Source organism: Phyllobacterium sp. CCNWLW183 (genome assembly GCF_037203775.1).
GTDB lineage: Bacteria > Pseudomonadota > Alphaproteobacteria > Rhizobiales > Rhizobiaceae > Phyllobacterium > Phyllobacterium ifriqiyense.
In genome coordinates this window covers 56,096-112,541 of sequence record NZ_JBBCBN010000010.1, presented here as the reverse complement: position 1 = coordinate 112,541, position 56,446 = coordinate 56,096, and the positions used below count along the sequence as shown (strand labels likewise).

General features: G+C 53.3%; 58 protein-coding genes and 1 other RNA gene (2 of these 59 cut by a window edge). 30 read left to right on the top strand and 29 right to left on the bottom strand.

Annotated features, from left to right (window positions below):
• The 6 genes from V9K95_RS21270 to V9K95_RS21245 form a co-directional block, all read right to left on the bottom strand.
• A protein-coding gene (locus V9K95_RS21270; RefSeq protein ID WP_115054175.1) for a TRAP transporter large permease crosses the window boundary here: on the bottom strand, positions 1-455 show its start. 988 nt of this gene lie to the left of the window's left edge; only the first 455 of its 1,443 coding nucleotides appear in the window; its start codon is at positions 453-455; the stop codon falls past the left edge of the window.
• Positions 452-1,060, bottom strand: coding sequence for a TRAP transporter small permease subunit (locus tag V9K95_RS21265; RefSeq protein ID WP_115054176.1), 609 nt, complete (start codon positions 1,058-1,060; stop codon positions 452-454). Before V9K95_RS21265 ends, V9K95_RS21270 begins: the two co-directional genes overlap by 4 nt.
• Before the next feature lie 151 nt (positions 1,061-1,211).
• Positions 1,212-2,264, bottom strand: a complete 1,053-nt coding sequence (locus V9K95_RS21260) for a response regulator (RefSeq protein ID WP_307280762.1) — start codon at positions 2,262-2,264, stop codon at positions 1,212-1,214.
• Entirely contained in the window at positions 2,261-2,698 is a 438-nt protein-coding gene (locus V9K95_RS21255; RefSeq protein ID WP_115054177.1) for a response regulator, read from the bottom strand. Before V9K95_RS21255 ends, V9K95_RS21260 begins: the two co-directional genes overlap by 4 nt.
• A gap of 4 nt (positions 2,699-2,702) precedes the next feature.
• The gene (locus tag V9K95_RS21250; protein ID WP_307280759.1) at positions 2,703-4,190 is read right to left on the bottom strand and encodes a sensor histidine kinase; all 1,488 of its coding nucleotides are present in this window, start codon (positions 4,188-4,190) and stop codon (positions 2,703-2,705) included.
• 102 nt (positions 4,191-4,292) lie between these two features.
• Positions 4,293-5,165: a DMT family transporter gene (locus tag V9K95_RS21245; protein WP_336442053.1), complete on the bottom strand. Its 873-nt coding sequence runs from the start codon at positions 5,163-5,165 to the stop codon at positions 4,293-4,295.
• 229 nt (positions 5,166-5,394) lie between these two features.
• On the opposite strand from V9K95_RS21245, the gene V9K95_RS21240 reads away from it, so the two are divergent.
• Entirely contained in the window at positions 5,395-6,549 is a 1,155-nt protein-coding gene (locus V9K95_RS21240) for a fumarylacetoacetate hydrolase family protein (protein WP_336442054.1), read from the top strand.
• Positions 6,550-6,557: 8 nt separating this feature from the next.
• Here the strand turns inward: V9K95_RS21240 and V9K95_RS21235 are convergent, their stop codons facing one another.
• The 8 genes from V9K95_RS21235 to V9K95_RS21200 all read right to left on the bottom strand — a co-directional run bounded on the left by V9K95_RS21235 (position 6,558) and on the right by V9K95_RS21200 (position 14,082).
• Positions 6,558-7,499: a phosphatidate cytidylyltransferase gene (locus V9K95_RS21235; RefSeq protein ID WP_115054181.1), complete on the bottom strand. Its 942-nt coding sequence runs from the start codon at positions 7,497-7,499 to the stop codon at positions 6,558-6,560.
• A complete protein-coding gene (locus V9K95_RS21230; protein WP_307280747.1) occupies positions 7,492-8,148 on the bottom strand; it encodes a lysophospholipid acyltransferase family protein in 657 nt (218 codons plus the stop codon). Before V9K95_RS21230 ends, V9K95_RS21235 begins: the two co-directional genes overlap by 8 nt.
• Positions 8,145-8,555: a hypothetical protein gene (locus V9K95_RS21225; RefSeq protein WP_336442055.1), complete on the bottom strand. Its 411-nt coding sequence runs from the start codon at positions 8,553-8,555 to the stop codon at positions 8,145-8,147. Before V9K95_RS21225 ends, V9K95_RS21230 begins: the two co-directional genes overlap by 4 nt.
• On the bottom strand, positions 8,548-9,885 hold the full coding sequence (locus V9K95_RS21220; RefSeq protein WP_336442056.1) for a phosphatase PAP2/dual specificity phosphatase family protein: 1,338 nt from the start codon (positions 9,883-9,885) through the stop codon (positions 8,548-8,550). The genes V9K95_RS21225 and V9K95_RS21220 overlap by 8 nt, the downstream gene beginning before the upstream one ends.
• Positions 9,882-11,657 carry a bifunctional alpha/beta hydrolase/class I SAM-dependent methyltransferase gene (locus V9K95_RS21215; RefSeq protein WP_336442058.1) on the bottom strand — a complete coding sequence of 592 codons (1,776 nt, stop codon included), beginning with the start codon at positions 11,655-11,657 and terminating at the stop codon, positions 9,882-9,884. The genes V9K95_RS21220 and V9K95_RS21215 overlap by 4 nt, the downstream gene beginning before the upstream one ends.
• Before the next feature lie 24 nt (positions 11,658-11,681).
• Positions 11,682-12,290 carry a CDP-alcohol phosphatidyltransferase family protein gene (locus tag V9K95_RS21210; RefSeq protein ID WP_336442059.1) on the bottom strand — a complete coding sequence of 203 codons (609 nt, stop codon included), beginning with the start codon at positions 12,288-12,290 and terminating at the stop codon, positions 11,682-11,684.
• Positions 12,291-12,584: 294 nt separating this feature from the next.
• A complete protein-coding gene (locus tag V9K95_RS21205) occupies positions 12,585-12,875 on the bottom strand; it encodes a hypothetical protein (protein WP_162802579.1) in 291 nt (96 codons plus the stop codon).
• A 196-nt stretch (positions 12,876-13,071) separates the two neighbouring features.
• A complete protein-coding gene (locus V9K95_RS21200; protein WP_336442060.1) occupies positions 13,072-14,082 on the bottom strand; it encodes a DNA topoisomerase IB in 1,011 nt (336 codons plus the stop codon).
• Between the two features lie 130 nt (positions 14,083-14,212).
• On the opposite strand from V9K95_RS21200, the gene ku (V9K95_RS21195) reads away from it, so the two are divergent.
• Entirely contained in the window at positions 14,213-15,013 is an 801-nt protein-coding gene (gene ku / locus V9K95_RS21195; protein WP_115054189.1) for a non-homologous end joining protein Ku, read from the top strand.
• On the opposite strand, the gene ligD is transcribed toward ku (V9K95_RS21195), so the two are convergent.
• From ligD to V9K95_RS21165, 6 genes are all read right to left on the bottom strand, one after another.
• Positions 15,010-17,571, bottom strand: a complete 2,562-nt coding sequence (gene ligD, locus V9K95_RS21190) for a DNA ligase D (protein WP_336442061.1) — start codon at positions 17,569-17,571, stop codon at positions 15,010-15,012. The genes ku (V9K95_RS21195) and ligD overlap by 4 nt on opposite strands.
• Before the next feature lie 3 nt (positions 17,572-17,574).
• A complete protein-coding gene (gene ku, locus V9K95_RS21185; protein WP_115054191.1) occupies positions 17,575-18,426 on the bottom strand; it encodes a non-homologous end joining protein Ku in 852 nt (283 codons plus the stop codon).
• A 60-nt stretch (positions 18,427-18,486) separates the two neighbouring features.
• Positions 18,487-19,791, bottom strand: a complete 1,305-nt coding sequence (locus V9K95_RS21180) for a CynX/NimT family MFS transporter (protein WP_336442062.1) — start codon at positions 19,789-19,791, stop codon at positions 18,487-18,489.
• The gene (locus V9K95_RS21175) at positions 19,788-20,465 is read right to left on the bottom strand and encodes a FadR/GntR family transcriptional regulator (RefSeq protein ID WP_336442063.1); all 678 of its coding nucleotides are present in this window, start codon (positions 20,463-20,465) and stop codon (positions 19,788-19,790) included. The genes V9K95_RS21180 and V9K95_RS21175 overlap by 4 nt, the downstream gene beginning before the upstream one ends.
• A 108-nt stretch (positions 20,466-20,573) precedes the next feature.
• Positions 20,574-21,020: a GNAT family N-acetyltransferase gene (locus V9K95_RS21170; RefSeq protein ID WP_442958601.1), complete on the bottom strand. Its 447-nt coding sequence runs from the start codon at positions 21,018-21,020 to the stop codon at positions 20,574-20,576.
• Positions 21,021-21,032: 12 nt separating this feature from the next.
• Entirely contained in the window at positions 21,033-21,632 is a 600-nt protein-coding gene (locus V9K95_RS21165) for a DUF1993 domain-containing protein (protein ID WP_115054194.1), read from the bottom strand.
• A 142-nt stretch (positions 21,633-21,774) separates the two neighbouring features.
• Between V9K95_RS21165 and ssrS the strand changes: the two genes are divergently transcribed.
• The 7 genes from ssrS (at position 21,775) to V9K95_RS21130 (ending at position 26,119) form a co-directional block, all read left to right on the top strand.
• Positions 21,775-21,931: non-coding RNA, 6S RNA (ssrS, locus tag V9K95_RS21160), on the top strand.
• A 46-nt stretch (positions 21,932-21,977) separates the two neighbouring features.
• Positions 21,978-22,583, top strand: coding sequence for a 5-formyltetrahydrofolate cyclo-ligase (locus V9K95_RS21155; RefSeq protein ID WP_336442065.1), 606 nt, complete (start codon positions 21,978-21,980; stop codon positions 22,581-22,583).
• 19 nt (positions 22,584-22,602) lie between these two features.
• Entirely contained in the window at positions 22,603-23,427 is an 825-nt protein-coding gene (locus V9K95_RS21150) for a TIGR00282 family metallophosphoesterase (RefSeq protein ID WP_115054195.1), read from the top strand.
• Between the two features lie 85 nt (positions 23,428-23,512).
• Complete coding sequence (locus V9K95_RS21145; protein WP_115054196.1) at positions 23,513-24,253, top strand: TerC family protein; 741 nt, start codon at positions 23,513-23,515, stop codon at positions 24,251-24,253.
• A gap of 32 nt (positions 24,254-24,285) precedes the next feature.
• Positions 24,286-24,861 carry a biotin transporter BioY gene (locus V9K95_RS21140; RefSeq protein WP_115054197.1) on the top strand — a complete coding sequence of 192 codons (576 nt, stop codon included), beginning with the start codon at positions 24,286-24,288 and terminating at the stop codon, positions 24,859-24,861.
• Positions 24,858-25,286: a DUF1284 domain-containing protein gene (locus V9K95_RS21135; RefSeq protein WP_336442066.1), complete on the top strand. Its 429-nt coding sequence runs from the start codon at positions 24,858-24,860 to the stop codon at positions 25,284-25,286. Before V9K95_RS21140 ends, V9K95_RS21135 begins: the two co-directional genes overlap by 4 nt.
• Positions 25,287-25,369: 83 nt before the next feature.
• Positions 25,370-26,119, top strand: coding sequence for a YebC/PmpR family DNA-binding transcriptional regulator (locus V9K95_RS21130; protein ID WP_115054198.1), 750 nt, complete (start codon positions 25,370-25,372; stop codon positions 26,117-26,119).
• 66 nt (positions 26,120-26,185) lie between these two features.
• Here V9K95_RS21130 and V9K95_RS21125 read toward each other — a convergent pair whose 3' ends face one another.
• From V9K95_RS21125 to rpmE, 3 genes are all read right to left on the bottom strand, one after another.
• The gene (locus V9K95_RS21125; protein ID WP_336442067.1) at positions 26,186-27,607 is read right to left on the bottom strand and encodes an APC family permease; all 1,422 of its coding nucleotides are present in this window, start codon (positions 27,605-27,607) and stop codon (positions 26,186-26,188) included.
• A 62-nt stretch (positions 27,608-27,669) separates the two neighbouring features.
• Positions 27,670-28,317 (bottom strand): Asp/Glu racemase, encoded by a 648-nt coding sequence (locus V9K95_RS21120; RefSeq protein WP_336442068.1) that lies wholly within the window; start codon positions 28,315-28,317, stop codon positions 27,670-27,672.
• Between the two features lie 84 nt (positions 28,318-28,401).
• The gene (rpmE, locus tag V9K95_RS21115) at positions 28,402-28,623 is read right to left on the bottom strand and encodes a 50S ribosomal protein L31 (RefSeq protein WP_115054201.1); all 222 of its coding nucleotides are present in this window, start codon (positions 28,621-28,623) and stop codon (positions 28,402-28,404) included.
• Positions 28,624-28,837: 214 nt separating this feature from the next.
• Here rpmE and V9K95_RS21110 point away from each other — a divergent pair, with 214 nt between their 5' ends.
• On the top strand, positions 28,838-30,652 hold the full coding sequence (locus tag V9K95_RS21110; protein WP_115054202.1) for an ABC transporter transmembrane domain-containing protein: 1,815 nt from the start codon (positions 28,838-28,840) through the stop codon (positions 30,650-30,652).
• 14 nt (positions 30,653-30,666) lie between these two features.
• Positions 30,667-31,020 carry a DUF1304 family protein gene (locus V9K95_RS21105; RefSeq protein WP_115054203.1) on the top strand — a complete coding sequence of 118 codons (354 nt, stop codon included), beginning with the start codon at positions 30,667-30,669 and terminating at the stop codon, positions 31,018-31,020.
• Here the strand turns inward: V9K95_RS21105 and V9K95_RS21100 are convergent.
• The 6 genes from V9K95_RS21100 to V9K95_RS21075 all read right to left on the bottom strand — a co-directional run bounded on the left by V9K95_RS21100 (position 31,017) and on the right by V9K95_RS21075 (position 36,525).
• Positions 31,017-32,048 carry a peptidoglycan -binding protein gene (locus V9K95_RS21100; protein WP_115054204.1) on the bottom strand — a complete coding sequence of 344 codons (1,032 nt, stop codon included), beginning with the start codon at positions 32,046-32,048 and terminating at the stop codon, positions 31,017-31,019. The two genes, V9K95_RS21105 and V9K95_RS21100, sit on opposite strands and share 4 nt — an antisense overlap.
• 2 nt (positions 32,049-32,050) lie before the next feature.
• The gene (locus V9K95_RS21095) at positions 32,051-33,073 is read right to left on the bottom strand and encodes a MotA/TolQ/ExbB proton channel family protein (protein ID WP_115054273.1); all 1,023 of its coding nucleotides are present in this window, start codon (positions 33,071-33,073) and stop codon (positions 32,051-32,053) included.
• Positions 33,074-33,228: 155 nt separating this feature from the next.
• Positions 33,229-34,020, bottom strand: coding sequence for an inositol monophosphatase family protein (locus V9K95_RS21090; protein WP_115054205.1), 792 nt, complete (start codon positions 34,018-34,020; stop codon positions 33,229-33,231).
• 73 nt (positions 34,021-34,093) lie between these two features.
• The gene (gene efp / locus V9K95_RS21085; RefSeq protein ID WP_115054206.1) at positions 34,094-34,657 is read right to left on the bottom strand and encodes an elongation factor P; all 564 of its coding nucleotides are present in this window, start codon (positions 34,655-34,657) and stop codon (positions 34,094-34,096) included.
• Between the two features lie 115 nt (positions 34,658-34,772).
• Entirely contained in the window at positions 34,773-35,843 is a 1,071-nt protein-coding gene (locus tag V9K95_RS21080) for a tetratricopeptide repeat protein (protein ID WP_115054274.1), read from the bottom strand.
• A gap of 19 nt (positions 35,844-35,862) precedes the next feature.
• Positions 35,863-36,525, bottom strand: coding sequence for a thiamine phosphate synthase (locus tag V9K95_RS21075; protein WP_115054207.1), 663 nt, complete (start codon positions 36,523-36,525; stop codon positions 35,863-35,865).
• Positions 36,526-36,726: 201 nt separating this feature from the next.
• Here V9K95_RS21075 and V9K95_RS21070 point away from each other — a divergent pair, with 201 nt between their 5' ends.
• The 19 genes from V9K95_RS21070 to V9K95_RS20980 form a co-directional block, all read left to right on the top strand.
• Complete coding sequence (locus V9K95_RS21070; protein ID WP_115054208.1) at positions 36,727-37,500, top strand: TSUP family transporter; 774 nt, start codon at positions 36,727-36,729, stop codon at positions 37,498-37,500.
• A 134-nt stretch (positions 37,501-37,634) separates the two neighbouring features.
• Complete coding sequence (locus tag V9K95_RS21065) at positions 37,635-38,816, top strand: OpgC family protein (protein WP_336442069.1); 1,182 nt, start codon at positions 37,635-37,637, stop codon at positions 38,814-38,816.
• Between the two features lie 171 nt (positions 38,817-38,987).
• Positions 38,988-40,637: an acyl-CoA synthetase gene (locus V9K95_RS21060; RefSeq protein ID WP_336442070.1), complete on the top strand. Its 1,650-nt coding sequence runs from the start codon at positions 38,988-38,990 to the stop codon at positions 40,635-40,637.
• Positions 40,638-41,031: 394 nt separating this feature from the next.
• The gene (gene rcdA / locus V9K95_RS21055; RefSeq protein ID WP_370878838.1) at positions 41,032-41,565 is read left to right on the top strand and encodes a protease adaptor protein RcdA; all 534 of its coding nucleotides are present in this window, start codon (positions 41,032-41,034) and stop codon (positions 41,563-41,565) included.
• A gap of 74 nt (positions 41,566-41,639) precedes the next feature.
• Positions 41,640-42,167, top strand: coding sequence for a crossover junction endodeoxyribonuclease RuvC (gene ruvC / locus V9K95_RS21050; protein WP_115054211.1), 528 nt, complete (start codon positions 41,640-41,642; stop codon positions 42,165-42,167).
• Positions 42,164-42,781, top strand: a complete 618-nt coding sequence (ruvA, locus tag V9K95_RS21045) for a Holliday junction branch migration protein RuvA (RefSeq protein ID WP_115054212.1) — start codon at positions 42,164-42,166, stop codon at positions 42,779-42,781. Before ruvC ends, ruvA begins: the two co-directional genes overlap by 4 nt.
• 39 nt (positions 42,782-42,820) lie before the next feature.
• Complete coding sequence (ruvB, locus tag V9K95_RS21040; protein WP_336442071.1) at positions 42,821-43,861, top strand: Holliday junction branch migration DNA helicase RuvB; 1,041 nt, start codon at positions 42,821-42,823, stop codon at positions 43,859-43,861.
• Complete coding sequence (gene ybgC, locus V9K95_RS21035; protein WP_115054214.1) at positions 43,861-44,298, top strand: tol-pal system-associated acyl-CoA thioesterase; 438 nt, start codon at positions 43,861-43,863, stop codon at positions 44,296-44,298. The genes ruvB and ybgC overlap by 1 nt, the downstream gene beginning before the upstream one ends.
• Positions 44,299-44,536: 238 nt before the next feature.
• On the top strand, positions 44,537-45,244 hold the full coding sequence (gene tolQ / locus V9K95_RS21030) for a protein TolQ (protein ID WP_008128090.1): 708 nt from the start codon (positions 44,537-44,539) through the stop codon (positions 45,242-45,244).
• Positions 45,245-45,283: 39 nt separating this feature from the next.
• Positions 45,284-45,733 (top strand): protein TolR, encoded by a 450-nt coding sequence (gene tolR / locus V9K95_RS21025; protein ID WP_115054215.1) that lies wholly within the window; start codon positions 45,284-45,286, stop codon positions 45,731-45,733.
• A 6-nt stretch (positions 45,734-45,739) separates the two neighbouring features.
• Entirely contained in the window at positions 45,740-46,846 is a 1,107-nt protein-coding gene (locus V9K95_RS21020; RefSeq protein ID WP_336442072.1) for a hypothetical protein, read from the top strand.
• Positions 46,847-46,890: 44 nt separating this feature from the next.
• Complete coding sequence (tolB, locus tag V9K95_RS21015) at positions 46,891-48,198, top strand: Tol-Pal system beta propeller repeat protein TolB (protein WP_336442116.1); 1,308 nt, start codon at positions 46,891-46,893, stop codon at positions 48,196-48,198.
• Positions 48,199-48,429: 231 nt separating this feature from the next.
• A complete protein-coding gene (gene pal, locus V9K95_RS21010) occupies positions 48,430-48,930 on the top strand; it encodes a peptidoglycan-associated lipoprotein Pal (RefSeq protein WP_115054218.1) in 501 nt (166 codons plus the stop codon).
• Positions 48,931-49,088: 158 nt separating this feature from the next.
• Positions 49,089-50,048, top strand: a complete 960-nt coding sequence (ybgF, locus tag V9K95_RS21005) for a tol-pal system protein YbgF (RefSeq protein ID WP_307280659.1) — start codon at positions 49,089-49,091, stop codon at positions 50,046-50,048.
• On the top strand, positions 50,023-51,396 hold the full coding sequence (gene tilS, locus V9K95_RS21000; RefSeq protein WP_336442073.1) for a tRNA lysidine(34) synthetase TilS: 1,374 nt from the start codon (positions 50,023-50,025) through the stop codon (positions 51,394-51,396). The genes ybgF and tilS overlap by 26 nt, the downstream gene beginning before the upstream one ends.
• Before the next feature lie 93 nt (positions 51,397-51,489).
• A complete protein-coding gene (ftsH, locus tag V9K95_RS20995) occupies positions 51,490-53,421 on the top strand; it encodes an ATP-dependent zinc metalloprotease FtsH (RefSeq protein WP_115054277.1) in 1,932 nt (643 codons plus the stop codon).
• A 256-nt stretch (positions 53,422-53,677) separates the two neighbouring features.
• Complete coding sequence (glmM, locus tag V9K95_RS20990) at positions 53,678-55,021, top strand: phosphoglucosamine mutase (protein WP_115054220.1); 1,344 nt, start codon at positions 53,678-53,680, stop codon at positions 55,019-55,021.
• A gap of 198 nt (positions 55,022-55,219) precedes the next feature.
• Entirely contained in the window at positions 55,220-55,993 is a 774-nt protein-coding gene (locus V9K95_RS20985; RefSeq protein ID WP_115054221.1) for an outer membrane protein, read from the top strand.
• Between the two features lie 168 nt (positions 55,994-56,161).
• Positions 56,162-56,446, top strand: partial view of a phosphoserine transaminase gene (locus tag V9K95_RS20980; protein ID WP_115054222.1) — the 5' end (the start) only. It continues 891 nt past the right edge of the window; 285 of the gene's 1,176 nt are visible here — the first part of the coding sequence; its start codon is at positions 56,162-56,164; the stop codon falls past the right edge of the window.

Sequence of the window (56,446 nt, the reverse complement as noted above, 5' to 3'; positions counted from 1 at the left end):
ACACCCGTGGCATGCCGGATATTATAGCCATATTTAGCCATGACAGGCAGCGATATGAGGCCCATGGCGATGACAGAGGCAGCCACCGTGCCGGTGATTGCGCCAAGGATGGCGCCGACAAGGATGACTGCATAGGAAAGGCCGCCGCGTACGCCGCCGAATAATTGTCCGAAACCATCGAGCAAATCTTCGGCAAGGCCGCATCGTTCGAGAATCACGCCCATGAAGGTAAAGAACGGGATAGCGAGGAGCAACTCGTTGGAGAGCACCGAAAACATCTGATAGGTTAGATTTCCAAGGAAGTCCGGACCGATAGCCCCCATCTCGATGGCGATGAACCCGAAAAACAGGCCAACAGCTGCAAGAGAGAAAGCGGCAGGATAGCCGATCACCATAAAGATGATCAGCCCGAAGAACATCAACGGGGCAAGATTATCAGCAAAAAATGTTATCATTGAACAGGCTTCTCGTAGGCGAATTCACGCACGTAATCGGATGTGAGGGCGAGATAGCATTTGATTATTTCCGAGATGCCCTGAAGGCCCACGAGCGCAAATCCTACGGGCAGGCTGAGCTTGACCGGCCAAAGTGGCAGGCCGCCCGAATTTGACGATGCTTCATTGGTGACCCATGAAAGAACGAACCACGGCCAGGTGAAGTAGATCATCAAGGCGCAGATCGGCAGCAAAAAGAAGATCCCACCGAGAAGATCGATCCATGTTCTGGTTCTTTCGCTGACCGAACCATAAACGAGGTCGACGCGGACATGTTCATTCAGCTTGAAGGTCCAAGCGCCGCCTAACATGACCATTCCGGCAAAAAGGTACCATTGTGCCTCGGAAAGCGAATTGGAATTGCGTCCATAAACGCCCAGAATTCCGCGGAAAAGCCCGGCACCGCCCACATTCTGTTCCAGCCAGATCAGGCCTCCGATGCTGTAGCGCAAGAAGGCATTAAACGCACAAACCAATGAGGCAAAGAGAACGAAATAAATCGCAACAATACCTATTCGACGACTGAGTTCGTCGATCCAACCGGTGACAGTCAGCAACGGTGACATTCAGGCCCCTCCCATATCAGTTACGCAGATCCTCGAATTTGCTGCGCTATTGCCGCCCACAGTTCCTTTGCGGATATCAGCGGGGCTTTTGCGGAGTACAGAGTTAACCCATGGATTTGCACGATGCAATGACGGAATCCGAGCGTTTCGATCAGCCAGCAGCGTTGACGGCCATTTCGGCCCGCGTTCCCTTATCGCGTGCAGTGTAATCTATTTTAGTACCGAGACTTGCAGCCATGGCCTTGACGATGCGGGTGCCCAGTCCAGTGCCCTTTGGCTGGTCGCCTTGTTTCAAGCCAACGCCATCATCTTCGACAGCTAGCACTGCCTTGTCGTCTCCGGAGCGAAGAAACGATATTCTGATCTCACCGTCATTGGTTCCGGGATACGCGTATTTATAGGCATTTGTGACCAGTTCCGTTACCACCATGCCGACAGATACAGCTTGATCCGACGAAAGCCGGATGTCTTGCACATCGAGCGAAATCACTAGTTTACGATCAGCGTGTTCCAACGAACTGCGAAGTTCCGAGGTGAGGCTGGCGAGGTATTTGTCCATCTCGACCTGGCGCACATCATCGGAACTGTAGAGACTGCGATGCATCCCGCCAATGGCCGTGATGCGTGCTTGCGCCTCGGTCAGCGCGTGCTTGACTTCCTCATTGTCGATGCTTGAAATTTGCAATCGTATCAGGGCCGCAACGAGAGCAAGGCTGTTGCCAACACGATGATTGACCTCGGCAAGCAGTACCTCGGCACGTTCCTTGCCGCGTAGAATTTCCATATCGGCCCGCTCACGGTCACGGCGTAATTCCGCAGTTGCAATAGCCTGCGCTACGGCGCTTTCAAGCAAGGGCATAAACTCTTCGCCGACAGTCTTTATGACATAATCGGCAGCACCCGCCTTCAGGGCATCAACGGCGATCTTCGCTTCACTCGACCCTGTCACGTAAACAACAGGAACAGTTATCCCATTCTCGCGCAGTATTTTCAGAAATTCGGTGCCAGTCGTGGTTTGCAAATAATGATCAAGGACAATGACGTCGATGTCGCCCTGGCCGAGTATTTCCAGCCCGGTAGCAACATTATCGGCATGAACGATCTCGAAACCCGAACGACCCAGCGCTTTTTGCACCAGACGAACGAGCGCTGGATCATCATCAACATAGAGAATTTTGCCCGGCATGATTTTCGGATCGATCAAGGAATTTGCATGACGGAGAAGAATAGACCCAACTGCCGGATGGCATTGGCAAAACTGTCATATTCAACTGGTTTGGTTATATAGACATTCGCCCCGAGGTCGTAACAGCGTTGGATCTCGCCTTCATCATCGGTTGTCGTCAAAATAACCACGGGCAACCGCTTGGTATGCGGATTGCTCTTTATTTTCTCCAGAATATCAATGCCAGACATATCGGGCAGGTTGAGATCCAGCAGGATAAGAAGATAATTATTCTTGTTTCCTTCGCCGGTACGCTCCTTGCCCAAAATGAAATCGAGCGCGGAATTGCCGTCGGAAAAGGGAACAATCGGATTGTTGACGCCAGCACGCCGAACATTCTTTTCGATGAGGCGTGCGTGACCTTCATCATCTTCGATCATAACGATAGTGACTTCTTTGCCAGTACCTTGCACGCCGCTAAACTCCTACTACTTTAGTCAAATCCGAGGGAAGCCGTAGCACAAAGGTGCTGCCTTTTCCAAATGTTGATTTTACGAAGATATCGCCGCCAAGCTTTCGGATAAGAGAGCGTACATGGGCAAGTCCGATACCTTCCCCTGGCTTGTCCTGCTGGCCCGAACGCCGGAACAGTTCGAAGACACGTTCAAGGTCGTCTTCGGAAATGCCGCGTCCATTATCGGAAACGTCTACGCGTATGAATTTGTATCCGTCATTATAGGCGCGGACTGATAATTCCAGTGGTCGGTCCGGGCTGGCATATTTAACGGCATTGTCGAACAGGTTTCCAAAAATCTGCTCAAGAGACAGCCTGTCAGTTGTGATCTTTGGCATTTTACCAGAGATATCCACCTTGCCGTCCAGTTCAGCGATCTGGTGGTTTATGCTGGCTGCGCTCACTTCCAGCAGAGCCTTGAGATCGATTGGCTCCGGCTTCAATTCACGGCGGCCATCGCGGGAGATTTTAAGGATCGCGTTGATCAACCCATCCATTTTCTTCGTTGATGACCTGATAAAGGAAATGGCTTCCGGCAAATCTTCGCTGGCTGCGATCCGTGCAAGTTTTGCGTCTTCTTCAGTCAATGGCTCGCCGTCGTTCAGAATATAGCCCTGGATCGCCTTGAGAGAGGTTTCAAGTTCGCTGGTGAAGCCCATGATATTGACGAGCGGCGCGCGCAGGTCATGGGTAACAATATAGGCAAATCGCTGGATTTCCTGATTGGCCCGAATGAGGTCTTCGGTGCGCTCATTGACGCGTTCCTCAAGGCTGGTATTGAGAAGTTCAACCTCGCGGCGTGCCGTCGACAGGTCGCGGACATGCTGGAAAATAATAAAGATCGCGCCGCCAAGCACAGCCACAATGGCTACTGCGCCCACTATTGTCGCCCGTTGCAATGCCGCGATCGCACTGGACTGCTCGTCCATTCCGCGCTGGAGATCAAGCTCAGACTCGACCATGAGCGCACTTAACAATTCCCGGATGCCGTCCATTGACCTCTGCCCGGAGCCTGCACGAACGATGCCAATGGCTTCGGCTGTCTTGCCGCTACCGGCAAGCTCCAATGTCCGGTTCATTTCTTCTGTCTTCAGCGTGATGAGCCTGTTCAACTCCGGCAGGCGGGCGGCAAATTTCGGGCTGTTTTTAACGCTTCGCCCCAGTGCCTCCTGCCGTGCGGTAAGGGTTGCCAATGCGGTTTTATAGGGGTTTAGAAAACTGTCCTCTTGAGAGAGAAGATAGCCCCGCTGACCTGTTTCGGCATCCTGCATGGTTGAGAGAAGATCGGCTGAGTTGCTGCGAATGCTGCGCGCAGCGACAACATTATCGAAGCGCTGGCGGCTTTCGGTAACCAGCCAGATCGTCGAGGCAACGATACCGAGCAGGATAAGAACCCCCACGGTGAGCATGATCAAGGTAGAGCGGGCGAAGGAAATGTTGGTCGCGGCCATTATTGTCTGCCAGTACGCTGAGGCGCCGGTTGGCACCAAGTAGGATGTGCTTCAGGAATGACCGGAGAGCGGCCAATCGTCAACCGTTGAGAGCAGGGATGTTCAACTTAGAATGGGTGCTGGCTTGCTTTTCGACGCGCTGAAAATGATGTGAAGCATGACAGCGCCAAAGACAATGCTGCCGCCAATCAAGGTGCTGCTGCCCGGTATTTCTCCGAATGCGATCCATATCCAGAGCGGAGCGAGTGGCGCGTCCAGCGACCCGATAAGGGCTGTTTCAATGGGTGGAAGATGTTTAGCGCCGAGCGCGAAGAGAGCAACGCCAACCGCGGACACCATCAGTCCAAAGAGGGCGATCAGCAGCAGATTCTGATTGGATACTGCAAGAGCATCGCCAAACGGCCAGCATATGACCGAACTGAACAGGGCAGATAGACAAGTTGCAGGCATGACGGCGATATCTGGATGACGGCGGACAATAATCATGAGGACTGCCATTCCCAACGTCATGCCAAAAGCAAGAAGATCGCCGAAGAGTGTACCTTCAGTGCCCAACCCGACCATGATGACCACCCCAGCGAGCGCGGCCAAGCTGGCCACTATCGCGCGGATTTCCGGCTGCTCGCCCATAACGAGCCAAGCTAGCGTCGCCGCACAGAAAGGAATTGTCGCGTAGATTACCGCCACATGGGCAACGGTGGTTTCCTTGAGTGCATTTATAAAGAAGACCATGCAGATGCCCGACACAATTACAAAGAGCCAGCCCGGCTTGCCGATACGGAAGATTTCTTTCCAATGCTTGCCGCGCTCGGTGATCAAGATCACCACGGCAAGGCCGATAGCACCAAATATGCCTCGCCACGACAGGATGGTCCAACTGTCCAGGGGTATGATTTGGGTGAACAATCCGGCAAGGCTCCAGGCGACTGCAGAAGCCGTTACAAATATCAGCCCCAGCCGGTATGGAGATATCATTCTGGTTGTTCCATCTGTCGTATATCCAAAACAATTAGAGCCGGGTTCGACTGGACATGCAATGAAGCAGCAGCAGCAAACTCACGCCTGCTGACATATCGGTGTCAGCAGATCTGCTTCTGGCAAAGTTTACGCTGCGGCCTTGATTGGCGCAGTCTTGTGCCGCATAAATGATACCAGCCTATCCCCGCCCATGAATTCTTATTGCAAGTCTGAAGGAAGTCGAGCCATGTCCAGTGCAACTGTTCCTGACAAGGGTATTCTACTCGGTAGAGCCAAATTGCCGGGTTGCAACTATCCGCGTGTCATCACTGTGCGTGGGGGGACAGTCTTCGATATAACGAGTAAATCAGCGCCAACGGTTCGCGATATAGCTGAACTGGAAAACCCCGCAGCTTATGTGGCGCAAGCTGAAGGCGTGGAAATCGGCGATATCAACACGATTGTTGAAAACAGCTGGTCGGAAACCAGCAATTCAGGCGCACCGTCTCTGGTATCGCCAATCGATTTGCAGGCCGTGAAGGCTTCAGGTGTTACCTTTGTGGCATCAATGCTTGAACGTGTCATTGAAGAGCAAGCCAAAGGCGACAAGGCAAAGGCGGATTCGCTGCGTACCGATGTTCTCAATCTGATTGGTGCGGATCTATCACAGATTGTGCCAGGTTCCCCGGCAGCCATGAAGGTCAAGGAAGCCTTGATTGCCCGAGGCGCGTGGAGCCAATATCTCGAAGTGGGAATTGGACCCGATGCGGAAATCTTTACCAAGGGCCAGCCGATGTCGACAGTCGGTTACGGTTCTGATGTGGGTCTCCATCCAATTTCAAGCTGGAACAATCCGGAACCGGAAATTGTGCTGGTGGTTTCGAGTGCCGGGAGGATTGTTGGTGCGACGCTTGGCAATGATGTGAATTTGCGCGACGTTGAAGGTCGTTCGGCACTGCTTCTCGGCAAGGCCAAGGATAATAATGCGTCGGGGGCAGTCGGGCCGCTCATTCGTCTTTTCGATGGAGATTTTACAATCGAAACGGTAAAGAACGCCGAGCTTAGCATGCGTGTCGAGGGCACGGATGGTTTTGTTCTGGATGGTGCGTCGAACATGGCCAAGATTTCGCGCACACCAGAATCGCTGGTGGAAGCGACTATTGGCCGGCACCATCAATATCCGGACGGTCTGGTGCTCTATCTCGGTACCATGTTCGCACCGGTCAAAGACCGCGATGGCCCGGGCAAGGGCTTCACCCATAAGATGAATGACGTGGTTTCAATTTCCACGCCGACGTTGGGTACATTGTCGAACCGTGTCAGGCTTTCGACCGAGTGTGCAGCCTGGACTTACGGAACAAGCCATTTGCTGCGTGATCTCGCCAAGGCGGATTTGCTCTAGGGTCTGACCTAGGGAACCCAGAAATAGCGAACGATGTGAAAAAAGACCGGGGCGGCGAAAATCAGGCTGTCCGCCCGGTCGAGCATACCGCCATGGCCTTCAATCATATGGCCCCAATCCTTGACGCCGCGATCCCGCTTGATAGCTGAAGCAACGAGGCCGCCGAAGAATCCCATGATACAGGCAAGACCGGCCATCAGACCGGCTTGAATCACGGTGAATGGTGTCAGCCACGCCAATGACGCTCCCAGCAACGAAGCGCTGATAATGCCGCCGATCAGACCTTCCCAAGTCTTGGAAGGGGAGATTTTGGGCGCAACCTTGTGCTTTCCAAACAGCTTGCCAAATACATATTGCAGCACGTCACTGCCTTGGACGGTGGCGATCAGGAAGGCGATGAGAAGCAGGCCTTTGCCTTCAAAGCCTGGGATCGGTAATGTTAGCAGAGCTGGTACATGACTGATGCAATAGACCGACAGCATGATGCCCCATTGCTGCTCGCTGACACGTTCAAGAAAGCGTTCCGTATCACCGGAAATCGCAGTCAGGGCTGGCATGGCAAGGAAGCAATAAACCGGCACGAAGATTGAGTAGAGGCCGTACCATTCAATCCACAGCAGGTAATATTGGATGGGAATGATGACCAGAAACATGCCGATGAGGATATGATGATCGCCGCGGCGCGTATGGGTAAGGGTGACATATTCGCGTAAAGCCGCGAATGAGACGAAAGCGAACAGGAGAATAACGCCCTGTTTGCCAAACAGGAAGGCGACGGAAATGCCGCCAATCATGATCCACCACGCCTTGATGCGCGAGTTGAGGTTGACCAGTGTGGAGGGCAGAACATCCGCTGTGCGCCGACTTTTCCAGGTCAGCATGGTCGCAATGGCGCTGGCAAGCGTGAGCACGCCGAGCAAGCCGATAAAGAGCCAGACCGTTTCAGCCATGATTAAGCACCTTCTGCCGTTCCGGCGAAAGATCGAGCAGGGATTGGCGTGCTCTCGCGAGGAAATCCTTGCGGTCCTCATTCGGCTCAAGCACTACTGGCGTGCCAAAGACCACGCGACATAGTAGCGGGACTGGCAAAAATGCGCCTTTGGGCAGGACGCGTGACATGTTTTCGATCCAGCAGGGCACGAGTTCAACATCGGGGCGCGCTAGGGCAAGATTGTAAAGCCCCGAGCGAAAGCGCAGCAGCGGTTCCTCCGTCATGTTGCGCGTGCCTTCGGGAAAGACAATCAGCGAGCTGCCTTGCGTAAGTGCATCGAGCATGATGACCATCGGATCATCCGCACGCTCGACCCAATTGCGATCAACCAGCACCGTATTCAGCAAGTCCTTTGCCAAAATGTGCCGCAATTTATTGCGCTTCCAGTAGTCGGCCCCGGCAACAGCACGTGTGCGCTCGCGTTCACGCGGCGGCAAACTGGAAGAGAGCAGGATAAAGTCGCCGTGACTGCAATGGTTGGCGAAATATATGCGCTGGCGATCTGATGGTGAGCATCCTTGCCAGATTGGACGAACACCCGTGATACCGCGTGCCAGCCCGGCCAGCAGCATTGCGCAGCTTCGTCTCATCATTGCTTTTAAATTCATATGTGCCCCCACAACCCATAGGTTGTAATGCCAGCGAATAGAACAAGAAAAACAACAAATGCAAGATGCAGCTTTAACAAGAGGCGGTTTGTGCCCGCCATTCGCGCATCCAGCATGCGTGTCGCCTGCGGAAATCTTCGCAAATGCAGCTTTGCCAGCAATTTATCCACCGCACGGCAGCCTTCTTCTTCGCTTGGCTTTGAAGCTATGAGCCTGAAAAGAGCGGCTTCAAAAAGCACATAGGCGGCGAGAAACAAGACGATGAAGCCGCTGGCGGCAGTCGCGATATGACCCCATCGCCGAGCTTCGCCAAAAAGAAGGATCAGCATCAGGCAAATAGTGACGATGCCAAAACCCATGCCTTGGCGCTGGAGGCGAGAAGCAAAGGCTGCGGCTCGCTCATTCATGCGGATTTGGCGCTGAAAAAAGCATGTCTTCTGTTAGATGAATGCGCCTGCCTTTGGATGCGACTATCTGGATAGCATCGGCAGCAGTTTTGGCGCTGTCATACTGCATGAGCCACATGGCAATTGCGGCAGCGCTGCGCTGGAAGCCGAGAGCGCAGCAAACAAGAACGGGACCCTTGTTTCGGGCGAGCTCTATAGCGTCAGCTGCTCGCTGCAGTTCAGCGGATGGCGGTGAAACGAGATCCAGAAGTGGGACTGATTGCCAGTCAACATTTATACCGGAAGGCTTTGCCAGCTCAGCAGTGAGATCAATGATTGTTGCAAATCGCAACTGCTCGTCTCTTCGCGGCAACCGGCCCAGATGAATGTTCTTGCGAATGGCAACAGAGGCCGTAAGATTGCGTGTCCAGATGCGACTATTGATGATCGCGCCGAGGCGGTAGGGCGCCAGCAGCCATTTGCTGGCAAAAGAAAACGTGCCCTGAAAATTCTTTTGAAAGACAGCGGGCCCTGCACCCAAATAGCCAAGAGACACTATTGCGAGTGCAAGAGCTGGCCACAGGCAAAACAGAAATGCGGGCGATGATGCCGTTCCAAAAATGGCAGCTAGCAGAAACAACAGGCTTCCTGCCGCATAATAGGTGCCAATGCGTCGCGCTTTGGTATCATTGGTCAGGCGGAACGCCGCGAGAGGTGAAGGAGCCCGCGCCGGAAAGAGCCATAGCGCAAACAGGCCTAGAAGCAGTCCTGTCGGGATGTCGATGAAATGGTGCTGGTAGGTGGTGAGAACCGAAAGTCCAATCAATGCACACCAGATATGCCACATCCAGCGGGTGATGCCTGACAGTCGTATGCGCCAATGCGACCAGATAATCGCCAAAAGGGCGATGTGCAGCGATGGCGCTTGATTGAATGGTTTGTCGAAGCCTCCAAGCATATCAAAAAGAAACCCGGCAGCGCCGCTGGTGGCGGGCTTCTGGAAGATTGCGGTCAGTGGGAATGCGATGAAGCAGGCAACGGCGATGAGTTGCACTGTTAAATAGCGTTTTGCCAAACGATCAACTTCAAGTGGGGTGTCGTTGAAAAACAGCGAAAGGCCATAAAACAGATTGATCGACCAATAGGGAAAGATCGTCCATGCAATAAAGGGAATGGCATGTTCCCAGGCAAAGGTGATGTTGGGAACATCTGCACGCTGCGATGCCAGCCAATTGGCAGTTCCGTAACTTGCATAAAACAAGGGCGCAAGACAAACAAGCCAGATCAGTGCCCGTTTGGCGACAGTCTGGTCGAAGCGCCATGCTCCGATGGGTGTGGTTTGTTCCGTCATATGCGTTCGGCGACGCAAACAGTGAAGATGCCCCACTCATCGATGCGCTGGTCAATCTTCCTGAAACCAGCCGCCGCGACCAGTTGATCCATTTCCGCTTGAGTGCGGCGGCGCATGACCCAGGCCTCGCCGCCACGATGCGAAGTGAGCGCTCGTGCAATCATTTCAAGTTGAGGATGCCATGGCTGGTTGGTGTAGATCAGAAGACTGCCAGCCTGCATGGATTTGGCAAGGCCACCAAGCGAGCGTTCGATGAGGGCATTATCCGGAAAAAGCTCGTAGAGACCGGAGACAATCGCCAGATCCGGCGCGGGCTGGATCGCGGCAAGTTTTTCGCCATCAAAAGCGTCAGCCTGATGGAAACTTGCGATCTCTTCCAGCTTACGCTCTGCGATGGATTTCCGCCCGGCATCCACATTAATCGGCGAATAATCCTGCAGCCGGACGCTTGTCGGTTTCAGCGTGGATTTAGCAATCGCATCAAGCACGTAGCGGCCATGACCAGCAGCAATATCGAGAATATTGGTGCTTCGACCTGCATCCTGCAACTTTGCCAGAGCAGTGTCGATAAGCTCTTCCAGATGCACTTTGCGCTGGCGGATACCTCGCCAGCCGATGGCTTGCAGAAATTGCTTGTCGATTAATTTGCCGCCGGGACCCATACCACGCGGTTCATTTTCGTAGACATAATCAAGTGTGGAACCGGAATCGAAACCGGTATCAACGCCTGTTTTCAAGCCCTTTGAAAAAAGTGCACTAAAGCCAATGGAGGCGCGGTAGAGCGCCCAGTAAAGGCCTTTCAAGGAAAGCAGGTCATGCGGCGATGACAATCTGTCCTGTTCATCGCGGGTAAAACCTGTCTGATGGGCTTTTGTGACATCAAGCGTATCTGGCTTTACATCAAAACATTCAAGTATGAACCGCCTTGCATGGGCAACGGCGATTGTGCGGTCTTTCTCGCCAAGAGTATCGTGGTAAAAGCCCTTAAGCACATGCCGTTCTTTTAAAGGATGGGCCAGATTCTCGTAGAACCGATGCTGGGGAGAATGTCTGACCACCCAGTCGCTGCCGGAAATAAGCATTTGCGTTGGCACAATGATGGCGCGCGCATCGTTCACAACGCGTTCGGCAGTTGTGTACAGGTCAAGCAATATATTGGAGGCAATAGCGCGAGTGATGAGCGGGTCATTGTCAAATGAGGCAATACGCGCTGGATCGTGGGTGAGAAATTTGGCTTTAACGTAAGAGTTTACGAAGAACTGCCCCTTTAGTTTCTGCCAGAGCCAGATGCCTTCACGCGCAAATGGCACATAGAGTTTCACGCTGAAAGCCGGGGATGCGAGCACCAGCGCGCGGATCGGCGGCGCATAGTCATGGACCCATGTTGCCGCCAGAACGGCACCCACTGATTGCGCAATGACCGCGATATCTTTGACTGCAAAGCCACCCGTTTCGCATATATGTTTTACAAAGCTGTCGAGATCGCGGACAGAGGCCGCAAAGGATGGAGAATAACCACGTTCGCCAGGTGAACGGCCATGACCACGGGCATCCCAGGCATAGAATGCGAAGTCACTCAGACCAAGCTCCTCAACCAGGTGGGAAACACGGCCACCATGTTCATGCCCCCTGTGCAGAAGGACAATCGCACCCTTCGGCTTTTTGGATTTCGCTGGCCACTTGCGATAGAAGAGCTCGGTTCCGTCGTGGGTGCGAAAGGTAGTTTCCTCGACGCCATCTGTTGCGGGATCAAGAGTTGAGTCAACGGACATGGGTTTGCTCCGGCAGAGGTGATTTCAGGAATTCGCGCGGCGAAGACCGGCGCGGATACGATTTATCATGGTAAAGACGGATAGAAGCGCCATAGCCGGGAATACCCAGCCAAACCACGAAGGTAGATCAAGACCGCTGCCGATCAAGGCGGCGATAATGCCTAGCGCCAGAGCGCGGTCGCTTTTTCCGAATGGGCCGTCATAGGCGCGGCCACCGCCTGTCATCACCCCCAGCACACCTGCATATTCTGCTATGATTGCGGTAATGGCGAACGCCACAACGTCGACAGGTTCGAAGGGCCATACCAACGTAAACGGCAGTATAAGAGCTACATCCGAAACAATGTCGCCGATCTCATTCAGATAGGCACCAAGCTTCGATGCCTGACCAAATTCCCGCGCCATCATTCCATCAATCGCATTAAGGGCCATGCGAACGAAAAGTACCAAGGGCAACAGCCAGAACAACAATGTGTTATCGGGGAAAAGCGCGATCACAACACCTGTCGCCACGGAGATGAGCGTAGCGGCGACAGTGACCTGATTTGCAGTGGCGCCGATTGCCACAAGACGTCCAACCAAGGGGCGGAGCAAATTCTGAAAAGCCGGTTTTATCGAGTAAAGTGTCGGCATGTAATCACCCCCAATGATTGTATTGAATTTAGCCGTTCAATTGCATGTAGCAGAGAATTTGTTCCAAACCAGTTTTCCGGCTGAAGATATTGGGGGAAGACGGACTAATCTTTGGCGAAAAGGCACTTGAGGCGGTGAAAATGCGAGGGGGAGGGTAAAATAGCCGACCGAGGGCCTCAACGGATGTCGGGGTCCGGATGAATTGTCTGATATGGTCGTTTCAACGTCAGGCAAATGTGATTGAATCTTGCGGGCAAGATTCAATCATCGCATGTTTCGTCTGCAGCAGTCTTTTTAATGCCGATTCTCGCTTATCACCGATGATGATTTGAAGGCGAAGGGCTTTTGAAAATAGCCCGTTACGGCCAGATGACCGAGTTCACGATTGGCGGCCATTGCCGCCAATTCGTCGACATCTCGAACACCACTGTCAAAGAGCGCCATAACGGTTCTCGCCAATTCGTTGCAGCGGGAATGGGTTTTCGGGCAGCGGTCCAACATTTGCGAAGCCTTGTCGTGTGCTCGCTGCATGACCTCCCAGTCACTGGTTGCAAATATGCGCCTGTCTCTATCTAATAGTGCCATCATACGCCTCCATTGTTGGGCGCGAGCACATATCAAGCGTACGTGGGACACGTCCCTGATGCTCGGCAATCCTGCCAAGCTAAGCGTATTTTCTCACGTCCCGCAAACTGCATTTAATTTGCTTTATCTGTGCGCTACTTACCGCAATGCAAAATTTCCGGCCGAACAGAAAATTTAGCGTGGCCTGTTTTTTCGGTTAAGTGCCAGCTTTCTCAAGGAGGCGCATAAGGCCGGTTTCGGGTCCTGTCAGGCCCTTGCGATGGGGCGCGCGCAGCAAGGAACGATCCAGTTCGCCGGCAAAGAAACTCTCCGTGACCAGGGGATGGACGTAGCTTGAGCGGGTAACCGCCGGGGTATTGCGCAAGAAGTTGCTTACATCGCGCATGGCTGCCGCGACCGCACGTTTTTTCTGCGTATCGGTTTCAGCTTCCACTTCCGCAAGAAATGCCAGTGCGCGTGCAGATCCGTGGAATGTCCGAAAATCCTTGGTGCTAACTTTTGAGCCGGAAACTTCGCGTAAATAATCGTTGAGCTCTTGAGCATGAAGGCTGCGCCATCGTTTATTTTCCTTGTATTGAAACAATCGCCCACGTCGTTTCAGCGCCTTCAAGCGCTTGACGGCAGAGCGATCCGCGATGGAAATCTTGTTCGTTTTCTTTGATTTGCCGGCGAAAATAAAGTTGGCGATATTGCCGTTGATCTTCAAGTCACTGCTTTTGAGCGTGGCAATGCCGCGTCCCCCATCCTTGGCATATTTTTCATGCCCGGCCCGAAAAGCCTTCTTGTCGATGAGCTTTACGGCCAGGGCTGCAAGAGATTTACCTGATGTGGGGGCACGCTGGATGTCACGCGCAATCCGTTTGCGGATTCGCGGCAGTGCTTTGCCGAATGCCAGCAGGCGATGGGTCTTCGTGCTATTGCGGACAGCTTCCCAATTTGGATGATAGATGTACTGACGCCGCCCAAGAACATCGTAGCCGATGGCCTGAATATGTCCGCAATCGTCGTCGCAGCATAAAACGTTGGTCCAGGCCGGTGGGATAGCAAGGGCGAGAATACGTTCAATATGCTTCTTTGCGGCAGGGCGGCCATCCACGCGAATGTAGCGGGCGCCGTTTTTTGTGGTTTCGCGTTTGAGTGTAAAAGTTTCCGGGTCGACCAGCTTCAATCCCAATTTTTTCGCGTAGTAAGCGTGGTCGAACTGCATATTATCTCCCCTTGTCGCCGGAGTGTAACGCTGATCCGGTCTTGCTGTTCCGACAGCTGGAAAAAACCATTGCTGGAACAAAATGCAGGATGAATCCGTTGCGTGAAACGTATGGGAAAGGTTTGCGCTCATGGCACCGCGTTCATTCTGGAAAGGTTACCTGAAGCTCTCGCTGGTGACATGTCCCGTCGCCATGGCTCCGGCTACGACCGACAATGAAAAGGTCAAGTTTCGTACTTTGAACCGCAAGACGGGCAACCGCGTCGTCAGCCAATATGTGGATGGCGTTACCGGCAAGGCCGTCGACGAGGATGACGAGGTCAAGGGGTATGAGCGCGGCGAAGATGAATATGTCATGCTCGAAGAGGACGAAATTGACGCCGTTGGTCTGGAGAGCACCCGAACCATTGATATTGAAATGTTTGTCCCGCGCGATAGCATCGATTGGATATGGTATGACAAGCCTCATTATCTGACGCCGGATGATCCCGTCGGCGAGGAGGCTTTTTCAGTGATCCGGGATGCCATGGAAGCAACGGGGCGCGTTGGCATTTCAAGGCTTGTCATGTATCGGCGCGAGCGGGCCGTCATGCTGGAACCACGCGGCAAAGGCATTATTTTATGGACATTGCGATATGGCGACGAGGTTCGCAGTCGCGATGAATATTTTGGCGATACCAAGAATGGCAAGCCCGAGAGCAAGATGATGGCGCTGGTCAAAACCCTCATAGATGAGCGTACCAAGCCTTGGGACCCGAAAATGGTCGATGATCCGGTTCAAGATCGATTGCTTGAGATCATCGCAGCCAAGAAAAAGGGTAAGAAGCGTCCGCCAAAACCCAAGGTCGAGGCCGAGAAGCCGAGCAATGTCATCAATATTATGGATGCGCTGCGCAAGAGCATTGCCAGCGAGGGCAAGAAAAAGAGCTAAGCCTGCTTCTTGCCTCGCGTGGTCTTGGTCTTCTCGATTGGTGCTGCGGCGGCGCGAAAGTCAGCCCAAGGATCGCGTTTGATAGATGCCATTCGGGTCGGCGCGTTCAACACTGTGAAATAGGCAGGGCCGATCCCGGGGGTAAGCTCATCCCATGCGAGCGGCATGGACACGGCCGCGCCGGGCCTTGCGCGTGTGGAATACGGTGCTACCGCAGTCATGCCTCGTTGGTTGCGCAGATAATCAATGAGTATTTTGCCTTTACGCTTCGACTTGGTGATGGTCGAAACATATTTATCAGGACTGTCGGCTGCCATACTGTCTGCAATAGCTTTGGTGAAAGCCTTTACATCGGGCCAATTTGCTTTGGGCTTGATTGGCGAGACGACATGCAAGCCCTTTCCGCCAGATGTCTTGACGAAGGCGGCCAGTCCAGCCTGCTGTAACCGGTCGCGGGTTTCATAAGCTCCGGCAATGACTGTTTCCCAATCCACACCTTCGCCCGGATCAAGATCCATGATGATCATATCCGGGTGCTCCCAATCCGCCACGGTCGAGCCCCACGGGTGGATTTCAAGAACTGCGGATTGAACCAGACCGATCAAACCATCAAGATCATTAATGCTGATCAGGGGCTCGTCATCCTTGTCCTTTGGATCCTTGACCAGCGTGATATTGGGGTTCAGCCCTTTCCACGCATGTTTCTGGAAGAAAGCCTGTCCATTTATACCCTCAGGACTGCGCAGCAATGCCAAGGGCCTTTTGGTGATGAATGGCTCGATATATTTCCATATATCGGTGTAATAATCGGCGAGACCTTCCTTGGTCACGCCTTCCTCTGGCCAGTAAATGCGATCCGGATGGGTGAGTCTCACGGTGCGCCTCTTAGGTTGAGATTGTGAAGTAACTGCGGATTTCGGTATTTCCCGCACCACATCGGTTGGCACTTTATCTTCCCGCAAACCGCGAAAAGCAGCATGACGCAGGTTACCGTCGCCGGTCCAGGCACGGAACTCCACCTCGGCAACAAGCTGTGGTTTGGTGTATCGGACCTTTCTTGACGCATCAGCACTCAAGCGCTCGGCAAAGGGACTTTCCGGGGAGCGAATGCGCTCAAGCCGTTTGAACAGGTCTTCTGCCACGGCGGCGCTATAGCCTGTGCCAACGCGGCCCACATGCTCGAGCTTCTTGCCATTATAGACGCCCATGACCAATGAACCGATGGCTCTGCGGGAAGTTGTTGAAGGGACGTAACCAGCAATGACAAACTCCTGCCGCGACGAACATTTTGCCTTCATCCAGCTTTTGCCGCGCCCGGAACGATAAGGGCCGTCTCGCAATTTTGAGACAATGCCTTCGAGGCTAAGACGGCAAGCATGACTGAGAACGGTAGCGCCATTTTCATTGAAGTGGCCGCTGTAGCGAATGGGGTCCGTTGAATTGGCTGCGAGCTGTTCCAGCATTGCCTTGCGCTCAATGAGCGGAAGTGCGCGCAGATCATAACCATCGAGATAGAGCAGATCGAACACGTAGAATATAAAACGGTCGGTGCGACCTTCGCTCAAATCGTTTTGCAATGAGGAAAAGTCTGATGCGCCAGCAGCGGTTTCGACCACCAGTTCGCCGTCAATCATCGCTGTACCTATCGGCAAATCCTGAAATGCGCCGACAACCTCTTTGCCAAACTTCTTTGTCCAATCGAGGCCGGTGCGCGTGAGCAGTTTAACGCGTCCGGCTTCAATGCGCGCTTGAAGGCGATAGCCGTCATATTTTATCTCATGAATCCAGCGGTCTCCCTCCGGCGGTTTTGCGGTTAGCGTTGCAAGAGTGGGTTCCACGAATTCGGGAAGCGGAGCCTTTTTGGCACCTTTAACATCTGAAGGGTCTGGCACATCGGGTTGGACAAGCTCTGTTTTTGCGGGTTTTGCAGTTTTGGATTTTGTTGGTTTCTTCTTTTCAATTTTGCCCGTCTTGGATGACCAGCCGGGTTCTTCCCCCGCCACAGCGGCAAGGTCACGACCGGTCTTCACAGAATTGGGCTGTTCTTTCAAAATATCGGGATCTTTGGAAGTACGGGCCACATCGTCGTCACCCTTGATCAGCAGCCAGTTTTCCCGTTTTTCGCGCGGCCTTCCATGCATACGTACAAGATGCCAGCGTCCCTTCAGTTTTTCGCCATGCAACTCGAATTCCAAATGGCCTTTGGCATAACCGCGTTCGGGATCATGGATGGGCTCCCATGTGCCGCGATCCCACACGATGACAGTACCGCCCCCATATTCGCCTTTTGGGATTGTGCCTTCGAAATCGCCATATTCGAGCGGATGGTCCTCGACATGAACCGCCAGCCGCTTTTCCGTTGGTACAAGGCTTGGGCCCCGTGTCACTGCCCAACTTTTCAAAACGCCATCCATTTCCAGACGTAAGTCATAATGCAGCCGCGTGGCGTCATGTTTCTGTATGACAAAGCTGTTTCCGGCTTTGCGAGCTTTGCGTCCTTTAGGCTCCGATGTTGTGTTGAAGTCGCGTTTCTTGCGGTATGTTTCAAGCGCAACCATGGATCAGCTTGCCTTCCGTCGTGCCGGTTCTGCTTTGGTTTTGGCTTTGGTTTTGCTGGCAGTGGCTTGCTTTTTGCCGCCCAGCGCTTTGGCGCTCTCGCGCAGTGCTTCCATGAGGTCCACCACCTTGTCAGACTTGACCGGTTTTCTGGCTTCGATCTTCTTGCCCTCAAGTTTTGCTTTCACCAGTTCGGCCAAGGCTGCCTCGTAGCGGTCTTCATATTTTGACGGGTCGAATGAGCCTTTTTTGGTCTCGATAATATGCTTTGCGAGATCGAGCATCTCGCCCTTGATCTTCATTTCTGGAATATCGCTGAAAGCGTCCTTGGCGGAACGGACTTCGTAGTCAAAATTCAAGGTTGTTGCGATCAGGCCCTGATCTTCAGCCCGAATGAGGAGTGTTCTTGCGCGACGGAAAATCACTGTTTGAGCAAGAGCGACAACTTTCTTGGCTTTCATTCCTTCCCGGATCAAAGCAAAAGCCTCTTCCCCGTTTTTATCGCTTGGCGCGAGATAGTATGGCTTGTCAAAATAGACGTCGTCGAGATCGTCAACTCCGACAAATGCCTCAATCGAAAGGGTCTTGTCGCTTTCCGGTACGGCGGCCGCTACTTCTTCGGGTTCAAGCACAATATAATCATTGTCGCCAACCTCGTAGCCTTTTACCTGATCTTCCCGTTCAACAGGCTTACCGCTGTCACTATCAACGAATTGGCGATGGACGCGATTGCCGGTCGTGCGGTTAAGGGTATGAAAGGCGATGCGGTCAGATGTCGAAGCCGCGGTATAGAGCGCGACAGGGCAAGTCAGTTCGCCAACTTTCAAATAGCCCTTCCAATTTGCTCTCGGTGCCAAAGCTCAACTCCTTACACGCCATTTGGAAGAATGCGGGTAAGGAGTTTTTGTTCCAAGCGCCTACTTATTGGATGGCTTGCCAGAAAGCTCGACAGTGCGCGCGCCGACATGGAGTGCACGACCGGCACCCCAACCGAAAAAGGCAGCACCCAGAGCCAGCAAAACAAATAGTATCGATGTGGCGCTATAACTGTCTGTCAATTTGTGGATGAGGCCAACGAGCAATGGTCCTATCGCAGCAAGTGTATAGCCAACACATTGCGCCATGCCTGACAAATGAGAAGCAATGTGAGAATCCGGAGAGCGCAGAACGATGATCGTCATCGCCAGTGCGATCAAACCACCTTGGCCTATGCCTTGGATGACTGCCCAGAGCCATACGCCTGACAATGGTGCAAACAGCATTCCCAGTAGCCCAATCAGAGCAAATGCGACGAGAGTGACGCTGACAAGCCGTTGATCCTTGCACCGGACGGCGACGGAGGGAACGCCAAGGCACGTGACCACTTGGGCCATGATGGAAACTGAAACCACCACACCTGCCGTAACGCCGTCCATTCCCCGATCACGCAGGATCGGCGACAGCCAGCCAAAGATGCAATAGGCAAGAGAGGATTGCAGGCCCATGAAGAGGGTGACCTGCCAGGCGAGGCGGTCGCGCCAAAGACCTTCAACGCGAAATCCCGCATGCTTGGTTCGAACTTTACGGAAAAATGCATGCGGGAACCAGATGAGCGCAACCACCAAAGCCGGTACCGCCCAAGCACCCAGTGCTAAAGACCAGGACCCGCTAAATACATGCTGCAATGGTGCTGTGACGCCTGCGGCACTTGCCGCGCCTGCACAAAGTGCCATTGTGTAGAGGCCGGTCATCATGCCGGTGCGGCTGGCAAAGTCACGCTTCACCAATCCCGGAAGCAGGACATTGCCGACGGCTATGCATGCACCGGCGAGCGCAGTTCCAATGAAAAGCAAGGGCAGGGAGGAGAAGCCACGCAAGGCCGTGCCCAAGGCCAGCAAAAGAAGAACGCCAAGCAATGTGCGCTCCGCGCCAATCCGTTGTGCCAATCTCGGCGCTATGGGTGCAAACGCACCAAGGCAAACAACGGGAAGCGTTGTCAGAACGCCTGCGCCGAATGACGATAATCCGGTTTGCGCAATGATTTCCGGCAGGAGTGCGGAGGCGCTGGAAAATAGAGGTCGCAGGTTGAATGCGATCAGGACGAGACTCATGCCGGTTATGATCTCAATCGTTCTGCTTGCAAAAACCGGTGCGCGCGGTGTTGGCGTGGAATCGATTTCGGCGTCGATCAACTGCTCGATTGCCGCAGGATGAGCGTCATTGGAAGGCATATGTTGGTTCATGATGTGAGAAGCCGATCAAGTTCAGCAAGGATAGGTGCCATGAAGGCGCGTGTGGTGGCTTCGGCCTTTTCGGGATTTCCCGATTCAATGGCGTCGATGATCGCGGCATGAGCCGCCATATCAGGTTCGGGCAATTCGCCCGTGACGGTTGCCTTGATGATTTCCCCTATGGACAGCGAAAAGAAATCATAGACTTCCATCAAAGCCCGGTTGCCCGATGCGGCCACCACTGCCTTGTGGAACTTCAGATCACGCTCAATGTAACGATCATGAGCGGCAGGATTATACTCGCCGCGATCTGCAAGTATGTCGCGTAGCTTGATGATTGTTTCCGGCGTGAAGCGCGTGGCAGCCAGCCGGGCCGCTTCAACCTCCAAAGCACAGCGGGTTTCGACCTGATCACGCAGGCCCGTGCGGCGGATACGCAAAAGACGGTCTTCCGATCCGGTAATAGACTGGACATAGGTGCCAGAGCCCTGCCGCGTATCGAGAAAGCCCTGCGCAACGAGAACGCGGACAGCTTCACGTACGGTTCCGCGGCTGACGCCCAGCATGTCCGCCAGCGTCGCTTCATTGGGGATGCGCTCGCCCACCTGCCACCGTTTGGCGGTAATTTCAGCCCGTATATTACTGACCGCATTGTCGGCTAGATTTGTTCGCGCGGCAGGTTGCATTTCAAAGTCCTCAAGTCATCTGATGACTTGATTATTATTATGCTTGGGTATCGCCGGCGTCAAGGTGGGCGATTACTACCGCTAGGAATTCTTAGCTGGGGAGTTCAGTCAGATTGATTTAACGTATTTGATAAAGGGCGTTACTTTCGCGATCCGATCATAAAGCTGGCGAGCGGTGTCGTTGTCCTGATTGGTCAGCCAATAAACCGAATGGGCACCGGCCTTTTTTGCTTCAGCGTGAACGGCTTCGATCAATGCCCGGCCGACGCCTTTGCCGCGTATTTCAGGGTCAGCATAGAGATCCTGCAAATAGCAGACATTTTCAATGCTCCAATTATGCCGGTGAAACAGATAATGAGTAAGGCCGACCGGCTTGCCATCAACCTCAGCGATCAGGCCGCTATATTCATGATCATCACCGGAGTTCAAACGGGCGAAGGTGGTTTGGTAAACGTCCTCCGATACTTTCGTTTCGTAGAAATCGAGATAACCGGTCCATAGACGGCGCCATTCTGCTTCGTCCGATTTTTGCAACGGGCGTATTTGAACGCTCATGATCATGCATCCTTAATGCTGCCAAGTCTGGTGTGGGCCTGCTGGCCCGGTGGAATAGACGGGGGTGCCTTCGAAATCCTGTTTCCCCAGAGGAACTCCGGCAATACGCAAGATCGCGTAGCTGATTGTCAAATGAAAATAAAAGTTCGGCAGCGCGTAATCGCGGAGAAATGGCAGCCCGTGAAAATAGCGGGTATTGCCGCGCCATGTAACCTCAACGGGTGTGGTTTCGCTGCCTTCCAGCTTAGCCGGCGGAATGGCATCCAGATAATCAATTGCGTCGTGAAGATAGGCAATCAGTGATGTAAAGGTCTGATGGGACTCGACGAAATCCTGATGATACCCGCGGTTGAACACCGCAAACTGCCCGGCATCTGGTGAAGGCAAAGCCTGCTCTGCAAGTCGCGCCACGCAACCGCGTGCGCCGTCGGCCAAGATTTGTATTTGAACTTTCAACGGAAACATATCGGAGGCCAGCTTCGCCTCGATCATTTGCCGTGTGTCACCGCCGCTTGAAATGGCGTGAGCCTCGGCCTTCTTGAGAATCGCTATGCAATTATCCAGCAATCGCTGAAAAACCGGAACGGATGCCTGGTACATTGTGATCGTCATATATCGAGTCTCCCCCTCAACGCGCACAAACTATCGCGACAGGCGGCTATCAACAACATGGTTACAGACAATGTTGTGTCAGGAACAGAAAATCGTGTTCGATCTACTGGCGCTATTGCTACAGGCGTCCTATATTCGGATCGGCGCTCTGCGCCTCACGACAGGAGAGACATATTCCCCGGGGCCTTAATGATCCCTTAGGGAGCTGTCCCTGGAGAGGCCCGTGGGCTTCTTCACACGGCACCCACCTACTTTGTAGGTTCCCGGGATCGACTTCTCCATCGGTTGTGTGGACGCCACTGTTTCATCCCGAGCCGGTTTCCGGCGCCTCATGAAATTATCGCTTTGCAAACCCAATCCCCGATCAAAGAACTGAAGAAAGCGCTGCGTCTCGAAGCTTTGGCGCGCCGCGATGCCTTGTCCGCAGATTATAGGAGCAACGCATCATTACAGCTTGCCACCCACGGCCTGTCGGGCATCTCGCTGCAACCGGGCGAAATTGTATCGGGTTTCTGGCCGATACGTTCGGAAGTTGATCTGCGTCCGCTGTTGTTTGCTTTGCGCGATAAGGGTGCCCGGCTTTGCCTTCCAGTCATTATCGACAAGCAGACGATCATATTTCGGGAGCTGACCCAAGACGCGCCGATGATTGAAACAGGATTTGGAACGTCGGGACCGCCGGACGATGCACCTGTCATCGACCCTTCCTTTATGCTGGTGCCTTTGGCTGCTTTTGACGAGCGCGGTCATCGTATCGGCTATGGTGCGGGCTATTATGACAGGGCAATAGCAAGATTACTGGCACTCGGCGCCAATCCCACCTTGCTTGGGGTCGCATTTGACTGCCAGAAAGTCGAAATTGTGCCTGACGAGCCGCATGATGTGCCGCTCGAAGCAATCTTGACGGAAAGCGGGTTGCGCAGCTTTGGCAGTATCGATAAAGCCAATTAACGAAATTCAGGATGTATGCGTGAGATTACTTTTTCTTGGTGACATGGTGGGCCGGTCCGGGCGGACAGCAGTTTACGAACAACTGCCCGGTTTGATTTCCGATCTGAAACTCGACTTTACCATCGTCAATGGTGAGAACGCCGCGGGCGGCTTCGGTATCACCGAAGAAATATTCCACGATACGATCAATGCCGGCGCAGATGTCGTCACCACCGGAAATCATGTGTGGGATCAACGCGAAGCCCTGATATTCGCCGATAGGGAGCAACGCTTTCTGCGCCCCGCCAATTTTCCGCTTGGCACAGCAGGCAAGGGCTCGGGTGTATTCTTAGCCAAGAATGGCGCGCGTGTTCTTGTCTCGAACATTATGGGTCGCGTTTTCATGCATCCCGATCTGCATGACCCGTTTACGATAGCCGAGGAAATTCTCAAAGCCTGCCCTCTGGGTGAACAGGCCGATGCCGTGATCTTCGACTTTCATGCGGAAGCCACCAGTGAAAAGCAATGTTTCGGCCATTTCGTTGATGGTCGCGCCAGCTTTGTTGTGGGTACGCATACTCATGTGCCGACTGCTGATGCACAGATATTGAATGGCGGTACGGCCTATATGTCTGATGCGGGCATGTGCGGCGACTACGACTCGTCACTGGGCATGGACAAGGAAGAGCCGCTGAACCGGTTTCTTTCCAAGGTGCCAAAGGGGCGATTTGAAGCGGCGAGCGGCAAGGCTACAATATGTGGTGTCGGTGTTGAAATTTCTGATAGGACGGGACTTGCCGAAAAGATCGCTCCATTGCGTATCGGTCCGCGACTTGAAGAAACAATTCCCGCATTCTGGAAATAAGTTGACGTTTGGTTCCGTACACTCCCAGTGGAGTGAATTGATATTTGCATCCCATCCGGTCATTTAACAAGGGACATACGACCCCATGGAAACCTTCCTTTCTTATTTCGATTTCATTTATCAACCAGCAGGACTTATCGCGCTTGTAACGCTGGTCGTCATGGAGATCGTGCTCGGGATCGATAATCTGATCTTTATCTCGATCCTCACCAACAAATTGCCGAAAGAACAGCAGGCTCGCGCCCGTCGCCTTGGTATTGGCGCCGCGCTGGTTCTGCGCATTGCGCTGCTGTTTACCATATCGATTATCGTACAGCTGACAGAACCGGTCTTCGAAGCTTTCGGCCATGGGTTCTCGTGGCGAGATCTCATCCTGATCGCCGGTGGTCTCTTCCTTGTGTGGAAAGCTACGAAGGAAATCCATCATACGGTCGATCATGAAGACGCCAAGGATGACATTATCGGTAGAAAGGTCACCTTGACCATGGGCGCCGCCATTGGTCAGATTCTATTGCTCGATCTGGTTTTCTCTGTCGACTCAATCATCACGGCGGTGGGTATGACCGACGAGATCGTGATTATGGTTATCGCGGTTCTTGCTGCTGTTACTGTCATGCTTTTTGCAGCGGAGCCCTTGTCGAAGTTTATCGCCAATAATCCAACCATTGTCATGCTGGCCTTGGGCTTCCTGCTCATGATCGGTATGACACTGATTGCGGATGGTTTCGGCTTCCATGTACCGAAGGGCTATATCTATGCCGCGATGGGCTTCTCTGCTCTTGTCGAGGCGCTCAATATGTTTGCGCGCCGCCGCAAGAAGCATTGAACTTTATTCAACCTCACTGGGGAAAAGTGAAAATGACACAGACTAATCCTGCTCAAGCCTTCGTGCCTTTAAAGCTTGCCAATCGTTCGCTCGGCTTTCAAGCTTTGGCGGTGGTTATAGGCACGATGTTTCTGGCCGTAAGTTCATGGATATCCGTACCCATGATTCCCGTGCCGATAACGATGCAAACCTTTGCGGTCACCATGGTTGGCGCACTGTATGGCTGGCGTTTGGGCGGGATTACCGTGGTCGCATGGCTTCTGCAATCCTTCATCGGACTGCCGGTTCTTGCCGAAGGGATGCCCGGCCAACTGGCCTTCGCCGGGCCTACGGCAGGTTACTTGTTTGCATTCCCAGTTGTTGCCGCGATGGTTGGTTATCTGGCTGAACGCGGGTTTACACGCAACCCGTTCAGTTCGGCAGTGGTCATGCTTATGGGCAATGCGCTCTGCCTTGCTGTCGGCGGATTGTGGCTGGCAGGTCTTTTTGGATTTGATGTCGCCTGGGCTTCGGGCGTTGCGCCATTCATTCTTGGCGGTGTTCTCAAATCTGCATTGGCTGCTGCAATGCTTGAAGCTGTGCGTCGTTCGGGTATCCGCTTGTCTTGACGGTAAAGCTTCGTCCGCACCATCTGCTTTGCATGCTGACCTATGTCGGCAAAGGCTATAGTCAGGCCTTTACCGACAATTACGACAGGGTCATCGAAAGGCTGGCTGGGGGCGAAGAAATAATTATCGGGGAGGGGCCGGACGAGATTTGTCAGCCCCTTCTCGAAACTACTGAGCCACACTGCCATAATGTGAGTGTAACAGAGCGCGATACGCAAGCGCTGCTCGACGTTGGCAAGCTGCTGGGGCGGACATTGCAGGTCGGTGACCGGCTCAAGATAAATCTTTCGACGCTTGAAGGATTGCGCCAAAGCTTTGCTGGTGGAACGACGCGCACGGCCTGTGTAGGCTGCGAATGGTTCGAACTTTGTACGACCGTATCCGCAGACGGCTATGACAGTGTAAAACTGCACATTGTTGAATGAATTTTGGCGGTGCTGGACGGCGCGGCTGTTTTTACTTATAAGGGCCCCCATTCCAAAACCGCAGACAAGCATGCAGGGGTGCCATGGCAGGCCATTCACAATTCAAGAACATCATGCACCGCAAAGGGCGTCAGGACGCCGTGCGGTCGAAAATCTTTTCCAAGCTGGGGCGCGAAATCACTGTCGCTGCCAAGCAGGGTCTGCCTGACCCGCTGATGAACCCACGCCTGCGTCTGGCTGTACAGAACGCCCGCGCGCAATCAATGCCAAAAGATAATATCGAGCGGGCCATCAAGAAGGCATCCGGTGGCGACGCCGAGAATTATGATGAAGTGCGCTATGAGGGTTACGGCCCGGGCGGCGTTGCTGTCATCGTCGAAGCGCTGACAGATAACCGGAATCGCACAGCGTCCAATGTGCGTGCAGCCTTTACGAAGGCGGGCGGTGCGTTGGGTGAAACCGGATCGGTTGGCTTCATGTTCAACCGAGTTGGGGAAATCACCTACAAGGTTGATGTTGGCGACGCCGACAAGGTTATGGAAGCAGCCATCGAAGCTGGCGCTGAAGACGTTACAAGCGATGAAGAAGGCCATGTCATTATCTGCGCCTTTGAAGACATTGGCGACGTATCGAAGGCTCTGGAAGCGGCACTAGGCGAAGCTGAATCCGTCAAGGCCATCTGGAAGCCTGCAACAACGGCTCCGGTCGATGAAGAGAAGGCGCAGTCTGTGCTGCGTCTGCTTGCGACCTTGGACGATGATGATGACGTGCAGAATGTTTATGCGAATTTCGAGGTTAGTGACGAGGTTCTCGCCAAGTTAAGCGCCGCCTGATTTGAGGTACCGTACAAGCTAAAAACCCTGCCGGATGAAAATCCGGCAGGTTTTTTTGCATTTACCTTAGTTCACTGGTCCGTCGCCGCCCAAAGCACTGAGGTCGGACTTTTCCGTAACGCCGGTAGCGCGATTGACGAGTACTGTGACGACCCACAGCACAACCCCAATAGCTATCAAAACCCCGGCGATCTTGTATTGAACCGGATCGCGGCCAGTCCATGGACCTGCGAAGAAAGCGCAGGAGATGGCACCTATAACAGGAAGGAAGGTCGGTGTGCGGAAATGCTCATGCTCGACTTTCTCCCGGCGCAAGATCAGAACGGCTATATTGACGATTGTAAATACGAACAGCAGCAGTAGCGCGGTTGTCCCGCCCAGTGCAGGGACCTCGCCGACAAACAGGATGAGCCCAAAGGCCAGAAGGGTCGTGAAGCCGATGGCAAGATAGGGCGTCCGACGCGTTGGATGCACCTTACCGAATATGGGCGGCAGGACATGTTCGCGGCTCATACCGTAAACCAATCGGCTTGCCATGAGCATATTGATCAAGGCGCTATTGGCTACTGCGAACATTGTTATGAAACCAAAAATCCAAAGCGGGAAATTGGGAGCTCCAGCCTGTACCACTTTGAGCAAAGGTGTTTCGCCTTCGCCAAGATCGGCAGGCGAAACGAGTGTGATGGCTGAAATCGAAACCAACACATAGATGGCGCCGGTAATGAAGAGCCCGGTGAGGAGTACTTTCGGGAAAATCCCGGAAGGGTTTTTGCATTCCTCAGCCATATTGACGGAATCCTCGAAGCCGACCATTGCAAAAAATGCCAGGGTGGTCGCTGCCATGACTGACCAGAAGATGCTGGAATCTGGGGTGCTGGCAAATTGGGTGATGCGGGAAACGTCGCCTTGACCGGCGCTGATGGCCCATAAGCCTATGAAAATAATGATCAGAAGGCCGGTAAGCTCAACTATTGTGAGAACCACATTGGCTTTCACGCTTTCTCCGACACCGCGAAAATTGACGATTGCAACCAGCGCCATGAAACCAAGGCCAACGAGCGAGATACCTATCCCGGACTCAAGATTGAGTTGGAATGCACCGGAGAGATTGGCGGCAAATGCGCGCGAGGCTGTCGACGCCGAGGTGATGCCGGAACACATGACCGTAAAGGCAACGAGGAATGTCACGAAGTGAATTCCGAAGGCTTTATGCGTGTAGAGAGCTGCCCCCGCAGCCCGGGGATATTTTGTTACCAGTTCCAGATAGCTGAATGCCGTGACAACGGCCACAACGAAAGCGATCAAAAATGGAAGCCAGACTACGCCGCCGACCTGTTTTGCGACTTGTCCGGTCAATGCATAAATGCCTGTGCCGAGAATATCGCCAACAATGAAAAGCAGGAGAAGCCAAGGTCCCATCACCCTATGCAAGCTTGGCTCAATCTTCGCGCCAGGCACTGTGCTGGCTCCGGAAGTCACGTCAGTCATTGCATGGTCCCTCCCTATGCACGCAGATGTATGAGAAAAGCTATTGGCGAAACAGCAGCTTGTCAAACGCTGGGGCGACAAGCGGCAATCGCTGCCGCCAGCCCTGAACTTGGCGAATCGAAAGGTCTTGGGCCTTTGGTAACATTGCCGGCTGCGCCCGCCATTGATGCTTGAGCCAAGGCCACAATATCGGCTCCCGCTTCATATGCAGCATCCGCTGCCTTGGCGATTGCCGCGCAATAGGCGATGTGATCACCGGCCAAAAGAAGGTCCCAGATTTCCGGAATCAAGCGCACATCAATCGTTGCATCAGTACCCTCCGCAGCTTGTGTAAAAAGTCGCGTCGTTGGCTCGATCGTTGTATCGAGAGCGCAAAGCGCAACCACCAAGCCGCCATTGCGGACAGAGCGTTTTGCCAGTTCCGCATCGACGCGCAGGACAGGGACGCCGGTTGATCCAAGCTGTTCAACTGAAGGGCCGAGTGTGGAGCAAGTCAGCATAACCGCGTCGGCATCACCGGTCAGGGCTTGCAATGCCGCTGCCGTCTCCTGTGCGATAGATGGCGTCAGCTTGCCTGCCTCACGCGCGGCCTGCAAAAGATCGGCCCGCACTTTGTGCATAAGTGTCCCGGCAGAAAGCCCGATTTTCATGCCAGCCTCTTCGAAGCCCGCAATATTGCTTTCGGCGGTGTGCAGCAGAGCAATTTTCACGAATGGTGTCCCCCGAAAAAATCCGCAAACAAAAACGGCCCCGCAGAGCAGGGCCGTTTAAAGATGCCATAAAGGCAAAAAGAATTATATGCCGAGATTGCCGAAGCGTGTCTTGAACTTGGAAACACGGCCGCCGCGATCGGAAAGCTGCGCATTGCCGCCAGTCCATGCTGGATGTGTGGATGGATCGATATCGAGGTTCATCGTATCGCCTTCCTTGCCCCATGTGGAGCGGGTCATGTATTCTGTACCATCGGTCATGACGACTTTGATGTTGTGGTAGTCAGGATGAATGTTGGCTTTCATCGGTAGTGTCCTAAACTGGAGGGCGCAAAACCGGCACCACTTTGATTGTGGTAGTGCTGGTCAGGAGCCGATTGTTAAAGATGAAGCCAAACGCCACAGTAACTGCAGACGGTTGGGGCTTCCAAAACTGTTGGCGAGCCTATACATCAGCCTTCAAGCAATAACAAGGCCATCTGGCTGCAAAGTCGCCAAAGCGATGTGAGGATATTGATTAATGGCAGATTCGGCTCAATCTCGCCTTGATGAGACAGAGAGAAAGCGCCGCTCGCTAAAGCCGCTGAGCCGGATCTTCCCCTATATGTCCCGTTATAAAGGCATGCTGGCAGGAGCTTTGGCTTCCCTGATACTCGCCGCCGTGACGACATTGACTTTACCGCTTGCCGTCCGGCGCATGATTGATCACGGCTTCACCGGCGCTAATGGTGCATTCATTGACAATTACTTTGGAATGCTGGTGCTCCTCGCCGCTTTGCTGGCGGTCGCTTCGGCCGGGCGTTATTATTTCGTTATCACATTAGGCGAGAGGATTATTTCCGACCTTCGCCGTGATGTATTCGCGCATTTGACCAGGCTTTCTCCAGCGTTCTTCGACGGCACGCAATCGGGCGAGATCGTTTCCCGTCTGACTGCCGATACAACGCAGATCAAGTCAGCGGTAGGTGCAACAGCATCCATAGCCTTGCGCAATCTGATACTCGCCCTTGGCGCTATTTTCATGATGGTGATCACGAGCCCAAAACTTTCCAGTCTGGTCATCGCGGCGATTCCCGTGATCATTATTCCGCTGATAGCCTTTGGCCGTTCCGTGCGCAGGCGCTCGCGCCGGGCACAGGACACACTTGCCGATGCCACAGCCTATGCCAGCGAATCCATTGTATCTGTGCGAACATTGCAGGCTTTCACCAATGAAAAACTGGCGATATCGCGTTTTGGCGCATCGGTGGAGGATGCGTTTCTGGCGGCGCGGGCGTCGGTGAAGGCGCGCGCAGTGCTGACGGCGTTTGCAATTTTCATGATTTTCTCCAGCGTTGTCGCGGTGCTCTGGTTTGGCTCACGCGATGTGCTGTCCGGCGTCATAACACCCGGTACATTGGGGCAGTTTCTGCTCTATTCCGTTTTTGCCGCAGGTGCCTTGGGCGCACTTTCCGAGGTCTGGGGAGAATTATCGCAGGCAGCCGGTGCCGCGGAACGCTTGACCGAGATTCTCAACGAACAGCCTGCTATTGCAGCGCCAGTCAATCCAGTTGCCTTGCCGCAACCGCCTGTGGGTTCGGTGACTTTTGGTGATGTCCAATTCAACTATCCGGCCCGCCCTGATGCTCCTGCGCTAAGAGGACTCAACTTTACCATCCAGCCCGGTGAGACAGTCGCCATTGTTGGCCCCTCCGGCGCTGGAAAAAGCACGGTCTTCTCACTGTTGCTTCGCTATTATGATCCGCTTTCTGGGCGGATCGAAGTCGATGGCGTTGATATTCGGGATGTTGATCCTGTGGCTTTGCGCGCCCGCATTGCCATTGTCCCGCAGGACACAACTATTTTTGCGGCCACTGTCAGTGAGAATATCGGTTTCGGCCGTCCCGGTGCGAGCGAGGCTGATATTGAAGCTGCCGCCAAAGCGGCCTTGGCACATGATTTCATTTGCGCTTTGGATCATGGTTATAATACGCAAGTCGGAGAGCGCGGCGTAACGCTTTCAGGTGGGCAGCGCCAACGCGTGGCAATTGCCCGCGCGATTTTGCGCAACGCGCCGATATTGCTGCTCGATGAGGCGACCTCCGCACTTGATGCAGCAAGCGAAATGCTCGTGCAGAAGGCGCTTGATCACCTGATGGAAGGACGCACGACGTTGGTGATCGCTCACAGGCTTGCAACCGTGCTGAAAGCAGATCGTATTCTGGTGATGGAAAACGGCCGTATAGTCGAAGAAGGAACGCACCAGTTGCTTGTGAAAAAGAATGGCATTTATGCCAATCTTGCAAAACTGCAGTTTGAAGCCGGGGCGGATGCCTTCAAAGGTGCAGCCGAATAAGCAGGGGATGAGTGATGATTGCCAATATTCTGATCGCGCTGGTGGCGCTGCTTCATATCTATTTCATGTATTTGGAAATGGTTGCTTGGGACAAGCCGCTGGGTTTAAAAACATTTCGCCTTAAACAGGAGTTTGCTACCGCCTCCAAAGCGTTGGCGATGAATCAGGGGCTTTACAACGGCTTTCTGGTTGCTGGACTTGTTTGGGGGCTGTGGCTCGGCGAAGATGGTTTTGCAATCAAGATATTCTTTCTTGGCTGCGTGGTCGTTGCGGGTCTTTTCGGCGCGGCAACAGTCGGCCGAAAAATACTCTATGTACAGGCTCTCCCAGCCGTTCTGGCGTTGTTGGCTACCCTGTTCGGGATTTAACGCTCAGTCAGTTTCAGTTCGATACGGCGGTTCTTTGCGCGTACTTCAGGTGTCTCTCCCGGCTCAAGCGGTTGGAATTCGCCAAAACCGGCTGCTACAAGCCTGTTTGCAGGTACGCCATTCGCGATCAGAAATTTTACCACTGAAATTGCGCGTGCCGAAGAAAGCTCCCAATTGTCCTTGAACTGGCCTGTGCCGGACAATGCAATATCGTCCGTGTGACCATCCACACGCAGGACCCAATTGATATCGTCGGGAATTTCCTTTTGCAGATCGATCAGCGCCAACGCCAGTTTCTTCATTTCTTCCGAACCGGCGGGGTTCAAGATAGCAGCGCCCGAGGGGAACAGCACTTCGGATTGGAAAACAAAACGATCGCCAACAATGCGAATATTCTCACGATCCGACAAGATTTCGCGTAACCGTCCAAAGAAGTCAGAACGATAGCGATTCAACTCCTGTACACGCTGTGCCAAGGCAACATTGAGCCGTTTGCCGAGATCAGCGATCTTCGCATTAGACTCTTTATCACGCGATTCAGAGGCGTTCAGTGCTTCTTCGAGCGCACCGATTTGTCTGCGAAGGGCCGAAATTTGCTGATTGAGCAATTCCACCTGGGACAGTGCGCGGGCGCTGATCTGTTTTTCATTCTCCAGCCCGGTCGACAGTTCGTTGATCTTGCCTTCTGCCGCGGCACCGGCACCAGCACCTTGCGACAATAATGATTGCAGACGCGATTGCTCGCTTTGCGCATTGGTCAAGGATGCCTGCAGATTTGCGATCGTGTCTTCCAGATCCTGCTTATTGCCTTGCTCAAGCGAAAGCAACTGCGTCAATTCATTGATCTGAGAATTGAGCCGGTTGAGTACCGCGTCCTTGCCCGTAATTTCCTGACTCAAGAGAAATTGAGCCAGAACAAAGACCGACAGCAGAAACATGATGGAGAGCAAAAGCGTCGACAAAGCGTCAACGAAGCCCGGCCAATAATCCACATGACGGATGGGGCGGCGTTTGCGACCAAGACCCATCGTCAGCTTGCCTTGTTGCGTTCGATAGAATCGCCGAGCTTATCGAGCGTCTTGCGGATGGCTTTTTGCTCGTCGGCTTGTTTCTCAACCCAATCGCGCATGATTTGTTGTTCTGCCCGCATGTTTTTGACGAGGCCCTGAATACCTTCGGCAAGGCTGGCCAACGCAGCCGTCGTTCGCTGACTTGAACCGCCGGTTTCCTGGATGTTTTGCAAGCGCTCGGAAAGGGCGCGCAATTCGTCGGATGTCCCGCTGTTCACCGCATCAATTGCGTGCAGGTCGGAACCGAGATCAGTGACGCTGGAAAGCCAGTTCTCCAGCTCGGTATAGAAACGGTTCTGGGCGCGTCCGGCCTGAAGGTCGAGAAAACCAAGGATCAATGAGCCGGAAAGACCGAAGAGGGATGAGGAAAATGCTGTGCCCATGCCGCGTAGCGGCGACTCAAGACCAGCCTTCAAGGAATCCAGAACACTATTGGCGTCGCCCGCGCGCGGGTCGAGAGACTGAATGGTTGTTCCAATAGAACCGATCGTTTCCAGCAAACCCCAGAATGTACCGAGCAGACCGAGAAAAACCAGAAGCCCAATGAGATAGCGCGAAATATCCCGCGTTTCGTCCAACCGGGCTGCAATGGAGTCAAGCATTGAACTCATGGCGCTTGTTGAAAGAGCCATGGATTGACGCCGGCCGATCAGCGCGCGCATTGGCGCCAGCATGACAGGTCGTGCATCCGGATCAACATTGCCGCGCCGGAATGAATTGACCCACCGCACCTCGGGAAACAGACGGATGACCTGACCGAAGCCTAGAAGGATGCCGACAACGAGCACGCCGATGATGAGACCATTCAAGCCGGGATTGGTGGTGAAAAACCCGGATATTTGGCGAAAGAGGATGGCGCCCAGAAATGCAACGATGACCAAGAAAATCGCCATCGACAAAAGAACGAACCTTGGGCTTGAAAGCCGGTAGGGATCGTAATCATCGTGGTCCAGCCCTTGGCGGGTCGAACTGAAATCAGCCATCATATCGTCTCCGCGGTTCGGTTGGCTGCGCGCTTCAAGCGCGTGCCAAATCGATTTCTGCGAACCCTAACCGAAAATGCGCTGCAATTGAAAGACGCAATAGGGCAACGATGGAACAATAAATTCCATTCGAGTGACGCAGGCGGTGGTTCGGATCAGATGGGCTTCTTGAGGGCTTTTACCAGTGCCTTCTGGACTGCTTCATTGCCAGCCACGATCGCTTTGCTCTCAACTACATCCTGACCGCCATTAAGGTCGGTCACATAGCCGCCAGCTTCCCGGATCATGATGATGCCTGCGCCGATATCCCAAGGGTTCAAGCCGTCCTCCCAGAAGCCGTCAAAACGTCCGGCGGCTACATAGGCGAGGTCAAGTGCAGCAGCGCCCATCCGGCGAACGCCCGAAACTTCACCCATGATGTTGCGCAATTGGAGCAGGTAGTTGCCGTGGTCGCCACGGCCAAGATGAGGAACACCTGTGCCGATGATGGAGTCCACAAGTTTTGTGCGTCCCGAAACGCGCAGCCGGCGATCATTGAGGAATGCTCCACCGCCACGTTCTGCGGTATAAAGCTCATCCATGGCTGGATTGAAGATCACGCCGGCAACGATCTGGCCCTGACGTTCAAGCGCGATTGAAACGGCGAACATCGGGATGCCATGCAGGAAATTTGTGGTGCCGTCCAATGGATCAACCAACCAGCGATGCTGTCCGTCAGTGCCTTCGACCGCGCCGGTTTCTTCCATCAGGAAACTATAATCGGGGCGGGCACGCTTCAGCTCGGCATAGATGATTTCTTCGGCTTTCCTATCGGCCTGACTAACATAATCGCCGGGGCCTTTAAGAGATACCTGCAAATTCTGAACTTCGCCAAAATCACGAGCGAGCGACCGGCCTGCCTTCATTGCAGCCTGAACCATCACATTGAGTATCGCTGAACGCGCCATTCGACTTATTTCTCCGTAGTATAGAATGAGTGCGGCAACACACTTTCAATGTGCTGCCGCTTGTGTCCGGGTCTTAGTCAGCCCGACGAACATATGTCAGTTCATTGGTGTCGACGATGATACGTTCACCGGACGAAATGAATGGCGGCACAAGAACGCGAATTCCGTTTTCGAGGACAGCAGGCTTATAAGAGGACGCAGCGGTCTGGCCCTTGACGACAGGATCAGCTTCCGTGATTTCAAGCGTGACATAATCTGGCAGGGAAATACCAATCGGGCGCTCATCATAAAGCTCGACGGTAACCATCATGCCATCCTGAAGGAAAGCGGCGCGGTCGCCAACGAAATCTTTCTGCAGTTCCAGTTGTTCGTAGCTGGCTGTGTCCATGAAGACCAGGGCATCGCCCTGTTCGTAAAGGAAGGAGAAGTCCTTCTGTTCAAGGCGAACTTTTTCAACTGTTTCAGCGGAACGGAAACGCTCGTTCAACTTTGTGCCATTGATCAGGTTCTTCAGCTCTACCTGATTATAGGCGCCGCCTTTGCCGGGTTTGACATGGTTTGTTCTGACCGCGACCCAAAGTCCGCCATCATGTTCAATCACATTGCCAGGACGGATTTCATTACCGTTGATTTTCATTTGTCTATCCGGATTGAAGTTGAGAGTTGGCGCCAACATGAAAAGCGGCGTCCAATAATGGCGCTCCAAGACCACAAATTCGCGCAATAGGCAAGCGAAAGCGCAAAAACAGCTACTAACGGAGCTTATTTGCCTCGGTAATTGCTGCTTTCATCTGATCGTCATCCAGCCCATCCATGAAAGAATTCAGATCAGGATCGTTCAGTCCGGCACGTCGTGCCACGATGTACCATGCTGCTGCCTTGATGCTGTCGCCTTCCACGCCCAAGCCATCGCGATATAGTTTTGCAAGCCGTGCCTGTGCGGCAACATTGCCTCCCACCGCAGCACGAAGCATCCAGCCGAAACCGGACTTATAGTCGCGTTTGCCGCCGCGCCCTTCCACAAGCCATGTTCCAAGGTCCATCTGGGCGGTATCATAACCCTTAATGGCAGCCTTTATCAGATATTGGCGCGCTTTAGGCTCATCGCGTTGAATCTTGACTGTACCATTGGCTAAAATCTGGCTGACGGCATACTCGCCATCAGCGAGGCCCTTTTCTGCGGCCTGCAGGAACCACGGATAGGCATTGTCCAGCCCGGTTTCGCCCGGATGCTCCTGCATGAGAATCTGTCCAAGATTGAACTGCGCTGCGGCATTGCCCGCATTGGCTGCCGCTTTCATTAGTTCCTTGGCTTTGACGGGATCTTTAGTTGCATATTTGCCTTCAAGCAGAATGCCTGCGTAGCGAAATTGCGCTTCCGGTTGGCCCTGCTCGGCCGCCTTGGCATACCATTTTGCCGATTCAGCAAGACTGGCGGGAACACCCAAGCCTCTGGCGAGAATATCTGCAACGAGTACCTGCGCTGTCGCATCGCCAGCTTCGGCACGCGGCATCGCCAGATTATAGGCGGTCTTGTAAAGCCCGCGTTGATAAGCGCCAAAAGCTTCGTCTTCGGCGCCTTTACCAAAACGGGTGGGATTAATTGGTTCGGTAACGGGAGCGCCCAAAGGTTTGGGCTTATCTTGCTTGGGAGTTGTATCGGGTGATTCAAGCTGTGCAGGTGCAGGGTCGGTTGGATTTTGAGCGGGGCTGGTGATGGATGGCGATGTGTCAGGCGTTTGCTGCGCAAAACCAGAGCCTGCCAGCACTGCCATCAAAGCTGCCGAAAAAAAACTTAAGAGAGCAACACGCTTCAATTCCATCAGTCCTGCTTCGCTTTCATCAGTTTCCGTCTTCAAATGCGGGTGCGTGCTCGTCAAGCAGGCGATTGGCCTCTTTAATCGCTGCGGCAGGGTCCGCACCGTCGAATATCGCGGCACCCAAAGCAATAAATTCGGCGCGCGTGGCAACTGCATCCGGGATGCTTTCCAGCGTATTCCCCGCCTGGATGATGCAGGGGATTTCCACCATCGACGCCCACCAATCAGCCAAATCAATATTTCGCGGATGCGCTTCCGGTTTATTGTCGGCACCAATTTTACCGAAAAGCACATAATCCGGAGCTGCCTCGCCAATTTCAAGCGCGGTGTGCCGGTTTTTGATGTTGCCTGTCCCAACGATCATCTTGGGCGAAAGCCGCGTAATAGTGTCGGCAAGCTCGGCAACGGGGCCTTCAAAATGCAACCCATCAGCTTTGACCCGGCCCGCAATCTGGGTGTTGCCAACAATAATGGCAGCCGCTCCCGATTCCTGAATCAGTGGAACCGCAGCCTCGGCCAAATTCTGGAATGTGGTTTCGTCCATTTCATAGGGAGGCAACAGCACCGAAGCCACGTCACCGCCACTCAGCGCCGCGCCGAGTTTTGCTACAAGCTCGTTGACACTGGCTGCATTGGGCGCAACCAGAACAATACGGCAACGCTTTAGATTCGGTTCGCTGTTCATCTGTTACCCCGACTATCGTTCTTCTTTAACTGTTAAATCATGATCGAATTCGGGCATAAAGGATGGTGTGTGCTTTGAACAGACCCTGCGCGGTTTCTGAAAACGGCAAGTTGATTTTTTTCGGTGATTTTCCGGAGAAAGCATTTCTCAATATCTGCGATCAGGATTAAGACAAATCTCCTCTCTACGGGTCTTCCTGCCATGTCCGATCTTTTATTGAACCCTTGGTTCTATGCCGCTGCCGTGCCTGCGACTATTCTCATAGGATTGTCAAAAGGCGGTCTTGGTGGCGCTATGGGGCAAGTGGGCGTGCCGCTCATGGCTTTGGTCATGCCGCCGGTTCAGGCCGCAGCAATCATGTTGCCCATACTGATCGTCATGGATGTTGCCAGCCTCTGGTCATGGCGCGGCCACAGCGATGCTAAAACGCTCAAGCTGATGCTGCCAGGCGGCTTGCTTGGCATTGGAATCGGCTGGCTGACGGCCTCTGTCGTAACTGACGACATGGTTAAACTTATCGTCGGCCTGGTCGCGATCATCTTTTTTGCGCGATATGTTTTTGCCAGCGCTGAACGGCGAGCCAAGGCGCAGCCTCACAATACGATAGCAGCGACTTTCTGGTCAGCCATAGCCGGGTTCACAAGTTTTGTCGCTCATGCCGGGGGGCCGCCCTATCAGGTTTACGCTCTCCCTCTGCGTCAGGATCCCAAGGTTTATAATGGTACCAGCGTGATTTTCTTCGCTGTCGTGAATGCGGTGAAAGTCATACCATATTTCGCGCTTGGGCAATTTGATGCGACGAATCTTGAAGCATCGGCGGTTCTCATGCCGCTCGCGCCACTGGCGACTTTTGCGGGAGCATGGATCGTCAAACGCATGCGGCCGGAGGTGTTTTACCCCTTCATGTACGGGATGATTTTGCTGATGGGGCTCAAGTTAACATACGACGGAATTGCCTCGTTGTTATATTCGTGAACCAAAGTTGATCGGCGCTGCCGCAACTTTTGCCTTACCTAGGCATTATCAAATCGCAACTGCCCAAATGAGTCGTTCCCAACGAGGCCGGGAACGCAATGCTTGCATAGTATTGATAGGAAATGGTGAATTTCATGACACAGTCCCTGACAAAACAGCGGGATACCCGCATTGACGTCTTTCGGGCTTTGGCGCTGCTGACCATTTTCGTCAATCACATTCCGGGCACTATTTTCGAACATTTGACGCATAAGAATCTGGGATTCTCCGATTCCGCAGAGGCGTTTGTTCTGATTTCAGGTATCGCGGTTGGTTTGGCTTATGGCTCCAAATTCGAGCCGGGTAATCGCATGCTTATGACATTGAAGGCTTGGCGGCGCGCGGCCACGCTCTACAGCACACATATTCTGACGACGATAGCGACGCTCACCGTTTTCTGTGCCGCAGGTCTTTATTTGAAGCGTCCTGAATTCATGTCCTTTATCAATATCGGACCGCTGATGGATCAGCCGGCAAAGGCGCTGATCGGGCTGGCAACGATGGGCCATCAGCTAGGCTATAATAATATTCTTTCCATGTATGGCGTGCTGCTTTTGATGCTGCCATTGTTCTTGGCAATTGGCAGCGTCAGTCTGAGCGCCATGATTGGTGTTTCGGGCGTGCTGTGGCTGGTTTCAGGTATCTATCAGATCGCACCACCAAACTATCCGACGGATGGCGTGTGGTTCCTCAATCCGCTGTCGTGGCAATTCCTGTTCGTCATTGGTATTGCGGGTGTCATGCATGTTCGTCGTGGCGGCACCATTGCCTTCAACAAATATCTGTTTGGTCTGTCGATCGCTTATATTCTGATCGCGCTGGTTTGGGTGCGCTGGCCGCTTTGGGGCGTAGATACGTCGCTTGGACTGCCCATGGTTCTGACAGGCTTTGACAAGACATTCTTGTCTCTGACCCGCTTGGCTCATGTTCTGGCGCTTGCTTATGTGATCGTCTCGGTGCCTGCGCTTTCCAATCTTGCACGCACCTCGCAGGATCATCCACTAGCGATCCTGGGTAAACATTCACTGCCAGTGTTTGTGGCAGGGACGATCCTTGCCATGGTTGCCCAGGTCGTCAAGGTCATGAACCCAGGTGGGCTGCTGGATGACACATTGCTGGTCGCCAGTGGTATCATGGCCCAATTTGCCCTTGCCTATTATCTGGAATGGTTGCCCCGCATTGGTTGGGGCGGGCGTCCGGTTCAAAAACCGAGTCCGGCAAAACCTGCGCTGGTCGGAAAAACCATGGCCGTGACCACTTTGAAGGCTGCGACATAAGCAGCCAAGCCCAATCAGATCGCGCTCGTAATTTTGTTGTTGCGAGCGTGACCACTAGAGCCTTTCCTGCTTAAATAGAAACGGAACTGCTTCTATTTAAGCAGGAAAGGCTCTAGCCCCCGCCGACAAAGCTAAGTTAAGATGGCTTCATCGTTGTGGGAGGCGACCTGTATGGGCAATATTTTCGAGCAGGATCTGGATCGCAACCTGGCAAACCATCAGCCGTTGACGCCGCTTTCCTACCTGGAACGTGCGGCGCGTGTTTATCCTGGCAGAACTGCCATAATTCATGGCTCGCAAAAGACTGATTACGGCACTTTTTATCGACGGACGCGCCAACTTGCTTCCGCCTTAGCCCAAAAGGGCATCGGTAAAGGTGACACCATTACGGTGATGCTCTCCAACACGCCGCCTATGCTTGAAGCACATTTTGGCGTGCCCATGACAAAAGCCGTATTGCACTCACTGAACACGCGGCTGGATCCGGCTATTATTGCTTTTCAACTCGACCATGCGGAAACGAAGATCGCGATTGTCGATACCGAGTTTTCAAAGGTATTCAACGAAGCGCTCAAGCTGGCGAAGGTTAAGCCGATTGTCATTGATTTCGTGGATACGGAATACGCCGAGGATGCGCCTCATGCACAGGGACCCAGGATTGGCGAACTGGACTATGAGGCTTTCGTTCAAAGCGGCGATCCGGACTATCTCTGGTCGATGCCTGATGATGAGTGGGATGCAATAACGCTCAATTATACATCCGGCACCACGGGCAATCCCAAGGGTGTGGTATATCATCATCGCGGCGCAGCCTTGATGGGTTATGGCAATATTGTTGCCTCAGGGCTCGGGCGTTATCCCGTTTATCTCTGGACGTTGCCAATGTTTCATTGCAACGGCTGGTGCTTCCCCTGGACGTTGGCGTTGCAGTTCGGGACCCATGTCTGTCTTCGCTGGGTCAGGGCAAAACCGATTTACGATGCGATTGCCGATTATGGCGTCACGCATCTTTGTGGCGCACCCATTGTCATGTCGACCTTAATCAATGCCGCCGAGAGCGATAAAAGGACATTCCCCCAGACGGTTTCGTTTAACACCGCGGCAGCTTCGCCGCCTGAATCCATACTGGCCGGTATGGCAGAGGCAGGGTTTGAAGTGACGCATCTTTATGGGCTTACGGAGACCTATGGTCCTGCGGTGGTGAATGAGTGGCAGGATGAATGGAACCTGCTTTCTCCGTCGTCACAGGCTGTCAAGAAATCCCGGCAAGGGGTCCGTTATACAGCGCTGGAGAACCTTGCAGTGCTCGATCCGGAAACCATGGAGCCAATGCCGGCAGATGGCGAAACTATTGGCGAGGTCATGTTTCGCGGCAATATCGTTATGAAAGGTTATTTGAAAAATCGCCAAGCAAGCGATGAAGCCTTTGCGGGCGGATGGTTTCATTCGGGCGATTTGGGCGTGACCTATCCGGATGGGTATATTCAACTTAAGGATCGTTCCAAGGACATCATTATCTCGGGCGGAGAGAATATTTCCTCCATAGAAGTAGAAGACGCGCTCTATAAATTTCCGGGTGTGGGTGCCTGTGCCGTAGTGGCCCGACTTGATGAAAAGTGGGGCGAAACACCCTTGGCTTTTGTCGAAATGAAACAGGGATATACAGCGACTGCTGAGCAGTTGATGGCTCATTGTAAAGGGTTGCTGGCGGGCTATAAATGTCCCAGGCATGTGGTGTTTGAGGAAATACCCAAGACATCAACCGGCAAAATCCAAAAGTTTGAATTGCGCAAAAGGGCACGTGAAATAGGTGATCTGTAACCAGCAGGAACGAATGCAGCTTTTTAGGCAAATTTTCTCGACTTGTTCAGGTTAACCACTCGTTAAGCATTACAATCTATAAATAAGTCATCCAGTTTTCTGGATTCTTACCAAGTGGTTTGGCCACTTTGTTTGACGCCTCCCTGTTAGACTCCTGAGAGCCGCCTCGTTTTTGCGGCTCTTTTTTTATGTTTATATCCTCTGTCCATTCGCTGATCGCCCTGCCGTTAACCCTTTATTAAGGATAAACTTGCGTCACTGTGCACATACGGGCAGGTTGCGGGGATTACTGCCCGCCGACCGTTGTGCTGTTCCGGCTCCTCCTTCAGTAAGGGGCTACTGCTTTGACGAAAATAGCGGATTGCGGCAGCGCATATTTTAGATGACAGGGCATATGATGGGTGAACAGGAATTCAAGGCAGACAACACGATCCGGCTTGCAGATCGTATGGTTCGCTCCGAAAGTTTCAATCACATCTACGATGAAGGAATGAACCTTGTTGAGGAGGCGGCGGCCTATCTTGACGGCGAGGGTCGCGAGGCCGCGCGTCGGCTTTCACGGACCGCAGCCACGCTTTACGCTGCCGAATCGATGCGCTTGACGACACGCTTGATGCAGGTCGCTTCGTGGCTTTTGCTGCAAAGGGCGTCGCGCAGTGGCGAGATGACGCTTGAACAAGTCATGTCAGAAAAAGCCAAGGTTCGGCTTGATACGGATTCGGCACCTGAAACAGTGGAGGGCTGGGATGAGATTCCGCTTTCCTACTGCGATATTGTTCATCGTTCATTGAGGCTGCAAGCGCGCGTTCGCCAGATGGATGATGAAATCTACAATGACGGAGCGGGCATTGAGCATGATCGCTTCATGTCGACGAATCCCGTGTCGGATCAGATCAGCCTTTTGGCAACTGCTTTCGGGCATCGATAATTTTTCCAACGTTTGTTTCGCTTTTGTTCACCTTTGTGCTGTCATGTTAAATGACACGCAGATAAGGTTTGGCAATGAAAGAAGCGATTCGCATCATCGGTATTGATCCCGGCCTCCGCCGCACAGGCTGGGGCATCATTGAAACGCTGGGTAATTCGCTGCGTTTCGTTGCTTCCGGGACGATTTTGTCCGATGCGAAACTTGATCTCGCCTCCCGGCTTTGCCAGTTGCATGATGGGCTTGCCGGTGTCATCCACGATCAGAAACCGCACGAGTCGGCTGTCGAGCACACTTTCGTCAACAAGGACGCGACTGCTACGCTGAAACTGGGGCAGGCACGAGGGATTGCTCTTCTCGTTCCCGCGCTTGCAGGACTGAAGGTTGCGGAATACGCTCCCAACGCTGTCAAGAAAGCCGTCATCGGTGTCGGCCATGGCGAGAAGAAGCAAATTCATATGATGGTCAAGGTTTTGATGCCGAAGGCAATGTTCGATACGGATGATGCGGCCGATGCTATAGCCGTCGCCATTTGCCATGCACATCACCGACAGAGCGCAATCGGCCGTCTTTTGATCGAACAAAAATTGGCGGCAATGGCATGATTGGTAAACTCAAGGGTACTGTAGACGAAATTGGCGAAGATCACGTGATCGTCGACGTGCACGGTGTTGGTTATGTTGTATTTTGCTCAATGCGCACTTTGTCCAATCTCCCGGCGGCTGGTGAAGCGGTTGTGCTCCTGATTGAAACCTATGTGCGTGAAGACCTTATCCGCTTGTTCGGCTTTGGAACCGCTCTCGAGCGCGAGTGGTTTCGGCTCTTGCAGAGCGTTCAGGGAATTGGTGCCAAGGTTGCTTTGAGTGTACTCGGCACTCTGACGCCATCTGATCTTGCCAACGCGATCGCGCTGCGTGACATCGCGATGGTTTCAAGAGCCCCCGGCGTCGGCAAGCGTGTTGCCGAGCGAATCGTGACGGAGCTGAAGAACAAAGCTCCCGCCTTTGCGGGTGAAGCAATGGGAACCATCGGGCTCAAACAGGAACTGGGTGAGGGCGTCGCCCCTGCGCCAGTTACAGATGCTGTTTCAGCGCTGACCAATCTTGGCTATTCACGCGACCAGGCTGCCAATGCCATTGCCGCCGCGTTAAAAAATGCCGGCGAGGATGCGGATTCGGCGAAATTGATACGGTTGGGGCTGAAAGAGCTGTCACGGTGATGCATTGTCTGAACGTGCAGTCTATGCGAGGACAGGCGCATGAGTGATGCAAGCCGTCTGATAACACCGGAAAAGCGCGGGGAAGATCTTGATACTTCGCTGCGCCCGCAAACCCTTGCCGACTTTGTGGGTCAGGCAGCGGCGCGCGCCAATTTGAAAGTATTCATCGAAGCTGCCAAGTCGCGCGGTGAAGCGCTGGATCATGTGCTCTTTGTTGGCCCTCCCGGTCTCGGCAAAACAACATTGGCGCAGATCATGGCCAAAGAACTTGGCGTCAATTTCCGCTCGACCTCCGGACCAGTGATCGCCAAGGCAGGCGATCTTGCCGCGCTCCTGACCAATCTGGAAGAAAATGACGTTCTTTTCATTGATGAAATCCATCGGTTGAATCCTGCCGTCGAGGAAATCCTCTATCCTGCTATGGAAGATTATCAGCTCGATCTGATTATTGGCGAGGGACCAGCGGCCCGATCCGTGAAGATTGATCTTGCAAAATTTACACTTGTTGCCGCGACCACCCGGCTTGGCTTGCTGACAACGCCTTTGCGTGATCGTTTTGGGATTCCCGTCCGGCTGAATTTCTATACCGTTGAGGAGCTGGAGCACATTGTGCGTCGCGGTGCGCGTATCATGGGAATCGGCATGACGGATGATGGCGCACTGGAAGTTGCCCGGCGTTCACGCGGGACACCGCGCATTGCCGGACGCTTGCTTCGCCGGGTGAGGGACTTCGCCATTGTCGATGGTAAAGACAAGATCGACCGTGAAACTGCCGACTCGGCGCTATTAAGGCTGGAAGTCGACAGGCTTGGCCTTGACCAGCTGGACCGACGCTATCTGGCGATGATTGCCCATAATTTTGGTGGCGGGCCGGTGGGAATTGAAACAATAGCCGCTGGGCTTTCAGAGCCGCGTGACGCTATTGAAGATATCATTGAGCCCTACATGATCCAACAGGGCTTTCTCCAACGCACGCCGCGCGGACGGGTATTGACCGTGAATGCCTGGAAACATCTGGGATTGACCGCGCCTGTCGACATTGTTCAGCAGCAGATCGCGCTTTTTCAGGATGACGACTGATGAGCGGGTTGGCTGGCGCGCTGACAGATGAGGGGCACAGGCTTGAGGCCCGGGTCTATTATGCCGATACGGATTTCTCAGGTGTCGTCTATCACGCGCGTTATCTGGAGTTTCTGGAACGCGGTCGCACGGATTATCTGCGCTTGCTGGGGGTACACCATACGGAACTTGCCGAAGGAAAACTCGGTGAAAATCTCGTCTGGATCGTTCGCCGGATGGAAATCGATTTCAGATCGCCCGCCCGCATCGACGATGTATTAACGGTTGAAACTCACACTGCCGCCATATCGGGAGCGCGGGTGGAAATGCATCAGGCTATAAAACGCAACGGTGATTTGCTCATCTCGGCTGTTGTCGAGGCAGCGATGGTCAATAATGCAGGTCGTCCGCGAAGATTTCCGGCAGAGTGGGTCAAGCTTTTCAATCCGCGGACATAAGATATTGCCATTTATATTGATCAGTCCCATGAATCATAACTGATCCTTAACCATAACAAATCATGAATAAGGCTATGAAACGGGGCGTTTGGCGTTAACGCCTTCGTTTTACCAAAATTAACGTAAAGAAGCCGCGTTAAGGTTACTGGAAATAAATCCGGTTTTTAAACGTGGCTCATCTGGATTGAAACGATTGTGCCCCGGTCAACAAGCCGGGTTTTCGGATTCGAGGATAAATATGGAAGATCTAACAGCCGTTGCCGTTCATACAGATGTTTCCCTCTGGGGATTGTTCTGGCAGGCAGGTTTTATCGTCAAGCTCGTGATGGTGGGATTGCTGGGTGCATCAATCTGGACCTGGGGTATCATTCTCGACAAGAGTCTCGGCTTTGGGCGGGCCAAACGTGCATTTGACCGCTTCGAGCAGGTTTTCTGGTCCGGCCAATCGCTTGAGGAACTCTATCGCAATCTTGGCGATAAGCGCACAACGGGAATGGGCGCTATTTTCATCGCTGCGATGCGCGAATGGAAGAAGTCGTTCGAAAAGGGCGCCCGCTCACCCATTGCTTTGCAGATGCGTATCGACAAGGCGATGGATGTGGCACTTGCCCGCGAAAGCGATTATCTCGCTGCCCGCCTGACTTCGCTCGCTACCATCGGTTCTGCCGGTCCATTCATTGGTCTGTTCGGAACTGTGATCGGTATCATGACATCGTTCATGGGTATTGCGGGCTCAAAGTCGACAAGTTTGGCGGTCGTCGCACCGGGTATTGCTGAGGCGCTTTTGGCGACGGCAATTGGTCTTGTCGCCGCTATTCCTGCGGTTATTGCCTACAATAAGCTTTCAAGTGATGCCGGTAAATTGACCGCCCGCATGGAAGGCTTCGCCGATGAGTTTTCCGCCATACTATCGCGGCAAATCGATGAGAAACTGCCGCGTACATAAGCCTGCGCAACAGATACAGCAATTGCGAGAATTGATGCCATGGGCATGTCTATAGGAAATAATGGTTCTGGTGGTAGTCGCCGCCGTCGCGGTCGGCACAGCAAGGGCGTGATGAGCGAGATCAACGTGACACCGCTGGTCGACGTCATGCTCGTGCTGTTGATCATCTTCATGGTAACCGCACCGATGATGACCGTTGGTGTGCCGATCGATATGCCGGAAACATCGGCGCAGACGCTGAATAGCGAAGCGGATCCGATCTATGTAACGATCAACCAGCAAGGTCAGATCTATCTCCAGGAAACAGAAATTCCTCTTGAAGAAATCGTGCCCAAACTGCAGGCAATCGCCAAGACAGGCTATAAAGAACGCATTTTCGTCAAGGGCGACAAGGCTGCTGACTACGGTACGATCATGAAGGTTATGGCACAGATATCGGGTTCGGGTTTCAAGAACATCGGTCTCGTAAGTCTGCCGGAAGGTAACTAATCCATTATGCGGGGCAGCATCACATCTTCAGCAATAATCCACGCCGCTTTGCTCGGCTGGGGTCTATTGTCGTTTTCTGCGCCAACCCCGATGGATATGGCTAACTCGGAATCCATGCCCATTGACATTGTGTCCGATGTTACTGAGTTGCAGCAGGGGGACAAAAAGGCCGAAAAGAACGAGAAACCGGCACCAAAGCCGACACAAAAGCCGCAAACGATTCCCGACGCACAAAATCTCGGTGACAGCGAGGTTGATTCAGACACTAAGCCAACGCCTGAAACCAAACCAAAGCTAGTTGAAGCTGCAGAGGCACCAAAGCCTTCGGAAACACCGGTAGACAAGCCGGAGCCTCAGCCTGAACCGAAACCGGAAGTAAAGCCTGAGCCGAAGCCAACACCTGTACCCGCTACAGAAGTGAAGCCAGAGCCGGAGCCCAAGCAGGAGGTCAAGCCTGACCCTGTTGCCGAAGCGATCAACGACATAAAGCCTGAGCCAGCACCCGCTGAAACGCCAAAGGCTGAACCTGCTCCGCAAGCCGAAAAGCCTGCCGAAGAAGAGTTCAAATTGCCGGAAAAGGTTGCAACGCCACAGGCGAAGCCCACGCCTCCTGCGCAGACTGCCAAGACGCCTGATCGCAAGGAACCGGTCGAAAAACCTAAGCAGACACAGACTGCCTCGACGCCATCCAAAGATAAGGGCATTGCTGATGAGGTTGCAGCATTGCTGAATGCTCAGAAAGCATCTGGTGGTGGGGCAAAACGCTCAACGGATCAAGCTTCGCTTGGCTCAAGCAGTCCGAGTACGGGCGCCAAGCTGAGCGTTAGTGAAATGGAGGCGTTGAAAGGGGCTATTCAAAAATGCTGGAATATCCCAGCTGGTGCGGAAGATGCTGAAGGTTTACGAGTCACGGTCAAGATGAAGTTGACACAGTCAGGGGAGGTTGAAGGCACCCCTGAAGTAAGTGGTTCTGGAAATTCGACCGTTCAACGCGCTGCGATCGAAAGTGCTCGCCGTGCCGTTTTGCGCTGTGCTCCGTATTCCTTGCCGCAAGATAAATACGACACCTGGTCAGAAGTAACCGTGAATTTCGATCCACGCGATATGTTCTGACGCCAATTGGCCAGCCAGATGAGGGCCCCTAAGTTATGATGAAAATGTTCCGTGTTATCCTCCCCGCTTTTGTTGCGTTTTTCGCACTGGCAACGACAGTCATGCTGCCAGCGCGTGCAGAAGTTGTAATTGATATTACCAAAGGCACTGTTGAGCCATTGCCCATTGCTATCACCGACTTCTTGTCTGGCGATCAGCTTGGCGCTCAAATCTCTGGTGTTATCGCTGCCGACCTTGAACGCTCAGGATTGTTTGCCCCGGTCGACAAGGGAGCTTTCATTGAGAAGATATCCAATCCAGATGCTGCGCCCCGTTTTGAAGACTGGAAGGTTATCAATGCGCAAGCACTGGTCACCGGCCGCGTGACCAAGCAAGGTGATGGCAGGCTGAAGGCAGAGTTCCGGCTTTGGGATACATTTGCTGGCCAACAGCTTGAAGGTCAGCAGTTTTTTACCTCCCCTGACAGCTGGCGCCGTGTTGCCCATATTATTGCTGACGCAATCTATGAGCGGTTGACAGGTGAAAAGGGCTATTTTGATACGCGCATCGTGTTCGTTGATGAATCCGGCACCAAGGAAAAACGCATCAAGCGTCTTGGAATCATGGATCAGGATGGCGCGAATGTGCGCTACCTGACCAATGGCAAGGACCTCGTTCTGACACCGCGCTTCTCACCGAGCCGTCAGGAAATCACTTATATGTCCTATGAAGGTGGCAAGCCGCAGATTTACCTGTTGCAGCTTGAGACCGGCCAGCGCGAACTTGTCGGAAATTTCCCCGGCATGACGATTGCGCCGCGCTTCTCGCCAGATGGGCAAAAGGTTGTGATGAGTCTTCTGCAGGAAGACGGCAGTGCCAATGTTTATGCGATGGATCTGCGCAGCCGCACGACGACACGTCTGACGAGTACTTCTGCAATCGATACCGGCGCATCCTACTCGCCAGATGGAACGCAGGTCGTGTTCGAGTCTGATCGCGGCGGACGCCCGCAGATTTATAAGATGGGCGCCGATGGCTCCAATCCGCAGCGTATCTCATTTGGCGACGGTTCTTATTCAACCCCGGTCTGGTCTCCTCGCGGTGATCTTATTTCCTTCACCAAACAATCCGGCGGACAATTTTCCATCGGTGTGATGAAAACCGATGGTTCCGGCGAGCGTATTCTGACAAGCGGTTATCATGATGAAGGTCCTACATGGGCGCCAAACGGTCGCGTGCTGATGTTCTTCCGCATGCCTCCCGGCTCAAACAGCCCGCATCTCATGACCGTCGATCTGACAGGACGCAACTTGCGGCAAATCCAGACTCCAAATCTGGCTTCTGACCCGGCTTGGTCGCCATTGCTGGAATAAAGGCACCTGTTTTGATGAATTAAGGCGATTCCCGGCGTTGTTTTCCAACATCGCCGGGAATGTCGTTTTTCCGCCGCATTCCTTGCATTAAGGATGCGGCACAACCATTAAGTTTCGCCGTTAATCCTGATGTTAAGAGTGGATTAACCCTGTTTCTTGAATTGGTCTTAACCTCAATATGGTTACTGCTTGTTCACCGAAACAAATCCAATTCTCAAGGAGTTCAGGCTCATGCGCCGCTTCGAAATGATCGCTCGCAGTCCAGTTTTCGTCGCCCTCTTCCTGTCGCTCGCTATCGCGGGTTGCGCAAAGAAGCCAGTCAACAGTGCCGGCGACCTCGGCCTGGGTGCCGGCGCTGCAACGCCCGGTTCGACGCAGGACTTCACAGTTAACGTTGGCGACCGTATTTTCTTTGACGTTGACTCGTCAGTTATCCGTGCTGATGCTCAGCAGACCCTGTCAAAGCAGGCGCAATGGCTGCAGCGTTATCCTAACTATGCAATCACTGTTGAAGGTCACGCCGACGAGCGCGGCACTCGCGAATACAATCTGGCCCTTGGCCAGCGCCGTGCAGCCGCTACCCGCAACTTCCTGGCGGCGCGCGGAGTTCCAGCCCAGCGCATCAAGACACTGTCCTACGGTAATGAACGCCCTGTCGCGGTTTGCGATTCGGAATCCTGCTGGTCGCAGAACCGTCGTGCAATCACCGTTCTCGGTGGCGCTGGCAGCTAAGCCTACTGTTAAATGTTGATAAAAAGCGGCTTTAGGGCCGCTTTTTGTATTTTATAACATGTTGAAACAAAATTTGGCCGAAGTCGCCTTGCTCATGATAGATAGGGCTGCTGCAAAAGGTTGCAGTGTTAAATTCCCATATCAGGGGCGGTAAAGGAATGAACAAACGATTGAAGAGTTTTGTAGTGGCGATGACGCTGGTGCCATTACTGGCAACCGGCGCGAGCCACGCGGCCAGTGGAGGCGGCGGGGTTTTTCCGCCAGCTCCCAAGGCGACGGTCGGCGCTATGGATGCGCCTGTTCTCATGGCACAAGCGGGTGATCCTCGTGTCAGCCAGTTGGAAGAGCAGATCAGGCAACTGACCGGTAAAATCGAAGAACTGAACTTCCAGCTTCTGCAAATGCAAGAGCAAATGCGGAAAGTTCAGGACGATAATGAGTTCCGCTTTCAGGAACTTGAAAAGGGCAAGCGTTCCGACGCTGGCGGCAAGGGCGACCGGACGGTCGCCGAAGCTCCCCGCGCGCCGCATAATACGGAGGCATCGACAGATGCCTCCACCGATTCCGCTGCTATTGACCCACAGATTGATCCTTCCAACAATTCGGTGTTTGGCGTACCGCCGCAAACGCTCGGACAGATTCAATTTGATGCCAATGGCAACGTAATCGGTGGAACGCGCAACGAAGATCCTGAGCAGGCGGATAACACAACTGTCGCCGCTCTACCGCAGACCGATGATCCGAAAGCACTGTACAGCCAGGCCTATCAACTTTTCCTGTCGGGCGATTATCGCAGCGCAGAGGTTGCATTCCGTAGCCATGTCGACCGCTTTCCCAATGATCCAGCTGATGCCGACGCCCGCTACTGGCTTGGAGAATCGCTTTTCGGACAGGGCCGCTACCAACAGGCTGCATCGGTTTTTCTGGACAATCACAAGCAATTTCCAGATTCAAAGAAAAGTCCGGAGAATCTGCTCAAACTAGGCATGACGCTGGCAAAAATGAAAGATCATGATGTGGCTTGCGCGACATTTGCATCAGTTACTTCCAGATATCCAAACATTTCGGCGGCGATCAAAGAGCGCGTGAAGAATGAGCGTGCTGCCAACAAGTGCTGAAAAAACGATCGATCTGAACGGCATCTTCTCGGCAATTGATTTTGAAGGCTCGCGATCGATCGTCGTTGCGGTTTCCGGCGGCAGTGACTCTTTGGCGTTGCTCCATCTGCTTCTCGAGTATCGTAAATCCCGGCCGTCCTTTCCCGAAATCGTAGCTGTAACAATTGATCATGGGCTTCGACCAGAATCCCGCGATGAAGCAAATTATGTCGGAGAACTTTGCCAAAAAGCAGGAATTTCCCATCGGATATTGCCATGGCACGGACAAAAACCAGACACGGGCCTTTCTGCCAAGGCGCGTGAGATACGTTACAAGCTTCTGTGTGATGCAGCGCGCGATGCCGGAGCAGGGATAATCCTCACGGGCCATACGCTTGATGATCAGGTTGAAACATTCCTGATGCGCTCTGATCGCAGCGTTGCTGATAGCAGCGAGCGTGGGCAGGCAGGCATGGCGCTTGCGACCTTGCTGGAGCGCGAAGTGTGGCTGGTGCGACCGCTGTTGAACATGCGCCGTGAAGAGCTTCGAGATTATCTGCGGATGCTTGGAGTGACGTGGAAAGACGACCCCTCGAACGATAGTCTTAAATATGAACGTGTCCGGGTTCGAAAAAGCATTCAGGAAAATGATCTCGACGAACTTCAATCAAAAATCAAGCACAAGGCATCAAAGCGGCTGAATCTCAACGCGGAGGTAACGACGGCATTGCCGAGCTGCGTAACGGTATTGGGCGGCATCAAGGCGCAGATCAACCGGGAAAATTGGTATCAGCAGAAGCCGGAAGTGCAAGAATTGGCTGTTGGCGTGCTGCTTGCTATCATGGGAGGCCAACCTTTTTTGCCCTCTGCAACATCATGCAGAAAAGCACTGAAATTTATCGAAGAGGCTCACACGCATAGCAAGCTCTCGATCGGGCGTTGCATCATTGAAACGAGACCAGAAAATACTTTGCTCTATCGCGAAATGCGTTCAATTCCTGTGCTGACCGTTGAGCCGGGAATGTCCGTGATCTGGGACGGACGCTATAGATTGACCAATGCCGGAAAGCGCTCTGTCATCATTGATGCTTGCGGCGTGCAGGGACTTGCTGAATTGAAAAGCCGGATGGACAATGTTCACGGTCCGTCAGCCCAGTCGAGCCCGGCTATTGTCATGAACGGCGTCAGGCACAGTCCTGTCTTCGATGATCACGGTAAATTGCCTGAAGGATTGATAATCGAGCGTTATGTTGGCTTGTTTGACAATATTCTCGTAGGATACGACCAATTATTGGCGCAATGCGTTGCTACGATGCTCAAAATACCGGCTTACAAGCGCTATCCTGTAAACCAGATTAACAAGAATTGAGCTGAAGTCGAATGCTAGCCTTGGCAAGGGCGCGCTTCGAACCTATGTTACATGCAAATTCCGCGTTTGCGGGTGCAATTGATGGGACCTGACATGAATCCTAACTACCGGAACTTCGCGCTGTGGGCGATAATAGCTCTGCTTCTGATTGCGTTGTTCAATCTTTTCCAAAGCCCTACATCGCGTTCAGCATCGAGTGATGTGCCGTATTCGCAATTCATCACTGATGTGAACAGCGGACGCGTGAAGTCGGTAACCATCACTGGTGATCGCATCACAGGCACGTATACGGACAACAACTCCAACTTCCAGACCTATTCACCCGGCGATCCGGGTCTGGTCGGCCGTTTGGAAAGCAAGAATGTTCAGATCGCTGCCCGCCCTGAATCTGACGGTTCGACCTCATTGGTTGGTATGTTGATTTCCTGGCTGCCGATGATCCTTATTCTCGGCGTGTGGATTTTCTTCATGCGACAGATGCAAGGCGGCTCGCGTGGCGCTATGGGGTTTGGCAAATCCAAGGCCAAGCTTCTAACCGAAGCGCATGGCAGGGTTACTTTCCAGGATGTAGCTGGTGTCGATGAAGCCAAGGAAGATCTTGAGGAAATCGTCGAGTTCCTGCGTGACGCTCAAAAATTCCAGCGCTTGGGCGGACGTATCCCACGCGGTGTCTTGCTCGTCGGGCCGCCCGGTACCGGTAAAACCTTGCTTGCCCGCGCCATTGCCGGCGAAGCCAATGTGCCGTTCTTCACCATTTCCGGTTCGGACTTTGTGGAAATGTTTGTCGGTGTGGGTGCTTCCCGCGTTCGCGACATGTTCGAGCAGGCCAAGAAGAATGCTCCTTGCATTATCTTCATCGACGAAATCGATGCGGTAGGTCGCCATCGTGGTGCAGGTCTTGGTGGCGGTAATGATGAACGCGAACAGACATTGAACCAGTTGCTGGTCGAGATGGATGGTTTTGAGGCCAATGAGGGTGTTATCCTGATCGCCGCCACCAACCGTCCGGATGTTCTTGATCCAGCATTGCTGCGTCCGGGTCGTTTTGACCGACAAGTCGTTGTTCCAAACCCTGATGTTGCCGGTCGTGAGAAAATTCTCAAGGTTCACGTGCGCAACGTACCTTTGGCACCAAATGTCGATCTTAAAGTATTGGCACGTGGTACGCCGGGTTTTTCGGGCGCCGATTTGATGAATCTTGTCAATGAAGGTGCTTTGATGGCTGCACGGCGCAATAAACGCCTTGTCACCATGCAGGAATTCGAAGACGCTAAAGACAAGATCATGATGGGGGCCGAACGCCGCTCGACGGCGATGACGCAGGCAGAAAAAGAACTGACCGCCTATCACGAAGCAGGTCATGCTATCGTGGCGCTGAACGTAGCACTGGCAGATCCCTTGCATAAGGCGACGATCATTCCGCGCGGTCGGGCTCTTGGAATGGTCATGCAGTTGCCGGAAGCGGATCGTTATTCCATGAGTTACAAGTGGATGATTTCCCGCCTTGCAATCATGATGGGTGGACGAATTGCTGAGGAACTCAAATTCGGCAAGGAAAACATCACCTCCGGTGCCTCGTCAGATATTGAACAGGCAACGAAGCTTGCCCGTGCCATGGTTACGCGTTGGGGTTTCTCCGACAAACTCGGACAGGTTGCTTATGGCGAGAACCAGGAAGAAGTGTTCCTCGGCCATTCAGTCGCTCGCACGCAGAATGTTTCTGAAGAAACAGCGCAGTTGATTGATGCGGAAGTGCGTAAGCTGATTGACGATGCCTATAGCGCTGCTCGCACCATTTTGACGAAGAAGAAAAAGGAATGGATTGCGATTGCGGAAGGCCTTTTGGAATATGAAACGCTGACCGGCGAAGAAATCAAGGCATTGATGGCTGGCAACAAGCCTGCCCGCGACCTTGGGGATGATACACCGCCTTCGCGTGGATCGGCTGTGCCCAAGGCCGGAGCCAAGAAACCACGCAAGGGCGATGAGCCGGACAAAGGTCTAGAACCTCAACCGCAATCGTGATTGCAACAAGAATGAAAAAGGCGGCTGGTGAAAACCGGCCGCTTTTGCACGAATTGTTTAGGCCTCGGTATTTAGAGTCCTTCTTGCTTAACTAGAATTGTTCTGCGGGAGGGATTTGTGAACGAAACTTGCTCTAGTATAATCCTCACACAATTTGTGAACTGCGAAAGAGATGTCCTTCTGCAATAAGCAAGACCACTCAACCATAATCGTAGCCGTTATACGCCTACGTGTCGCAACAACTGGATAACCGTATATGGCTCGCAAATATTTTGGCACCGATGGCATTCGTGGACAGGCAAACGCCTATCCCATGACACCCGATATCGCCATGAAAGTTGGCATGGCTGTCGGACTCGCCTTCAAACGCGGTGAGCATCGCAATCGCGTCGTTATCGGCAAAGATACCAGACTTTCCGGTTATATGATCGAAAACGCTTTGGTGGCTGGCTTCACGTCAACCGGAATGGATGTTTTCCTTCTGGGCCCGATCCCGACGCCCGCAGTGGCGATGCTGTGCCGGTCGTTGCGCGCTGACATAGGTGTAATGATATCGGCTTCGCACAATCCGTTTCAGGATAACGGCATCAAACTGTTCGGGCCGGACGGGTTCAAGCTTTCGGATGCTATCGAACTCGAAATTGAACGATTGATGGATGAAAATCTTGCCGATCGGCTATCTGCTTCCGAAGCGCTTGGGCGTGCCAAGCGTGTGGATGGTGACATCTATCGCTATATCGAGTTTGCCAAGCGTACCATGCCCAAGAATATCTCGCTGGCTGGTCTGCGCATTGTTGTCGATTGTGCCAATGGCGCAGCTTACAAGGTGGCACCGGCCGCCCTGTGGGAGCTGGGCGCCGAGGTTGTCACCATCAACAATGAACCGAACGGCACAAATATTAACGAAGATTGCGGTTCCACCCATCCTTTGGGCCTAATCAAGAAGGTGCACGAGGTTCGCGCCGATATTGGTATTGCGCTGGATGGTGATGCAGACCGTGTGCTTATTGTTGATGAAAACGGCGCGATCATTGATGGCGATCAGCTGATGGCGGTGATTGCCCAGTCATGGCAGGAATCGGACCGCCTTGTCGGGGGCGGGGTTGTCGCTACCATCATGTCAAATCTTGGATTTGAACGCTTCCTTGACAATCGGGGCCTGACACTGGCGCGCACGCAAGTGGGGGATCGTTATGTCGTTGAACATATGCGAAACCATGGTTTCAATATTGGTGGTGAGCAATCGGGGCATATCGTACTTTCAGATTTCTCGACCACGGGTGACGGTCTCGTATCAGCCTTGCAAATACTTGCAGTCGTTCAACAATTGCAAAAGCCTGTCAGTGAGGTTTGCCGCAAATTCGAACCTGTCCCGCAACTTCTCAAGAACGTTCGCACGACGGGAACAAAGCCGCTTGAGAACAAGCACGTGAAAAGCGCGATTGACGACGCACGCGGTCGTCTGGGCACATCGGGCCGCCTTGTCATTCGACCGTCTGGCACAGAACCATTGATCCGCGTCATGGCGGAAGGGGACGATCGCAAGCTGGTGGAGTCAGTTGTAAATGACATTATTTCGGTCATTTCGTCAGCTGCATAGAATGTGAATTTCACCAAGTTAAGAAAGGGCCCCTTGTGGGCCTTTTTTATTGTCCGTTGTCGCGGTGAGAATTTATTAACGTTAATAGATATGGTGAATAAACACGGTTAAGCGTGATTTAACTTTTTCCACTCATAGTACGGATCACAACTATTGGTGGCATCCGCTGCGATGACTTTGGCCTATGAGGGAACAGAAATGAGCGCCTTTAACAAATATGCTGCACTGAGCGCAGCACTTCTTTGCCTGGGGGCTGCCCCGGCCTTCGCTGCGGATATTCAGGAGGCACCCATCGTCGAGGTAGAGCAATTCGGTGGTTGGTATCTGCGCGGCGATCTCGGTATGAGCAACCAGCGGTTGAAAGGCCTCAGCTACTCAGCTTTTTCTGGTCCCGAGGATTTCGGGTGGAACAATGATGGCGAGTTTGACGCTGGGATGACCGGTCAGATCGGTGTCGGCTATCAGTTCAATGATTGGCTTCGTGCAGACGTCACGGCGCAGTATCGCGGGAAAACCGATTTCAGTGCGCAGGATTACTACGATACAGACGGCGTTCCTGGTGGTGGCGATAATGGGACCAATGATTATAGCGCGAAAAAATCCGAATGGCTGTTCCTCGCCAATGCCTATGCCGATCTTGGAACCTATGCGGGCATAACACCTTACCTCGGTGCTGGTATCGGTGCATCGCGCAACACAATCTCCGGGTTCCGGGATGTCAATGTTGTGACAAATGGCGGCGGTTATGCAGCTAGTGAATCGGAATGGAACCTTGCATGGGCCCTGCATGCGGGTGTGGGCATCAAGGCGACTGAACGCATGACTATTGATCTTGGCTATAGTTACGTCGATCTCGGTGATGCCAAGACGGGCACGTTCTACAATAATAATGGATCAAATCGTGGTGAGTCAGTGAAGTTCAAGGATATTACTTCGCATGACTTCAAGCTCGGCGTGCGTTACGCATTCTGATAGAACCGGCTAATCTCAACAAAGCGGCGAGGCGGATGGCTCGCCGCTTTTGTTTTCTGTGTCGCACATAAACATATTTCTTGACTGCAAACGACATTTCTCCTAATTCCCGCAGTGGGCCACCTCTCCCCAACGAGAGGCAAGCTATCTGAGAGGATAGGAGAAAACATGACGACGCTTTCCAAGCCGGCGCAGCGCCCGGCTAACCCCAATTTTTCATCAGGTCCCTGTGCCAAACGTCCCGGTTGGTCGCTCCAAGCGCTCGCCGACGCACCGCTTGGTCGCTCGCATCGCGCGAAGGTCGGCAAGACCAAGCTGAAACAGGCAATTGATCTTACCCGTGAAATTCTGCAGGTGCCTGCCGATTATCGTATCGGCATTGTTCCTGCCTCAGATACCGGTGCTGTCGAGATGGCACTTTGGTCGCTGCTTGGTGAGCGCGGTGTCGACATG

Excerpts from the sequence above, each read along its gene's own strand:
- V9K95_RS21265 (WP_115054176.1), bottom strand. The coding sequence starts at position 1,060 with ATGTCACCGTTGCTGACTGTCACCGGTTGGATCGACGAACTCAGTCGT.
- V9K95_RS21250 (WP_307280759.1), bottom strand. The coding sequence starts at position 4,190 with ATGGCCGCGACCAACATTTCCTTCGCCCGCTCTACCTTGATCATGCTC.
- V9K95_RS21245 (WP_336442053.1), bottom strand. The coding sequence starts at position 5,165 with ATGATATCTCCATACCGGCTGGGGCTGATATTTGTAACGGCTTCTGCA.
- V9K95_RS21240 (WP_336442054.1), top strand. The coding sequence starts at position 5,395 with ATGTCCAGTGCAACTGTTCCTGACAAGGGTATTCTACTCGGTAGAGCC.
- V9K95_RS21235 (WP_115054181.1), bottom strand. The coding sequence starts at position 7,499 with ATGGCTGAAACGGTCTGGCTCTTTATCGGCTTGCTCGGCGTGCTCACG.
- V9K95_RS21230 (WP_307280747.1), bottom strand. The coding sequence starts at position 8,148 with ATGAATTTAAAAGCAATGATGAGACGAAGCTGCGCAATGCTGCTGGCC.
- V9K95_RS21225 (WP_336442055.1), bottom strand. The coding sequence starts at position 8,555 with ATGAATGAGCGAGCCGCAGCCTTTGCTTCTCGCCTCCAGCGCCAAGGC.
- V9K95_RS21220 (WP_336442056.1), bottom strand. The coding sequence starts at position 9,885 with ATGACGGAACAAACCACACCCATCGGAGCATGGCGCTTCGACCAGACT.
- V9K95_RS21215 (WP_336442058.1), bottom strand. The coding sequence starts at position 11,657 with ATGTCCGTTGACTCAACTCTTGATCCCGCAACAGATGGCGTCGAGGAA.
- V9K95_RS21210 (WP_336442059.1), bottom strand. The coding sequence starts at position 12,290 with ATGCCGACACTTTACTCGATAAAACCGGCTTTTCAGAATTTGCTCCGC.
- V9K95_RS21205 (WP_162802579.1), bottom strand. The coding sequence starts at position 12,875 with ATGGCACTATTAGATAGAGACAGGCGCATATTTGCAACCAGTGACTGG.
- V9K95_RS21200 (WP_336442060.1), bottom strand. The coding sequence starts at position 14,082 with ATGCAGTTCGACCACGCTTACTACGCGAAAAAATTGGGATTGAAGCTG.
- ku (WP_115054189.1), top strand. The coding sequence starts at position 14,213 with ATGGCACCGCGTTCATTCTGGAAAGGTTACCTGAAGCTCTCGCTGGTG.
- ligD (WP_336442061.1), bottom strand. The coding sequence starts at position 17,571 with ATGGTTGCGCTTGAAACATACCGCAAGAAACGCGACTTCAACACAACA.
- V9K95_RS21180 (WP_336442062.1), bottom strand. The coding sequence starts at position 19,791 with ATGAACCAACATATGCCTTCCAATGACGCTCATCCTGCGGCAATCGAG.
- V9K95_RS21175 (WP_336442063.1), bottom strand. The coding sequence starts at position 20,465 with ATGCAACCTGCCGCGCGAACAAATCTAGCCGACAATGCGGTCAGTAAT.
- V9K95_RS21170 (WP_442958601.1), bottom strand. The coding sequence starts at position 21,020 with ATGAGCGTTCAAATACGCCCGTTGCAAAAATCGGACGAAGCAGAATGG.
- V9K95_RS21165 (WP_115054194.1), bottom strand. The coding sequence starts at position 21,632 with ATGACGATCACAATGTACCAGGCATCCGTTCCGGTTTTTCAGCGATTG.
- V9K95_RS21145 (WP_115054196.1), top strand. The coding sequence starts at position 23,513 with ATGGAAACCTTCCTTTCTTATTTCGATTTCATTTATCAACCAGCAGGA.
- V9K95_RS21140 (WP_115054197.1), top strand. The coding sequence starts at position 24,286 with ATGACACAGACTAATCCTGCTCAAGCCTTCGTGCCTTTAAAGCTTGCC.
- V9K95_RS21130 (WP_115054198.1), top strand. The coding sequence starts at position 25,370 with ATGGCAGGCCATTCACAATTCAAGAACATCATGCACCGCAAAGGGCGT.
- V9K95_RS21125 (WP_336442067.1), bottom strand. The coding sequence starts at position 27,607 with ATGACTGACGTGACTTCCGGAGCCAGCACAGTGCCTGGCGCGAAGATT.
- rpmE (WP_115054201.1), bottom strand. The coding sequence starts at position 28,623 with ATGAAAGCCAACATTCATCCTGACTACCACAACATCAAAGTCGTCATG.
- V9K95_RS21110 (WP_115054202.1), top strand. The coding sequence starts at position 28,838 with ATGGCAGATTCGGCTCAATCTCGCCTTGATGAGACAGAGAGAAAGCGC.
- V9K95_RS21105 (WP_115054203.1), top strand. The coding sequence starts at position 30,667 with ATGATTGCCAATATTCTGATCGCGCTGGTGGCGCTGCTTCATATCTAT.
- V9K95_RS21100 (WP_115054204.1), bottom strand. The coding sequence starts at position 32,048 with ATGGGTCTTGGTCGCAAACGCCGCCCCATCCGTCATGTGGATTATTGG.
- V9K95_RS21095 (WP_115054273.1), bottom strand. The coding sequence starts at position 33,073 with ATGGCTGATTTCAGTTCGACCCGCCAAGGGCTGGACCACGATGATTAC.
- V9K95_RS21090 (WP_115054205.1), bottom strand. The coding sequence starts at position 34,020 with ATGGCGCGTTCAGCGATACTCAATGTGATGGTTCAGGCTGCAATGAAG.
- efp (WP_115054206.1), bottom strand. The coding sequence starts at position 34,657 with ATGAAAATCAACGGTAATGAAATCCGTCCTGGCAATGTGATTGAACAT.
- V9K95_RS21080 (WP_115054274.1), bottom strand. The coding sequence starts at position 35,843 with ATGGAATTGAAGCGTGTTGCTCTCTTAAGTTTTTTTTCGGCAGCTTTG.
- V9K95_RS21075 (WP_115054207.1), bottom strand. The coding sequence starts at position 36,525 with ATGAACAGCGAACCGAATCTAAAGCGTTGCCGTATTGTTCTGGTTGCG.
- V9K95_RS21070 (WP_115054208.1), top strand. The coding sequence starts at position 36,727 with ATGTCCGATCTTTTATTGAACCCTTGGTTCTATGCCGCTGCCGTGCCT.
- V9K95_RS21065 (WP_336442069.1), top strand. The coding sequence starts at position 37,635 with ATGACACAGTCCCTGACAAAACAGCGGGATACCCGCATTGACGTCTTT.
- V9K95_RS21060 (WP_336442070.1), top strand. The coding sequence starts at position 38,988 with ATGGGCAATATTTTCGAGCAGGATCTGGATCGCAACCTGGCAAACCAT.
- rcdA (WP_370878838.1), top strand. The coding sequence starts at position 41,032 with ATGATGGGTGAACAGGAATTCAAGGCAGACAACACGATCCGGCTTGCA.
- ruvC (WP_115054211.1), top strand. The coding sequence starts at position 41,640 with ATGAAAGAAGCGATTCGCATCATCGGTATTGATCCCGGCCTCCGCCGC.
- ruvA (WP_115054212.1), top strand. The coding sequence starts at position 42,164 with ATGATTGGTAAACTCAAGGGTACTGTAGACGAAATTGGCGAAGATCAC.
- ruvB (WP_336442071.1), top strand. The coding sequence starts at position 42,821 with ATGAGTGATGCAAGCCGTCTGATAACACCGGAAAAGCGCGGGGAAGAT.
- ybgC (WP_115054214.1), top strand. The coding sequence starts at position 43,861 with ATGAGCGGGTTGGCTGGCGCGCTGACAGATGAGGGGCACAGGCTTGAG.
- tolQ (WP_008128090.1), top strand. The coding sequence starts at position 44,537 with ATGGAAGATCTAACAGCCGTTGCCGTTCATACAGATGTTTCCCTCTGG.
- tolR (WP_115054215.1), top strand. The coding sequence starts at position 45,284 with ATGGGCATGTCTATAGGAAATAATGGTTCTGGTGGTAGTCGCCGCCGT.
- V9K95_RS21020 (WP_336442072.1), top strand. The coding sequence starts at position 45,740 with ATGCGGGGCAGCATCACATCTTCAGCAATAATCCACGCCGCTTTGCTC.
- tolB (WP_336442116.1), top strand. The coding sequence starts at position 46,891 with ATGTTCCGTGTTATCCTCCCCGCTTTTGTTGCGTTTTTCGCACTGGCA.
- pal (WP_115054218.1), top strand. The coding sequence starts at position 48,430 with ATGCGCCGCTTCGAAATGATCGCTCGCAGTCCAGTTTTCGTCGCCCTC.
- ybgF (WP_307280659.1), top strand. The coding sequence starts at position 49,089 with ATGAACAAACGATTGAAGAGTTTTGTAGTGGCGATGACGCTGGTGCCA.
- tilS (WP_336442073.1), top strand. The coding sequence starts at position 50,023 with ATGAGCGTGCTGCCAACAAGTGCTGAAAAAACGATCGATCTGAACGGC.
- ftsH (WP_115054277.1), top strand. The coding sequence starts at position 51,490 with ATGAATCCTAACTACCGGAACTTCGCGCTGTGGGCGATAATAGCTCTG.
- glmM (WP_115054220.1), top strand. The coding sequence starts at position 53,678 with ATGGCTCGCAAATATTTTGGCACCGATGGCATTCGTGGACAGGCAAAC.
- V9K95_RS20985 (WP_115054221.1), top strand. The coding sequence starts at position 55,220 with ATGAGCGCCTTTAACAAATATGCTGCACTGAGCGCAGCACTTCTTTGC.